Genomic DNA, 56,671 nt, shown 5'->3' on the forward strand with positions numbered 1-56,671 from the left:
GGTAATACCAGCAAGAACCCGCCCATTGCGGCATGGTATTGGTTTCACGGATCGCGGGGACCCAGCCGTCCTGGGCCTCCGTGGAAGTGGCGCCGGTCGCGGGGTCGATGAAGACATGTAGCCAATTTTCGGCCTTAGAGAGCGGGCTTTGTCCGTCCGGAGAGGGGGTGTAGCTCTCGACTTCGGGCAGTTCCAGTGGGAGCTCGGCTTCGGGCAGGATGATGGCGTAGAGCAGCTCGCCGTCGACTTCACAAGTGACGGGGCGCTCCACAGACTTGAGAGAGTCATCGACCAAGTCGTAGTTGCTTTGACTGAGCCATAGCACTGGGAAAGGTTCGCCCCAGTAGCGTTGACGTGAGAAGAGCCAGTCGCGCAGCTTGAAGTTGATGGTCGCCTTACCGCGATTATCGGCGGCGAGTTGTTCGATCACCGCATTTTTGGCCGATTCAGAGTCCTTGTCGCTTTGTTCGCCAGAGTTGATCAGCTTGCCAGGGCCGGTGTAAGCTTCGATGAGTCCTCCGTCCGCGTCCTTCTCAGCTTTGCCGCCGTCGTCGATGACTTGAATGATTTCGAGCCCAAACTCTTTGGCGAATTCAAAGTCGCGCACATCGTGTGCGGGCACGGCCATGATCGCACCCGTGCCATAGGTCATGAGCACATAGTCGGCGACCCAGATAGGGATTTCCTTGCCGTTCACCGGGTTGATCGCTGTGGCACCGGTCCAAACACCGGTTTTGTCCTTGGAGAGTTCGGCGCGTTCGAGGTCGGATTTGCTCTTGGCCTTTTCGACGTAGGCGGCGACCGCTGCTTGATTTTCAGCGGTGGTGATGGAGGCGACCAGCGGGTGCTCCGGAGCGATGACCATGTAGGTGGCTCCATAGAGCGTGTCGGGGCGTGTGGTGAACACCGTCAACTGTGAGTCGTGCCCTGCGACATCGAAAGTGATTTCTGCCCCTTCCGAGCGGCCGATCCAGTTCTCCTGTAGGCGCTTCGTAGAATCGGGCCAGTCGAGGTCTTTGAGCCCGGCGATCAGGCGTTCGGCGTATTCAGTGATGCGCAGCACCCATTGGCGGATCGGGCGACGTTCGACGGGGAAATTGCCACGTTCAGAGCGAGGGCCTTCGGGGGTGTTGAGCACTTCCTCATTGGCGAGCACGGTGCCGAGTTCCGGGCAGAACCAGACCGGTTTTTCATCTACGTAGGCGAGCCCCTTCTTGAAGAGCTGCATGAAGATCCACTGGGTCCATTTAAAGTAGCCAGGGTCGGTGGTATTGACTTCGCGGCTCCAGTCGTAGGCGAAGCCGAGTTGGCTGAGCTGCTTGGTGAAGTTGGCCACATTCTGCTTGGTAGTGATGGCCGGGTGGGTGCCCGTCTTGATAGCATACTGCTCTGTTGGCAGGCCAAAGGCGTCCCAGCCCATGGGATGCAGCACATTGAAGCCCAGTGCCTTTTTGAAGCGCTTGAGGGCATCACTGGCAGTGTAGCCCTCGGGGTGGCCGATGTGTAGCCCTGCGCCCGAAGGGTAGGGAAACATATCCAGCACATAGAATGTGGGTTTGTCTTCGAAGTCTTTAGCTTCGTAGGTGTGGTTTTCTGCCCAGTATGCCTGCCACTTGGGCTCGATGCTGGAAAAGTCGTATTCTTTGGTCGTTGTAGCCATTTTTAGAAAACGGCGAATTAAGAAGGCCGCTTTGGTGTCCGTCAACGAAGGAAAGGATGTTTCAGCACCTGAGAGGCGACTTATCGAGGAATCTTGGATTGCTTAGGCTGAGCTTGCATGTGCTTTGTTGATTGCATCTGATTCGGCTTATTATCAATATTTTGCTGATGAATTAATTCCCCTAATGCTTGTGGCGTGTCTGGTGTTGCGTTACGTTTGCGTGTATTTTTTATGTTTCAGTTGTTTAGGCACAATATGCTTGGCTTGATATGGCTCTTCTTGGTTGGGATCGGAATTGCTTGGCTATGGGTGTACAGTCAAACCCCGGGTGGCTTCGGTGAGGTGCCGGACGTCTGGCCTGAGAGCAGCTCGCTAGAGTTAAACGGGAGTCATTTTCAATTGCTGATGTTCGTGCATCCACAGTGTCCATGTTCGCGTTCCAGTTTAGGAGAATTGGCTGTCTTGATGCGTCATTGTTCCAGCGATTTATCAGCGCGGGTGCTATTTGTTAGCCTCGCGGGACAGTCCAGTGAATGGACCCATAGCGGTTTATGGCATCAGGCAGAAGGCATTCCAAATGTCACAGTTGGTTTGGATCGGGATGGCGTTGAGGCGGCATGTTTTGGTGCCGAAACATCTGGTGCGACTTTGGTTTATGCGGGCTCCGGCCAATTACTTTTTCGTGGTGGCATCACCGCGTCACGTGGGCATTATGGGGACAATGTGGGGCGTCTTGCCATTCAGCAACTAGTGAATGGTCGTGATGCGGAGCGGCAGACCGCTGTGTTTGGTTGTTTGCTGAATGACATGCAGTGCGAGTTGCACAGTGAACATGCCATGTAGGCCATGTAGGTTTTAGGGATTATGGAGAGTCTGGGGCAGTCTGAATTAATTAAGCGCAAGCAAGCTTTGATTGAGGAGCAAGCGCAAAGGATTTATGTACATACAGATCGACTGTTTCTGAAATTGATGTGCTTTCAGTGGCTGGCCGGGGTGGTGGCAGCCTTGGTCATTTCACCCCGGACTTGGGCGGGAAGTCAATCAACCGTGCATATTCACGTATGGGCTGCGGTCTTTTTTGGGGGGCTGATTACCGGGTATCCATGTTGGTGTGCTTGGAAACGACCGGGCGCAATGATGACGCGGCATGTAATTGCGGCAGCTCAAATGTTGATGGGGGCATTATTGATTCATCTCAGTGGAGGTCGGATCGAGACGCATTTTCATATCTTTGGATCTTTGGCTTTTATTGCCTTCTACCGTGATCCGAGGGTATTGTTGACTGGAGCGCTGGTTGTCTGCATGGATCATTTTATTCGTGGCTTATTTTGGCCAGAGTCGATTTTTGGTGTTTTGAGTTCTCCCATCTGGCGCCCCTTGGAGCATGTTAGCTGGGTTGCGTTTGAGTGTTGGTTTTTGTTACGATCGATTCGAGATAGTCGGCTTGAAATGTTTGTTTCAGCGGAGCGGCAAGCTGAGTTAGAGTGTGCCAATCATGAGATTGAGGAACGAGTGGAGGCCAGGACTGTCGAATTAGAGCGTAGTCAAAGCATCGCCAGGCAGTCGGAGCGGCTGTTGAGGACGATTCTTAATATCTTACCGCAGGGAATTGTCTGGACCAACCGCGAAGGTGTGGTTCAGGGATCTAATCAGCATTTTATCGATGACATGCAGTTGGGAGATCAGGTGGTCGTCGGAGCGGTTCTGAATGAACTCCCGCTCGCGGAGGGGCATAGTGAGCATTTTCAACAGTTGCAAGCGGGAGTGTTGCGTGACGGGCGTGAGGTCTCAAATATTATAAAGCAAGTCAGCTCCAGCGGGAGCGAAGAACGTTGGATCACTTTGAACCTCGCCCCTTTGCAGGGCGACGATGAGGTGATTGAAGGTATCTTGTGTAGTTATTTGGATGTTACGAATCTGAAGCAAGCTGAAGCGGTGGCGCTGGAATCCGCTCGTTTGAAGTCGGAATTTTTGGCGAATATGAGTCACGAGATTCGTACGCCCATGAATGGAGTGATTGGTATGGTACATCATCTTCTGGACACAGAACTGAGTGATGAGCAGCGTGAGTATTCTCAAACAGTTCAGCGTAGTGCCGAGTCGTTGTTAGCGATTCTGAATGATGTGTTGGACTTTTCTAAAATTGAAGCAGGGAAGTTAGAAGTCGAATCGGTGTGTCTAGATGTGCGGGAGTTGGTTGAGGAAACGCTCGGGCTGATGGCCGAAGCTGCCCAATCGAAGGGCTTAGAGTTGGTGGGTGTAGTCGAGCCCACGACTCCTCAGTGGAGTCTGGGGGACCCCGGGCGCTTGCGACAGGTGATGATCAATCTATTGGGCAATGCGATTAAGTTTACCAGCGAGGGGGAGGTTGTGATGAAAGTCATGCGCTATAGCTCGGAAGATGGAGAGGCCTTGCGTTTTGAGGTGATTGACACTGGGATTGGGATTACGCCGCAGGTGCAGAGTCGGCTTTTTCAAGCGTTCACCCAAGCGGATGGTTCAACCACCCGTGAGTATGGCGGCACTGGTCTGGGCCTTGCGATCTGCAAACGCTTGGTTCAATTGATGGGTGGGGAAATTGGCCTGGAGAGTAAGCCGGGGCAAGGGACTACCATCTGGTTCGAAATCCCTTGGATTGAGGGGACGGCATCGGCCCCTGCGCAGATCCGCCAGCGCGATGATCTGCGCGGCTTACGTATGTTAGTGGTGGATGATAACCAGACCAATCGTGATGTCTTATGCTTACAATTGAAGAATTGGGGCGTGGATGTGGTGGCTGCTGCCAATGCTTCTGAGGCGCTTAGAATTCTGGAAGATAAGGATTCCTTACCTTTCGAGGTCGGGATTTTGGATATGCATATGCCGGATCTGGATGGTTTGTCACTGGCCCAGTGCATTCGGGCGAATCCCCAGTTCGCAGGGTTGAGCCTGCTCTTGTTGACTTCGCTGGCGTCTTCTGTTCCGCGGAAAGAGCTGCGTGCGCTAGAAATTCGTGATTGTTTGCAAAAGCCTGTTCGCCAAGAACGTTTTTACCAATGTTTACGCGAATTGACGGGGCATCTTGATTCGGTGGAGACGAAGGTGCCTGAGTCGAAACAAGCTTCTGAAAATCCTCAATTCGGTTTTCATGTTTTATTGGCGGAGGACAACCGTGTGAATCAGCGTGTGACAGAGTTGCAACTGAAGAAGGTGGCATGCACGGTTGATATCGTTGAAAATGGAGCAGAAGCCGTTACGGCTGTGTTTTCCCGTCAGTACGATCTTGTATTAATGGATTGTCAGATGCCTGTGATGGAAGGCTATGCGGCGGCACGTGCGATTCGCGAGCGTGAGGCGGAGTTGGGGCGACACCAGGGGATACATATTATTGCTGTCACTGCGCATGCAATGGAGGCGGACCGAGAGCGTTGCCTGGCGTCCGGGATGAATGATTATGTGACTAAGCCGCTGCTGGGGCCTGCATTGATACGGGCTCTGCAACGATATGAGGCTGATCGGTCGCAAGCATGATGCAGTGGACGAGTATCACGACATGCTTTTGACAGCTTAGCGCTTGATTTGGCGGTAGCTGTGCGGTATCTGTGTGTGGATTAATCTCATACCCCATTCTGATGACTCTTCGATTTCAATTATTGGCTTGTAGTGCGCTCGTGTTTTTCGTGTCGCTTGCGGAGGCAAATTCTGGCAGGCTCGGTTCGGTGAGTCGGCGTGCCGATTCGGTGGAGAATAAGCGCGTGGAGAAACAAATGTGGTCTCAGTCGCAAACAAACTCGATGATGAATAAGTCCTTTCCTATTGAGAAGTGGGATAAGCATTATTCTTCGTTGGGGGGCAAACGATCCGCGATTTCAGTTTCTGAGAGTAAAGATAAACAGATGTTTCAGACCAAGACATTTGAGCGTAAAGAGATCAGTTTCGAGATGTCTCGCTGGAATGACCGCATGGCAGACTTGCATAAACAGGCGGGCATCGACATGGATGCACGCGCTCAGTTAGTCGCAGATAAGCAGCTCTATTATATGATGCTGCAAGATTCGGAACGCTTTCGCGAGATGGCTGAGGAGGTTTCGCTGCGTGATTTGAACCGTTATCAGTTCCGTCGTAATCATTCGGATGGTGATCTGCCGGTAGAAAAAGCGGGAAGCAGATAGCTTTTTTTGATTTTATTCAAAAAAATGTCCGCTTAGGCTTGAACCTAAGTGAGTTGTTCAGATGGTAGGCGCAAATTCCTTCTCGAATATGCCTACCATTCTCATTCTGAGCTTAGCCATTATCTTTTTAACGGCCTGCCTCGCACCGACCTTGGTGCGTTATTTAGGTGATCGTGCCGGGTGGTTGCTCGCATTCGCGCCATTTTCTGCCTTTATCATGTTAGTCGCTCAGGCGGGGATGATTGAGGCGGGGGAGGCTTTAGTTTATCAAGTCGATTGGTTTTCGGCCTTGGATACGTCTTTTAGTCTACGGCTGGATGGCTTGTCGTTGTTGATGGCTTTACTGGTTACCGGGATCGGAGGCTTTATCGTTATTTACGCGGGTGGTTACATGCATGGGCACCCGCAGTTAGGGCGTTTTTATCTCTATTTATTGGCCTTTATGGGCGCGATGCTGGGGCTGGTTGTTTCAGATAACCTAATCTTAGTCTTTGTGTTCTGGGAGTTGACCAGTATCAGTTCCTACCTGTTGATTGGTTTCAATCACGAACAGAAAGAAACCCGTTGGAAGGCATTGCAGGCCTTACTGGTGACGGGACTGGGAGCTATGGCGATGTTGGCCGGCTTCATTTTGATTGGCACTGTGACGGGGAGTTATTCGTTAGCAGAGATTACGCGAATGGGCGATCTGCTGCAAGGTTGCCCTTGGTTCACGGCGATCGTTATTTTGATTTTAGGCGGCGCTTTTACGAAGAGTGCGCAGGTGCCTTTTCACTTTTGGTTGCCTAATGCGATGGCAGGGCCGACTCCAGTCAGTGCTTATTTGCACTCGGCGACTATGGTCAAGGCTGGCATTTATTTAATGGCTCGCCTCAATCCATCCTTTGCAGGCAGTGGGCTGTGGGAGTATACCTTGGCCATTTTTGGTAGCTTAACGCTATTGTTAGCGATGTTTCTGGGGCTTTTCCAGAAGGACGTGAAATCTATTTTGGCATACACCACGCTCGGGGTGCTCGGTGTTTTGACCATGCTGCTCGGGATTGGATCGGAATACGCGATTAAAGCGATGGTGGTCTTTTTGATCGGGCACGCATTGTATAAGGCGACACTCTTTATGGTGGTGGGGGCGATCGACCACGAGACGGGCACCCGTGATGTCACACTCTTGCGCGGCTTGAGAAAACTGATGCCAATCTCGGCATTGGCCGGGGGCCTTGCGGCGCTGTCGATGTCGGGGCTGCCGCCTTTTTTCGGTTTCATTGGTAAGGAGTTGATCTATAAGGCCGGGGTCAAACTCAATGGTGCCGAGTTGATCTTCCTCGTGGTGGCATTAGTGGGGAATTTAATTATGATGGGCTTGGCCCTGAAGGCTGGGGTGGGGCCCTTTTTCGGTAAGCCGAATCACGCTGCCTTACCTAAGAAGCCACATGAGGCGCCCTTAGCTATGTGGCTTGGGCCAATTGTGCTTTCAGTCGCTGGTTTGGTGATTGGAATCATTCCGTTCTGGGTGACAGAATTTATGGTGGCTCCCGCACTGGCGGCAATTCGCGGCGCTGAGATCGCGCACCTGGACCTGGCACTGTGGAACCTCGTGCGGCCTAATTTGCCATTACTGTTGAGTGGGGTGACTGTGCTGGGTGGTTTTTTCGTCTTTTTAAACCGCGCACGCTTCTGGGCAGTGGCGGATCGTGTGTTGGCCACGATTCGACCTTACGGAGCCGAGGCCATGTATGGGCGCATCTTTAACGCCACGATTTGGTTCTCAAAGGCGCAGACCCGCTGGTTACAAACGGGACGTTTGCATGACTATGTCTTCCTGATCGTAATGACGACGGTCGGTTTCCTTACGTGGGCCATTGTCAGTTTTGGTGGCCTTAATTTTAGCGTCGATTGGGCGGCCTACGATTTACTGATTATTTGCCTAGTGATCATTATGATTATTGCGGCTTTGGTGGCTGTCACTGGACGCTCTTATATCACGGTGCTGGTTGCACTCGGAGTGGTTGGATTTGGTGTGGCCTTGATTTTTGCCTATTATGGTGCGCCGGATTTGGCGATTACCCAGTTGCTGGTGGAGACGCTGACGGTGGTGCTGTTTATGTTTGTTGTGCTGCGTTTGCCGCCACTGAAGACCATTTCCGGCCGATTCACCCGATTGCGAGATGGCATCATGGCTACGGCTTTTGGTGGTTTGATCACGATACTGCTATTAAAGGCGGTGAATATACAGTTTGATCATGCGATTTCCGATCAGCTCGCCGCAATGAGCTACCCGGAGGCCAAGGGCAAGAATGTCGTGAATGTCATTCTAGTTGATTTTCGAGCTCTGGATACCATGGGCGAGATTGTGGTGGTCACCGTTGCTGCGCTGGGTATCGCCGCACTGGTCAAGTCAGGTCTTAAGGGGAAGGGCAAGCGCTCATGAAATATTTTATTTTAAATCAAGCGAGTCGCTTGTTGTTTCCGGCACTGTTGGTGTTGTCTTTGATGGTGCTCTATCGTGGGCACAATTTGCCCGGTGGAGGCTTCATCGGTGGTCTTTTGGCGGCAACCGCATTTATTTTAGTGGGGCTGGGAGATTCGATGGAGCGCGCCAAAGAATTACTACGAATTGAGCCGGTCAAGTTAATGGCGCTCGGGCTGCTGGTGGCGGTGGTGAGTGGGATGCCTAGTTTACTGCGAGGTGCGCCATTTATGACGAGTGAGTGGTTGCCCGGTTTTTCACTGCCATTGATCGGTAAGGTACACTTGGGGACACCTCTGGTTTTTGATGTCGGCGTCTATATGGTGGTCATTGGTTTTGCACTACATACCACTTTCTGCCTAGCGGAACTTGCTTATACTGAAATGGAGGAGCACGAAGAATAATGGAAAGTTTGATCGCAGTTTTAGTTGGCGTTCTCTTTGCAACTGGCACTTACTGCTTGATGCGTCGCAGCATTGTTAAGCTGGTTATCGGCGTGGTGCTGATCTCGCAGGGGGCCAATTTGCTGGTTTTTACTACCGGTGGCTTGCTGGCGGGACGTCCTGCTCTGGTGCCAGCCGACGGTGTCGCGCCACCGGCACCTTTCGGAGATCCCTTGCCGCAGGCGATGGTCTTGACCGCAATCGTCATCGGTTTCGGTTTGACTGCTTTCTTGCTGGCATTGGTCACGCGCGCTCACGAGGCCGTAGGTGACGACGATATTAACGCCTTTAACAACACGGATACGTGAACGAATACAGCTTACTCCTTACATTGCTTTTGCCGTTAGTCGGGGCTGTCAGCCTCTTGCTGGGACATCGTTCTCTCGCTTTTCAGCGAGCGGGCGGCATTGTGTTCTCCAGTGTGACTTTTGCGCTCTCCCTCTATCTGGTCTACGTGGTGGATCGGGCAGATTTCGTCGTGATTCAAGTGGGCGATTGGCAGGCACCCTTTGGGATCAGCCTAGTTGCGGATCGCTTTAGTGCGGTGATGGTTGCGGTCTCCTCGTTTATGGGAGCTGCCGTGGCGATCTATGCGCTGGCCGAAATCGACGAAGCGCGGCTTAGGAAATTCTTTTTTCCTCTATATCTAATTTTGCTCTTCGGGGTCAACGGCGCCTTTTTGACCGGGGACTTGTTCAATCTCTACGTTTGGTTTGAGATCATGCTGATTGCTTCCTTTGTGTTGATCTCCATGGGAGGCGAGAAAGGAGAGCTGGAAGGTGGCCTCAAGTATGTCTGTTTGAATTTGCTTTCTTCGGTCATGTTCCTTGCGGGGGCCGGTATTATCTATGGCAAGACAGGCACGCTGAATATGGCGGACTTGGCGTATAATTTGAGTGTGGCCGAAGATGTGAATTGGGTGATTAGTAGCTCCATGCTCTTGCTGGTGTCTTTCGGGCTCAAGGCAGGTATCTTTCCTTTCTTCTTTTGGTTGCCCGCTTCGTATCATACGCCGCCTTCAGCGGTTTCCGCGGTCTTTGCCGGTTTGCTGACCAAGGTGGGTGTCTATGCGCTGTTTCGCTCGTATACGCTCATGTTTGCGCCGATCTTTCCCGAGGTGCAGCCGTTAATCCTTGTGCTGGCGGTGCTGACGATGGTGACTGGGGTATTTGGCGCGGCGTCGCACTTTGACATGCGACGGATCTTGTCGTTTCACATTGTCAGTCAGATCGGTTATATGGTGCTGGGGCTAGCTTTTATGACGCCTCTTGCGCTGGCTGCAGCAATCTTTTATCTCGTGCACCATATTATTGTGAAGACGAACCTCTTCCTTGTCAGTGGTGTGGTGATTCGGCTGAAGGGGAGTTGTGATTTGGCAAAAGTCGGTGGTCTGTGTAAGTCGGCTCCGTGGCTGGCGATCCTCTTTTTTATACCTGCATTTTCGCTAGGTGGTATTCCGCCGCTCTCAGGCTTTTGGGCGAAATTTGCTCTGGTAAAATCAGGCATCGAGATCGAAAGCTGGTGGGCCGTGACGGCGGCTTTACTGGTTGGGGTGCTCACTCTGTATTCAATGACAAAAATTTGGGGCGAGGCCTTTTGGAAGCAGCAACCCGAGAATGTCGGAGCGGGCCCCTTGCCGAATCCGGTCGGGCGTATCGCTTATATGTTGGCACCAATTACTGTCTTAGCTGTAACGACCGTTTGGATCGGACTCTTTGGAGAGCCTCTGTTCAGTTTCGCTGAGCGAGCCGCTGCGCAATTACTGAACCCACAAGAATATATATCAGCGGTTTTACCAGCTAACACGGAGGTGCTGCCATGAGACGCATATTACACTTTATAGGCTTTATTGTCTTCTATATTGGGGAAGTTGTGAAATCCAATCTCCGCGTGGCTTACGATGTGCTCACGCCGACGCATCATATGAAGCCCGGCATTATTGCGGTGGATGTTGCAGGTATGAGTGATCGCCAGCTTCTCTTTATGGCGAATTTCATTACCATGACCCCCGGCACGCTAGGTATTTGCTTTTCTGAAAATAAGGATAAGCTATATTTACATGCCATGTACCTTGAAGAGGACTTAGCTGCGCTTAGCAAAGAGCTCTCAGATACCTACGGAAAGCGAGTGCGCAATGTATTTTGAAGAATTAGGAATGCCGCTTGCGCCGGCAAGTTTGATTGCGTCGATTTTATTGGTCGCCGCGCTGGCATTGGCGTTGCTGCGTATCGTGAAGGGGCCGACTCCATTTGATCGTGTGGTGGCGCTGGATTTGATTGGGGGTATTTGCCTCTGTATCATCGTGTTGTTTGCCATACATTTTGACCAGCAGGTGTTGTTGGATGCGGCATTCGTTATTGCGATTGTCAGCTTTATTGGAACGGTTGCCTTTGCGCGCTACTTAGGAAAGGGAGGAGATCAATGAGTTGGATCGTTGCAATACTACTGGTATTAGGGGCATTTTTCGCTTTCGTGGCAGCACTCGGTGTGATTCGTTTTCCAGACTTTTACACTCGTATGCATGCGGCGACCAAGGCGGGTGCATTTGGTGCCTGCTTGCTGCTTTTGGGCGCGGCCCTTCATTTCGGGAGCACACGGGCGATTATTACCGTTGCTTTGATCATTGTGTTTTTCTATCTGACCACACCTGTGGCCGCCCAGACGATTGCCCAAGCGGCATATCGCAGAGGCGTTACTCTCTGGCCTAAGAATGGGCATGACGAATTGGCCGAAGATGAGGCTGAATAAATAGTGCTTGCCTCATATCCTGCGGGACATTGTTTCTGTGGTCGATGAAAGCAATCACTGCCGTCTCTTACATACGAGTATTCATTCTATTATTGCTAGGGGCTTGTGCCACTAGCCAGCTACACGCGAGTGGTGGCGGTGGATCTTCACATGGGGAGGGAATCGTTTTTCCTATCCCGGAATCCGCTTACGCTGAGATGGAAGCGCACCATGCGGAGGAAGTTGGACATGAATTGGGGCTGATGGATCAATTGAAGATCCGTGCAGAAGCAGATCCCTTTAACCTCGTTGCAACTATCATTTTCTTTCTAGCTGTGATTCATACCTTCTTGGCGACCACGTTTAATAAGTTGGCGCATAAGTTTGAGGTGGAGCACCGCGCGAATATGAACTCGCATAATAAGGTGTATGTCGAGGGCAAGGAGCCGGTCAGCTTTAAGGCGACGCTCTTCCACTTCTTAGGCGAAGTGGAGGCCATTTTTGGTATCTGGTTGATCCCGCTCTTTGTGTCGCTTGCGTTGATGGAGCACAATGGTTTGAGTGTAGCGGCGTTTTATGTGGATACGCGAAACTATACCGAGCCAGTCTTTGTGGTGATCATCATGGCAATTGCGTCGAGTCGTCCGGTCATTCAGATTGCTGAGACGGCCATGCGTGGGGTGGCCTCCATCGGTAAACAAAGTCCAGCGGCATGGTGGCTCTCGATCCTAATTGTAGCGCCTTTGTTGGGCTCATTTATTACTGAACCCGCAGCGATGACGATTGCTGCGCTACTGCTGGGGCAACAGTTTTATGCTTTGGAACCCTCGCCGACATTTAAGTACGCCACACTAGGTTTGCTGTTCGTCAACATTTCAGTCGGAGGCACTCTCACTCACTTTGCGGCTCCCCCGGTGCTGATGGTCGCTGATACTTGGCATTGGAATCTGCCCTATATGTTTACGCATTTTGGGTGGCGTGCGGTGCTTGGTGTGGCCATCGCGAGGACGGTTTACTTTTTGATCTTTAGGAAAAATTTTGCAGAAATGAAGGAGCGTGCGAAGGAAATCGCCGCATCACAAGCTTCAGAACCCAAGCCAGAACCTGCGCCTTTGTGGATTGTCCTGGTGCACTTAGGCTTTGTCGCCTGGACTGTGCTGACGCTTCACCACCCGGCTTTCTTTATTGGTGGCTTTTTGTTCTTCCTCGCCTTTACCATGGCGACGCACCATCACCAATATGATATTCAGTTAAAGTCGCCCTTGTTGGTGGGCTTCTTCCTCGCGGGCCTCGTGACGCATGGTGGTTTGCAGGGGTGGTGGATTTCGCCTGTGTTGAGTTCGCTGGCGGAAGTGCCTCTCTTTATTGGTGCGACGATTTTGACTGCTTTTAATGATAATGCAGCGATCACTTTTCTCGCCTCACAGGTGCCGGCCTTTAGCCCCGACATGATGGTGGCGGATCACTGGGTGACTAAAGCAGGTAATGCGCTTTCCAATGCGCAAGGTCTGGAATATGCGGTGGTTGCGGGAGCGGTCACTGGTGGTGGATTGACTGTGATTGCCAATGCTCCGAACCCAGCTGGGCAGAGTATTTTGAATAAGTATTTTAAGGGCGGCGTTTCTCCATTGAAGCTGCTGCTTGCGGCATTTTTTCCCACATTGGTGATGGCAACTATGTTTATGGTCTTGCCTCACTAATTTTTTATGCATGAGAGGGATCACTATGCCGGGTTCTGGTGCCGTTTTTTGGCGCTGATTATCGACTACAACATCGTCATGTTGGCGATGTTTCCCTTCTTTGTGGTTGGAGGCCTGATCTTTCCCAATGCTGTACTGGTGGAGGATCCGTACGGCTTGTTTTCAACGGAGCGTGTGATTGAAGAAAGGGTGGAGACGGTCAATCATCCGGACGGATCCTATTCTCGCGAAGAGCAGCAGATCGTCGAAAAGACGGTATTGGGGCATTGGGTTTACTGGTATCGCGATGTGATCGTGGGCGTGGATGTGGGCGTGCATGACGGTGCTCAAGATTCGCGCACATTGATCGACCCTGAAACACGTGAGCCCTTGGATTGGATTTCTTATGAGGACTTTATCTTATTCGTATTGCTGATCTATTGGACGACGCTGGAGAGCTCGCGCCATCGTGCCAGTTTAGGGAAGCGAGTCTTGGGCATCGAAGTGACCAATGCTGAGGGAGCGCAGCTCTCTTGGCCGCAGGCTCTAGGGCGCAATTTGGGTAAGTTGCTTTCTGTGATGCTGCTATTCGTCGGATTTATGATGGTAGGCTGGACGAACCGAAAGCAGGGCCTGCACGATAAAATGGCCCGCTGTATACTCGTTCGCCGTTAAGCTTTATTCGCTTTTCAGGAGTCGCGGGCGCATCCTGTTAGGAGGCAAATGGCAGCGGCATGTTCATTTCTAGGTCGTCTTCCTCAACCGGGGCGAGGTCGGCTTCGCCTGCAGCGAGCTTTTTCAAAGCTTTGAGCTGTGTTTTCTCATCCAAACGTCGGCAAAATTCCGGATAGCCGATCACCTCGAAGCGTCCGTCCTCGTATTCGACCAGAGCAGTCAAGGATTCCACCCAGTCGCCGGAATTCAGATAGTGGGTGTTGCCGATCATTTTGTTGTCGGGAGTATGAATGTGGCCGCAAATGATGCCTGCGCAATTGCGCTTCTCTGCGAAGCTTTGCAGCTGTTCCTCATATTTGCCCACAAAGCTGACAGCTGATTTGACGCGTGCCTTGATTGCTTTGCTTAAAGAGAAGTATTCTTTGCCGCGCCATGCACGGTCCTTATTGTAAACTCGGTTGAGTTTGAGTAGGCTTTGATAGCCGATGTCGCCTAATACTGCCAGCCATTTGTGATTCATGGTGACCGCGTCGAAGCCATCGCCATGCACGACCAAATAGTTACCCTTGCTGCCCTCGTGGATGTGCTCGTTAACGATGCGCAGCTTGCCGAAAAAGAGGGGGAGGAAGCGCGTGAGAATATCGTCGTGATTGCCGCGCAGGTAAATAACCTCGGTGTTGCGCTTTTCCAGCTTTTTGAGCACTAAGCGGATGAAGCGTGTGTGCTTTTCATTCCAACCGCCATGGCGGGCTAGACTCCAGCCATCGATGATGTCGCCGTTAAGCACCAGCTTCTCACAGTGGGTATGTTTGAGGAAGTGGTTGACCTCGTCGATCTTGCAATCCTCGGTGCCCAAGTGGACATCGGAGAGGATAATCGTTTTATAGGAAAGGGTCGTTTTTTTCATAGCGATTAGGTGAAATCGCTCGACCCAATTGGGCTTGGAAGCCCTTGTAGTCAAAGGTATTAGGCCGCGACGTGGAGAAGTTGCGGCGCTGTAACCTTTGTGACCTTACTGTAACTCGGATTCTAGTTTTCTAAGGTATTCCCAGCTGAATAATCCGCTGCTGTGGCCGTCGCTAAAGATCGGGCGGAAGGCGTAATTTCCCTGAAAATCCCAGCCAGTAATTGTCACGCCGGGGAACTCTGTCGGACCATTGCCTCCGTATTGATTTCCGAGGATGTCGACCTCGCCCTTGTTTTGTGCGCTGGGGGAGTGCTTGCGAAGGAATTCGGTGGGGAAATAGCTTTCACTGCCGTCTTCCCATACGATTGCGAGTTCGCTGCCGATTAATTGGATGTCTTTAGGTTTCATCGCTTATGCTTGGTAAAAGCCCGCAAGTTTTAGTTTCTCCATGAGTTCAACTGCGGGGCCCTTACGATTGAGGATGTAGAGGTGAATGCCGGGGGCACCGCGTTCCAGGAGTTCACGGGCTTGGTTGAATACCCAATTGGTGCCAACAGCTTCGACGGCTGCGCTATCCTCGCCAGCTGCGCTGAGTTGCTGCTCGAGTTCGGCTGGCATGGAGGTGCCGCACATGTCGCAGAAGCGAAGGGCTTGCTCGCGCGAGCTGACGCACATTAGGCCTGGTAGGATCGGGATGTTGATTTGGGCCTCGCGGGCGCGCTCGACGAAATCGAAGTATTTGTTGTTGTCGAAAAAGAGCTGCGTGGTGACAAAATGTGCGCCGCAGTCGACTTTACGCTTTAGGTTGAGTAAGTCGATGTCAGCGGAGGGAGCCTCAGGGTGAACTTCTGGGTAGCCGGCGACACCTACCGTGCATTCCGGGTAGCTTGCATGGATGAGGCTGACCAGCTCGTTGGCGTAGTGCAGGCCGTCCGGGTGTGGCTTGAAGTTACTTTCGCCCTTGGGTGGGTCGCCGCGTAGTGCCATTATTTGCCCAAGGCCAGCATCGCGGAATTCTTCGATTATGCCCCGTAGCTCGTCGCGGGAGTGGCCCACGCAGGTTAGGTGGGGCATTACGGCATAGCCATAATCCTCACGTAGGTGACGTGCATATTTAAGCGTGCGACTACGTGTGCTGCCACCAGCTCCGTAGGTGATCGATGCGAAGTCGGGTGCATAGGCCTTCAGTGCTTCGGCTGTGCGTAATAACTGATCCGCAGACGCATCCGTTTTGGGCGGAAAAAACTCGATCGAAAAGAGTGGGGAGCCTGAGTTCAGGCGTTGCTTAAGAGAAATTTCTGACATAAACGCATCAAGTTATGATGATATGATGATATGTAAAGTGTATTAGTCGATGTGACTTAAAAATGTAACTGTGCAGAGGTGGTGCAGTCCGGGCTTGTTGTTGGTTTTATTTTGTGTGGCTCGGGTTAAGTGGGGCTTCGTCGGGGTGGTTGATGGGGCTTGAAGTGCCGGTTTGTGGGACTGCTTGAAGTTACTTAACTCGCTTATTTGCAGTATTTTTCAAGAGAAAATAGGGAAGAAGTAGCTTGACTGGTGGGGCAAAGTGGGGCGAAATGGAGTGAAATGGTTTAAACTGGAATAAATGAGCGCAAACAACACAGGGAAATTTTTTGGCGAATACCGTCATAGTGTAGATGACAAGGGGCGTCTCACTATCCCGTCGCAGTGGCGTCCGAAGCTCGATTCCGAAGATAACAATTTTCTAGCTTTGCCCAGCTTGACAGAAAAGTCGGTGACGGTGTATCCGCCCCGGATGATTGAGCAGCTGTATGAGCGATTCTCTCAGATCAGTATGGGGAATAAGGACGGTCAGCGTGCGATTCGTCGAGTGATGTCGATGGCGCAGAACTTCTCCTTCGATCGGCAGGGGCGCATTCATTTGAATGAAAAACTCATCAAGCACGCCGGATTGGGGAAGTCGGTGGTATTACTTGGCGAAGCATCCAAGTTTATGATCTACGACGAAGCCCTCTATGATCAATTGATGGCTGAGGATGAGGAAAGTGATGACTTGGCCGAAATCGCGAAAGACTTCGGTTTCTAATGAAAGCATGCGCTCCGAAAATATGAATAAAGCCTTTGATAATTTCGCCCGTGAACAATTCCGCAGCTCGGGCCGCACTCAATACGATTTTTCCACAACACAATATTTGATTAATGTCTTCTTCTTCCGATGATGCCGTAACGCCTGCCACCGCGAGTGGCCATGTTCCCGTTTTATTAAATGAAACGCTGGAACTACTTGCCCCGCGTACAGGCATCAAGCTCTTGGATGGAACTTTTGGAGGAGGCGGTCATACCCGTGCGCTGTTAGAGGCGGCGGATGATGTGACTGTGGTTGCGCTGGATCGTGATCCTGCAGCCTTGGCGCGGGCGGAGGCCTTGAAGGCTGAATTTGGAGATCGGTTCCGCCTTTATCATATGAATTTTGGTGATTTGGGTGATTTGGATGAATCCGGGTTTCATGGCATTCTCTTTGATTTCGGTTTGTCTTCTTTTCAGTTAGACACCGAGGAGCGTGGATTTTCTTTTCGTTACGACGCGCCGGTAGACATGCGTATGAATCCGAACGAGGGGATCAGTGCTGCCGAATTTTTGGAGACGGCTGATGAAGAGTCATTAGTGCGTGCTGTGCGCAATTATGGTGAAGAGCCACGTGTGCGACGGGTGGTTAAAGCGATTATAGATGCGCGTGGCACTGGAGCGTTGCAACGCACGCAGTCCCTGGCTGCGTTGATTAGCGAGGCCGTTGGACCGACGCCCCGTGGACGCAAGGCTGTGCATCCTGCCACACGCACTTTTCAGGGTATTAGGGTTGAGATAAATAATGAGTTGAGCGCGATCGAACGTGGCCTTCCGGCTGCGTTTGATCGCCTCTTACCAGACGGTGTGCTGGCTGCGATTAGCTTTCATTCATTGGAGGACCGTATCGTGAAGCGCTTTTGTCGTAAAATGGCAGGACGGCCAGAGCACTCTCACGATAGTCGCACGCAAGATGAGCGTGTCGTGCGCGCCACTATGATCTCCACACGTCCCATCAGCCCGAGTGAATCTGAAATTGCTATGAATCCTCGCAGCCGTAGTGCGCGCTTACGCGCAGTGCGTAAAATCTCTTAATACTTTTTTGTTATGTTAAAATTATCTTCTAAAACACGTAAACATGTCATCGCATTGATTTTTACGATGGTTGTGGTCACTGTTGGCAGTGCCTTTGCGATTGTGTGGATGCAGCAGCAGATCTCTCGCACTGCACAGGATAGTAAGCACTTGGAATCACAACTTGCGGAAACCTCTCGTAAGTTGCGCTATCTGGATGAACGGATTGCAGGTTATCATCAGCCCGTTGTGCTGCAGAGTAAAGTTGCCGGAGTTTTGCGTCCCTCGGTGGATGATCAAGTTGTTTTTGTGCAGGAAAAGCAGCTTGCCAGTGGGCGTACTTATGCTGTTTCGCAACCCTACGAAGTCTCTATGGACCTCGCGTTGCTCGATTTTGATAGTTCACGTTAATTAAGAACCCTAGGTATTTTGTTTCCATGAGTAAGGCCTTCGTATCCAGTGGGCGATCTCTATTGATCGCTTTAGCAGTGGCTTGTGCCTTCTGCGTATTGCTGGGGCGCTTATTCTATCTGCATGTTTGGGATCAGGCGGAGTTGCTCGAATTTGTAGAGGGAAATCGCAAGATGATCAACGTGGTGGAAGCACGTCGGGGGAACATTGTGGATACTCGGGGCAATCTACTCGCGACCACGCGTACCACGTATAATATCGGGGTTGATCCTCAGGCCATTCGTGAGAGTGACTTAGACAAGCTGCCGCAGCTGGCTCAGATTTTAGCGACTCCATTGGCCGAGATTGAAGAGAAGATCGATCGTAAGACGCGTAAAGTATCTGAAGACAGTAAAGAAGTGCGCCTGATCCGTTGGGCTGTGCTGGCTAAGGAAGTGGATGAAGCGACGCACGATGCTGTGCAGGCCCTTGGGATACGTGCTATTTATGGGAATCAGAGTCATTCACGTGCGTATCCTGCTGGGCAACTCGCAGCACATGTGTTGGGCTACGTAAATAAGGAAGAGACTCCTGTTACCGGTATCGAACGTTATTTTGATTATTATTTACGAGGGCAAGATGGTTGGCGTGAAACTGAGCGCGATGGTAAACGGCATGAACTTGCCCAATATCGTGAACGTGAAGTCGAGCCGACTGAGGGTCTCAACGTAGAGTTAAGCATCGATCAAATGGTGCAACATATTGTTGAGGCTGAAATCAGTCGCATTGCCGATGAGTATGCTCCTCAGGGGATCAGTGTGATCGTGAGTCAGCCCACGACCGGGGCGGTGCTTGCTATGGCCAACTACCCGAGCTACGATCCCAATGAATTTTATAATACCGAGAAATACCCTATCAGTTGGCAGCGCAATCGCGCTTTGACTGACGTCTTTGAGCCTGGGTCTACATTTAAGATCGTGCCAGCTGCAGCTGCTTTGAATGAAGGCCTGGTTCATCCTGAGGATATGTTCCAGACGGGCGTGAAGCGTGTTAGCTATAAGGGACGCACACTTTCATTGCCAGACGATCACCATATATACGAAAGCTTATCGGTGCACGATATCGTGATGAAGTCTAGTAACCGAGGTGCTGCGCATCTAGGTCTACTACTGGGCGAGCAACGTCTGTATAATTATTCGGCCAGTTTTGGCTTTGGTGAAACGACTGGTTGTGACCTGGGTGGCGAAATTTCGGGTACGCTGCATGAGCCGCGTAACTGGGACGGGCTCACGATTACACGTCTTCCTATGGGGCACGCGATTAGTGCGACGCCTATGCAAGTGCATTCTGCAATGTCAGTAATCGCGAATCAGGGGGTGCTCATGGAGCCGATGCTGGCGAAACGTATCTTTGATGAAAACGGGCAGGATGTGATTCGTTTCAAGCCTAAGGCTAGGCGTCGCGTAATTTCCACTGAAGTGGCACATACTGTTGCTTCTATGTTGTCCGATGTGGTGGGGGACGAAGGGACCGCACGTCGTGCAGGTATTGAAAATTACGATGTCGCAGGTAAGACGGGCACCACGCAGAAAATCGTGAATGGGCAATATTCCCGTCAGCATCACGTCGCTTCCTTTAGCGGCTTTTTTCCGGCGGAAAACCCATCACTGGTTATTACAGTGGTGGTAGATGATCCTCAGTCTAGTGGAGTCGGCTACGGAGGTGCAGTTGCCGCACCTGCCTTTCGCAATATTGCAGAAGCCTGTATCGCCTACTTGGGCATTCGCCCCGCTAGGTCGGACGCATCCTTTGTTAATTTACTGCCATCCATATATGATCGGACTAGCCGAGTTTCAAATTAGTACACTTCTCTCCGCTACTAGTTCTCGGCAATCCTACTCTCGCCGATTCGCACCTTACATGGTTAATGATTATCAACGCTCGCCTATGAATCTCAAAGTTAGCCAGCTTCTCGGAGGCTCTGAAATTGTGCGTCACCAGCTGCGCGAAGACAGCCCTGTTTCCTGCCTGATCACTGATAGTCGTCGTGTGGTGCCCGGAGCGCTTTTCTTTGCGATCGGAGGTCTGCGCACCGATGGCAATCTGTTTGTCGAAGAGGCGGTTGATCGTGGCGCTGTGGCTATTATTACTGAAGAAAATCTGGGGCAACATTTCCCCATCGACTACATTCAAGTGACTGATGTTCGCAAAGCATTGGCGCTGGTTTCGCGACAATTTTTCGGCGCTCCGGATGCCAAATTAGGCATCACGGGGATTACCGGCACCAATGGAAAGACCACTGTCTCCATGTTGACGCAGCATTTGATTGGTGGACAGGATCGGGTGGGGTTGCTGGGGACGATCCGCTACGATCTCGGTAAGCGTACTTTGCCTTCGTTTCGCACTACGCCCGAGTCTGTAGATGTGTATGCTTTATTGTCACAGATGGTGGATAACGGTTGCGCCGAAGCTGTGATGGAAGTCAGCTCACATGGCGTCGACCAAAAACGCACCTACGGAGTCGATATTGATGTGGCTGTCTTTCTAAATCTCACACAAGACCACATTGATTATCACAAGTCGATGGAGTCCTACTATGAGGTTAAAAAACGCTTGTTTACCGGGGAGACCGGGAGCTGTCCACGCGCAGTTGTGATTAACGTGGATTGCGCCTACGGGCGTCGTCTATTGGAGGACATTCCGAAAGGTGTGGATGTGATAACCTTTGGTATTGAGGCCAAGACCGCGCTCATACGTGCAGAAAATGTGTCTCTCTATGCGGAGCGTACTGAATTTGATCTCACATGGCCAGGCGGACAAGTGCATGTGAGCTCGCCACTTCTTGGGCGCTATAATGTGAGTAACTTGTTGGCAGCACTGGCGATTGCCCGAGCAAAAGGTCACAGCATTGAGTCTGTTCTGGATCGGGTTGCTTCTTTCCCGGGGGTGCCGGGCCGTATGGAGCGTGTCGATGCCGGGCAAGACTTTAACCTGCTCGTTGATTATGCGCACACAGACGATGCGTTGATACATGCATGCTCGATGCTACGTGAAATTACGCCTGGACGACTGATCATTATCTTTGGTTGTGGAGGCGATCGTGACCGTACAAAGCGTGCTCCGATGCTTCGTGCTGCGCTGGATGGCGCAGATGAAGTGTATGTTACTTCCGACAACCCGCGCACTGAATCAATTGAGCAAATATTTGCTGATATGCGTGCCGCGACAGGCAGTGAAGCCGCGCACTATGTCAGCGACCGCAAGCATGCAATCTCACTGGCATTGGATTGTGCGAAAGCAGGTGATTGTGTGCTGATCGCCGGTAAGGGCCATGAAGCCTATCAAGAATTTGATGGAACTGTGATTCCTTTTGATGATCGTCAAATCGCGCGCGAATTGATTCGAATGAAATCTATTTCCTAAACGATGGACGTGTTTGTGTCACAGAAAATTGCCGAATGGTCGGGGGGGGCTTGGTTGAACCCACCAGACGGATGCATGACTGGTTTTTGTTTTGATGCGCGCCAGATTCAGCCGGGACAATGTTTTGTCGCTCTCAGTGGGGGTGCACGTGATGGTCACGATTTTATTGAGCAGGCGGCGCAGGGAGGTGCGATGGCTGCAATCGTTGAGAGAGCCCAGCCCATTGCACTGCCGCAGTTGCAAGTGAGGGACTCGCTGTGCGCGCTGGCTGCCATCGCGGCTGCCGTGCGTTCACAATTTAGCAAACCGGTGATCGCGATCACTGGAAGTTGCGGCAAGACATCGACCAAGGAAATGCTACGCAGGTTACTTGGCGATGACCGCACACATGCGACTGCAGGTAATTGGAATAATCGTATCGGTGTCCCTATGACACTTTTCGGGCTCGATTCCGCGCAGCATGACTTTGCTGTGATAGAAGCCGGTATCAATCAGCCGCATGAGATGCAGGCTCTAGGCCAGATGATCCAAGCGGACCTTAATGTGTTGACTAATATTGGTCCCGCTCATCTCGAATTGCTGGATAGTTTGGAGAATGTTGCAGTCGAGAAATCATTACTTGCAAAGTCTGCGATGCCGGGTTCTCCGGTTGTTTTACCTGCAGAGGTTTTACAATTTCCTGCTTATGCACAACTGGCTGATCGAGCGATTGCTTTGTTGCAAGAGGGGACGCCTGCACCCGCTGTCATGCCACGTGCGATTGTGCGTTATGCGATCCACACATTAGATGACGCGCAGCAACTTATATTGGATGGTCGTAAATACCGCATCGCCAGCCTGAGTCGAGGCATCGCCCGCAATGCGGCGCTCGCGATTATTGCAGCCAGCGAACTTGGAATCGCTGAAGCAGATATTTGTAAACGTATTGAAGCATGGCGCCCGACCGGGAGCCGTGGCCGTATCGAAACCTTTGGGGAGCAGACTTTTTACATTGATTGCTATAATGCAAATCCATCGTCGATGGCCGATGCACTTGCTGCATTTAGACGTAGTGTGTCGCCAGATGTCGCACACTTGTACATATTGGGTGGAATGAATGAATTAGGTGCCCACGCGGCGGAGCATCACTATCGCATTGGGAACTTACTGCAACTGCGCTCACAGGATCGCGTTGTATTTGTGGGACCAGATACACTTGTGCATGCGTACCTTGCAGGTGCACTGGCTGCAGGCCTGCCTGCTTCACAGCTGAAATGTGTCGACCATATAGAAAAAGTAAAATCCATCGTTGCTCCATTCGTCGGAGCCATCTTTCTCAAAGGCAGTCGCAGCTACCAATTAGAAAAACTGCTACCGCCTCAAGACCTTGTGGCTTAATTCCTACAACCGTCGCCGTTCTTCAGCAAGACCTGGTTCTTAATTCTAAATTCTTAATTCTAAATAATGCTCTCTTATCTTGCAGACTTTGAAAATATCTTTGGTCCACTTCGTCTCTTTCGCTACCTGACATTGCGTGCGGCGTTTGCGGGAATTACGGCGATGGGAATTGGCTTTATATTGGGGCCATGGATTTTCGCCAAGCTGCGTGAGCTACGAGCCAAGCAAGCCTTTCGTGATAAAGATGAGGTCGGAGAGTTGGCTGAGCTGCATGCGAGTAAAGCGCAGACGCCCACCATGGGGGGGCTGATGATCTGTGTGTCCGTGGTCGGCAGTGCTGTACTGTGGGCGCGTCCCAATGTCTATGTATACACGGCTCTGTTTATTTATCTCGGACTGACAGTGATAGGTTTTCTCGATGACTATTTGAAAGTAACCAAGGCCAACAGTAAGGGATTGTCCGGGCGTTGGAAATTATTGGGGCAAGCTGCGCTCACCGCGGTCGCTTTAATCCTCTTGCTTCATGAACCTGAGACAGCCGCGAAAATGCGCGAACTGTGGGTCCCATTTTATAAGGATGTGGTGATTTCTCAGATGTCGCTTTTTATTCTAGCACCCTTTTTATTTCTGATACTCGCCGGATCCAGTAACGCGATTAATCTGACTGATGGTGTTGATGGGCTGGCAATTGGGTGCACCGTGACTGCGGCCTTGGCCTTTGCGATTATGGCCTATGCCGCGGGGAATGTGATTATCTCGGATTATCTATTTATTAGTTTTATTCCTGGTGTCGGTGAATTGGCTGTGGTTTGTGCAGCCTTGTTGGGAGCGAGTCTTGCATTCCTTTGGTATAACTGTCACCCCGCCGAAGTTTTCATGGGCGATACAGGATCCTTGGCACTTGGAGGTTTGATCGGGATCATTGCTTTTATGGTGCACCAGCCGCTTACATTGATCATCGTCGGCGGTATTTTTGTGATGGAAGCAGGCTCGGTGATTTTACAAGTCGGTTCATTTAAAATGCGCGGCAAGCGCATCTTTCGGATGTCTCCGATTCATCACCATTTTGAGCTCAAGGGCTGGCATGAGAATAAGGTCGTGATTCGCTTTTGGATACTGTCGTTGATCTTTGCGATGATTGGTTTGGCGACTCTCAAACTTCGTTAGTCATTTCTTAGTAAGCGAAGGCGAGTATATTATCGAGTAGCTTTTCCGTGTTGCCATATTCGAGTGCATTGCGGTTGACCTTAATCGCGTCTCTTAGCAGTTCGTAGTAAGGTTGGCCTTCGTAGGCTTTGGCTTCTCCTGGGGTGATCTCAGCGATCTGGCCAGTCCAATAGAGGCAGAGTAGGGCCAGTGCGCTGGCATCACGCTGGAGTTTCCAAATTGCCTGAGCGGCTTCCAATTCACGCAGCTTATATTTGTAAATTGCGTAAATCGCCTGCGTGGTCGCACTGGCAGTATTTGGCTGACTGGTTTCTTGATAAGCTTTGATATCTTCGATTGGCAGGCTGCGTTGACGAGTGCCCATGGCCCAATCGTTGAACTGCGCCATCACTATGACCTCTTGCATCTCTGTATTGTTGGGATTGATTTCCAGTGCTTTTTCCGCCCAGGTGCTGGCGCGGTCATTGTTGCCGAGCTGTATATTCGCCTCGGCTAGATATATGTAGTCTCGCTCCCAAGTTTGCGATTGATCTTCGGTGAAATGGCCCGCGTAGGCGAATAGCGCGAGCAGTATAGTTCCGACTTGGATTTTTCGTCGGGTTCGTTGACTGGCACGGCGCCAGATTTTTGGGAGCAGAGAGATACCTGCTGCGAAAAGAGAAAGTAGTGGAATGAGTGTGGCACGGGCTTGGCTACCTCCCTCGTTGAGGGCACTGCTCAACGCAAATAGGGCGAGTATGCTGACGGCCAGCAGAATGTTGTCTCCGCGGTGTCCGTCTTTTAAGCGTGCATACATCCCTAAGCCTGCAAGAATGAGCAGCAGCCCCCAATGAATCGGGTTGAAGAGCAAGATTAGGTGCAGTTCGCGGTAGAGTGCGAAGCTTCGACCATCATAGCCTTCCAAGTTGCCAAGTGCTTTGTAGATGCCGGTGCCGATTTGATCAAAATTCCATAGTAGCGGGCTCTGTAGTTGTAAGCTAGATACCAGAACGAATCCCAACAGTAGGATCGGCGGGGCGAGCGCAAGAATCCCGTGCATGACGCGCTTGCGATGTGGGTAGAGGAAGGCCAGCAGTGGCCACACCAAGGGCAGGGGTAATAGGCAGGTTTCAAAGGCTGCTGCGAGTGTCAGATAAATGGATACGCCTACACTGTCACGGGCTTTTGGGCGACGCAGCCAACGTAGCATTCGCCATAGTGCGACACTCATGCAGGCGGTGGCGAGCAAGCTCGGGCTAATTTGGCCCGCCCAGAAGACTAGCACTGGGTTGAGCCCGACCAGTAGGCCCGCGATCCATACGGTTCGATTGCGCCGCCAGTAGCGTCCTGCAGCTGAGGCACAATATCCGGTTGATAGGATGAGCGCCAGGGCGTTTAGTGTGCGGGCTGCGATGACCAAGCTTTCGCTACTTTCAAAAAAACGCGCCAAGATCGAAAGCGTGTAAGTGTAGAGCGTGTTGCCCGAAGTTTGGGTGGGCAGCCCGATTGCCAGGTTTTGCGCGGCTTGTAGGGTCTCGCGTGCTGCCTCGTCTGGGTATTGTCCTGCTGGAAGCTGGCTGTAATAGGAAAACCACACGACGACATGCACCAATGCGATGGCGAGGATCAGCCGGAGTTGACCGGGTAGAAGGAGAGTGGTGCTGTGACTACTGCTGCGCATTGTGCTTGCTTAGCGGGTTTCGCCGGTGCCGTTTATGATGTATTTATAGGTGCAGAGCTCATTTAATCCCATGGGGCCGCGAGCATGCAAACGGTCGGTTGAAATGCCTATCTCTGCGCCGAGCCCGAATTCGAAGCCATCGGAGAATCGAGTCGATGCGTTGTGAAAGACGGCTGCTGAGTCCACCGCTGTCAGAAAACGCCGTGCGGCTACGGCATCGTCAGTGACAATACTTTCGGTGTGCCCTGAGCTGTTGGCGTTGATTAATTCGATCGCAGCTTTGATGTCGGGGACGACCGCGATTGAGATGATTAGATCGGTGTATTCGGTCGCGAAGTCTTCGGCGCTCGCATCAACCAGTGGCAAGCCGCTGCCGTCAAGCAGGGCTTTTGCATGCGTGTCGACGCGTAATTCGACACCTTGATCATGTAGGGCTTTAGCCAGGTGTGGCAACAGAGCTGCGGCATCTTGGTGAATGATTAAATTTTCGGCAGAGTTACAAACGCTAGGGCGTTGGCATTTCGAATTGATCAAAATCTTCTCGGCCATGTCGGCATTGGCAGCCGCGTCAATGTAGACGCTGCAAACACCCGTGTAGTGTTTGATTACGGGGATGCGGCTGTTTTCCACGGTAAAGCGGATCAGGCTCTCGCCACCACGTGGGATGATGCAGTGGATTGTATCATCTTGTTTGAGTAAGACGTTGAGTGCGGCGCGGTCGGTGGTGGGGATGAACTGAACGGCGTCTTCGTGGATGTCATTCGCACGTAGTGTCTCTTTAATAATTCCAGCCAACTTCATGTTACTATGAAAGGCTTCTTTGCCTCCACGTAAGATGGAAGCGTTGCCGGACTTGAGACAGAGGATGGCGCAGTCGATGGTGACGTTGGGCCGCGATTCGTAGATAATACCAATTACGCCGATGGGCACACGTACCTTGCGCAAGTCAAAGCCCTTAGGGGGAGCGAGTCGTTCGATTTCGACTCCGACAGGATCGGGTAGTTGGGCGACTTGGCGCACGCCTTCGGCCATTGCTTCGATACGCTCGGGGGTGAAGGTGAGGCGCTCCGTCATTGGTTGCGAAAGGCCGAGGTTTTTGGCCGTTTCGAGATCTTGTGCGTTCGCGGCGATGATGGAGTCTGTCTCAGCGACTAAGCGCTCGGCTAGATCATTGAGGAAGCGGTTTTTTGTTTCGGTGTCGAGCGTCGCAAGTTCTAGCGACGCGGCGCGTGCACGCTTGGCGATGTCGACGACGAGTTCAGTGATTTGTTCAGAGGTCATGTTGGAAGTGGGAGCGGTGCGTGGTTCGTTGTCTGGTGGGCTGAATGGCTAGTCGATGCTGGCGAGTATGTCTTGCCACACGTGTTCGGGTAGGCTGCTGCCTTGTTCTTGGACGACCGCGGCACCGAGGATTGAGCCGATTTTTGCGCATTCTGCAAGCGGGCGTTGCTGGGACCAGCCGTAAAGGAAGCCCGCGGCCCAAAGATCGCCAGCTCCGGTGGTGTCGATGACTTGGGCGGCGTGCATGGGGTCAATCTTTTGGACCTGTGCTCCTTGGGCCACGTAGGAGCCGTGAGCGCCCACTTTGACGACGGCGATATCGCAGAGCTCGGCTAATTGGAGTGCCATGGCCGGGTAGTCGTCGCTGATGCCGGTATAGGCGCTGCCTTCTTCTTCGTTGGCGAATACGATGTCGACATACTCACTCAGTAATTCGGGAAGTATGTTCTTGGTGGCATTGACGACTTCGAAGCTGGCGAGATCCAGACTGATGGTGCAGCCCGCCTCTTTGGCGGATTCAAGCACACGGCGCATGAGGGCTTCGTTAAATAGGAGATAGCCTTCGATGTGGGCATGTTCGCAGCCAGCAAAGTCAGCGGGCGAGATTTCTTCAGGGGCAAGCGTCATGGCGGCACCGAGGTCGGTGCGCATGGTGCGTTCGCCATCGGGTGTGACGAGTGAGAGGCAACGCCCATTGGGCACATTACCAATCTTGAAGCGGGAGCTGTCTCCACCAAGTTGAGTGAAACGGTCTCGATAGAAATCGCCTTGAGGACAGTTGCCCGTTTTGCCCAGAAAACTAGTGGAAACACCCATGCGGGCGAGCGCGAAGAGTGTGTTGCCTGCCGAGCCACCTGGGGCTGCGGTGGCGGCTTGGGGTAAGCTTTCGATTAAACCGGAAATGGTGGGAGCATCGACGAGCACCATGCCGCCTTTCGCCCCGTCAATTTGTGCGATAAAAGATTCTTCAACTGGTGCGATGGCGTCCACGATAGGGCTGCCGATTCCGATGATAGTAGCTGTTGCATTCATATTTATGACCCCAAAGGAGTGTGTTATAAAAAAAGAAAAACCGCCGCTCCGGGAGGAGGGGCGGTTTGCCAGTCGCGTGAAAAGGCGCGATTACAGTGCGTCGCGGATGCGCGCGTAGATGTTTTGAGACTCCGCAAGGTCGCCGAGCTTGCCTACGCGGATGCGGATTTGAGATTGGCCCTCGGCTGTTTGCTTGATGCGAAGGGTGATTTTTTCGTCGCCAACTTTGCGTGCGTAGATGGTGATCGCTGTTTCTTTGTGCAGTTCACCTGTGCGGAAATAGCCCATCGCATCGATCTCGCGGATGGCTGTTTTGAAAATTGTGCGAATCGGCGCATCCAGTGGTGCATAGAGGTAACCCGCGCGGTATTCAGCGAGTTGTTCTTGCCCCGTTTGAGGGTCGATTGCTACTGGGGTCGTGCAACCAGTGACGATCATAGCGCAAATTGCGAGGAGTGTAATGAGTGTTGCTTTCATAATTTAGTAAGGGTTGTAAGTGATTTTACTGAGAGTGCAATCAGAAGCTTTTAAGATATACGATTCCGTTTTGATCGCGAAAAGCCAGGCGCCCTTCACGAAGCCCTTCGAATTTTAGACCCGTTTCGGTTTGTACGACGTCGCCGACGTTATACCGTTCGCCATCAACTATAATCATTGGCCGATAGCCCTGTCGAACACCGCCAATGTGAATATTGGAGAGATAGTCAGATGCGGCTTGCTTGTCTCGTTCGCTTGCTTGCTTGTCAGCTGCGTAGGTGTTCGGGGGCTGGGCGCTTGTTATCGATTCGGAATTGTTTGAGGCGATTTCGGAGTCGCTGTCAATGGTTGCCTCTGTCGAGGCCCCGGTCAGCGTGTCGATATCGGCTATAGGAAGTGTGGCGATTGTGGCCTTTGCCTTTTCGATGGGATTATTGGACTGGGGCGAGTTTGTTGGGGTGGGGGCGCTTGGGAGGGAGACAGCTGCTGGCTCCTCGGTATCGCTTGAAGTCTGAAGGATTTTCCACAAGCCGTATCCTGCGGCACTCAATACGAGTAGCAATATTAGGATGACGATGATACTTGGAAGTATGCTGTGCTTTGAGTTATTTTGTTCTTCGGCAGTATTTAAAGAGTGGATGGCTTCTTCCACCATGGCACCGGATTTCGGGTCCAGTATCGGCTTTTCGCTCTTGTTGCTCTGGATACTTTGCGGTCGTGGCTGGCTGGGGGGCTGAATCGTCGCTTTTTTGGCCGGCGTTTTGATTTCGGTATCTTGGATTTTATTACCAAAAGGATTACTGGGGTCAAACGCGGGTCTTGCCGTTTCTGGCCTTGCGGCTGTCTGTGGAGCTTCCGGAGCCTTTTGAGGCGTCTGGGGAATGGAAGCTTCGGCGGAGGCTGTACTAGTTTCAGCGGCAGTTTCCTGCATTTCTGACAAGCGCCTTAATTTCATCACGGGAGGCGCTTTGGCTGGCTCGGCCTTGGTGGTACTGCTGGCCTTGGGGTCAGTCTTCGCTTTCAGGTTACGCGAGAGTGTCAGCTTGACGGGAGGGCTCTCTTTGGAATCTTCGCTCATAGTTAAGGGAGCTTTTACTTTGCAGCTTTTGATTCGCAGGCAAAGCCTATTTTGGTCTTTGGTTGAGCTTTTACAAAAGGCGGAAAAGTATAAGGCCCGCCCCCGATTGCTCAGAAGCGGACCTTTCACTAACCTAATAACCCCTAACTAACTCAATGAAAAAGATTGTATGCCTATTAAGAACATGCGGCGTGGGGGAATGTTCCTTCTTTTTGTGAAAATTTCCAACTAGCAAGATTGTGGACTCGGTGAGGGAGCTGTTCAGGAGGGAGTTGATCCCATTGGGCGAAGCCTGTTTGCTGCTGTGCGACTGCGGAGAGTGCGTCACTGATTGAGCAGTATTTATTAAGTTCGATTTGTTGTTGGTTGGTGGAGAAAAAACTGAGGGTAAAGATGTTTTCGATTTCTGTGTCCGGTTCGACGCGAAATCCTCCGATGTCTGACTCGAAGTGTAGGCTTAAACTACTGTTGGATGCGGGCATTTAAGCATAATACATGTTCAGGCCAAATTTTACTATCAAGTGATTCTCGTATATTACAGGTGTGGATTGCTTAATTAAACGTCTGTTTTGAGCCAAATTTCGCCATCATGGAAACGAGCGTTTAGTTTAGCTTCCTTTTTAGCGAGAGCAGCTCGGTCGATGATTTTTCCTTCGCTGTTTTGGATGACGGCGTAGCCCCGTTGTAATGTGGCCTGTAAGCTTCCGTTGTTGAGGCGATGTTGCAGGGTGTGGATCTTTTCCTGTTTGTGGGCTGCGGCGAGTGAAGTTGCGCGCTGCAAGCGTCGGGCGCAATTGGCTAGGTTTTGCTCGGCGATGCCGAGTCTTGTTTTCGGGTGTTGTTCTGCGATCCGTTGAGCGTATTTTGCGAGTGCTTGCTGTTCGGTGCTTATACGCCGCGATAAATTGCGACTGAGGCGGTTTTCCAAGTCATCGAGCTGCATACCAAAGTGCTGTACTTTACGCTCGGGGGCGATGATACGCATGCGTGCATCGAAATCTCGTAGACGGGTGCGGTATTCTGACAGATAATTGTCTATCCACGCGTTTAAATCGCTGTGTGCATCTTCTAGGCGAGCGACGGCTTCGATGTAAAGTGAAGAGATGAGCTCGGCTGCGCCAGAGGGTGTTTCGGCCCGTTGGTCGGCGGCATAATCGCTTAATACGGTGTCGATTTCGTGGCCAATTGCTGAAATGACTGGCAATGGACATGCGGCCACTGCCCGCGCGAGCAGTTCTTCATTAAAGGCCCACAAGTCTTCGATACTACCACCGCCCCGTGTGAGAACTATCAGGTCAAAACCTGGGCTGGCAGCTGCATGTTGCAACATTGCAGCCACTTCCTCGGCGGCCCCTTTGCCCTGGACTTTTGCGGGAAAAATGACGACTTCACCAGAAAATTCGCGTCGCCGGAGTATGCGTAGGAAATCTCGTACTGCAGCGCCAGTGGGGGAGGTAATCACCGCAATCTTGCGTGGTAATGCGGGGAGCCTTTTTTTACGCTCGGAGGCAAAGAGTCCTTCGGCGGCGAGCTTGCGCTTTAGTCGTTCAAATTCCATTTGTAGGCGGCCTTCACCGCTTTGAATGGCGACTTTTGCAATCAATTGATAGCGGCCGTGTGGTTCGAAGACTGAAATGTCGCCTAATAGCTGCACTTCCATGCCGTCCTTTAGTTCGAAGCTTTGGCGGGCTGCATCGCGGGCGAAGAGCGCGCAGGGGAGTTGGCTGCCTGCATCTTTGAGTGAGAAATAAATATGTCCGGAGCTTTGCTTGCGCAGGTTGGAGACTTCGCCCTGAACCCAAACTCGCGAAAAGTTATCTTCTAGCTGAGCTTTAATCAGACGTGTGAGAGCCGTGACCTTGATTACTTGACCGGCCGGAGGTGTGAGTAAGTTATCCAACATTCTCAGTATTCTTTCGACTCCACATACGTGTGGCAAGAATGAGCACAATTAAAACGACAATGCCAGTGATTGCCCAGCCGATTTGCCCTTTGAATATAGCTCCGCCGGTGACCACGAAGCCAGCGGTCCACAGGCTGGTTGTGGGGATGGAGACCAGTAAGTAGGGGCGAAGGCGCATGCCTAGTATGCCTAATACGATATTTTGTAAGGCATAGGGGATGCCTGGGGTGAGCCGCATAATCAAACCCAGGCGCAGTGCGTTGCCATCGCTCATTTCTGGTAGCTCACGATGGCGTAATACGTAGCGCGTGAGTAGGTCGCGTAAAGGGCCCGCGGCCAATGCGTAGGTCCAAATGCTGCACAGGCTTTGTGCGCTGATTGCCAGTGCCAAGGTCGCTGGTATTCCATAGCGCGGTGTCAGCACTACGCCGAAAAGGATCAATACCGGGCTGCTTGGAAAGCCGATTCCCGGCAAGGTGGCGAGTACCTGCGATCAGTGCCCATGGGTTCGCTTCAAGCAAGGTGTGTCCTTGGTCCAACAGGTCCAACCAATAGGAGAGCTCTGGGTGAGTGTGCCAGAGTAGATAGACCGCCAAAGCTGAAAAGACCGCAGGGATCAACAGCAGCGCCATATTGCGCCGAAGTCTACGTGTGTGCTTGGGGGTGGATTTTTCCATCGTGCGTACGTTGGAGAGTTTCGTTGGAACTGGCTAGATTTTTGTATGGAAGTGATACGAATCGCGTCTTTGTAGTGAATCTGCCCGATAACGCTGGCTTGCCACTCGCTCGAAAGCACTTAGCGTGCGTGTTTTATGGAAGAAGATAACGAACCTACGGGTGCCTCAATGGTGCCACTTGCACTTGCTTTGCTCGCCATTGTCCTCGGTGGTGCGGGCCTGTATTTTGGGCTGAATGCCAATCAGCGGATTACGCCTCTGACCGAGTCGGTCGATGAGGGCAGCAGTGCGGCCGCTCGTATTGATAAACAACTTGCAAGTCTGGATACGCGAATCGATGAATTGACGGCTCAAAATCTGAAGCTTAAGGAGACCATCCAGCGCCTGGGGCGCGAGAGCTCTCAAACGCTTCGCTTGGCGAATCAAGCTGGCTCTGGTGTGGAGTCCAATCGAGATGAACTCATTAAGCTTGCACAAAAAATGAGCGAATTAGCCAGTACCGGGGTGCGTCCCGCTGCTTCAGCTCGTCCTAGCTCTGCAGCGACGACTTCCGCGGCTCCTGCGGTTACCGATTCCGTGAGTGCGGAGGGGGAGCAGGCACAGCCTGCTGAGAATCATGGAGCGGGGGCGATCTATAAAATTCAGTCCGGTGACACATTTGCCAAAATCGCAAGCCTCAAGGGAGTGAGCCTCGATGCCTTGCTGACTGCGAATCCTGATGCCGACCCTCGGCGTCTGCGTATTGGGCAGGAAATTACCATCCCGGCGAACTAATGACTGCTAGCCTTTCTGGTCAGGAGCCGCCGCGATGGGAGATCGTGAATGATCGCTTGCTCAATGCATGTCAGGTTTGGGACTTGCGTGAGCGCCGCTATCGTCATCCTAAAACAGGTAAGGAGGGCGACTTTTACTATCTCGATTCACGGGATTGGGTGATCGTTGTTGCCCGAACGGTGGCGGGCGAGCTGGTGCTGATCCGGCAATTTCGTTGGGGCTCGGATGAACTCTCGTGGGAATTGCCCGGTGGCATCATTGATGCCGGTGAAGATGTGGTCACTGCTGGCCTGCGTGAATTGCAAGAAGAGACGGGCTACGCCGCTAAGAGTGGACGCTTGATCGGCCGTGCGCGTCCCAATCCGGCTATTTTAAATAATTTCTGCCATGTGGTTTTGGCGGAGGACGTAGAACTTAGTGCGAGCGGTACCGATTGGGATGAGCACGAGGAGATCGAGGTGCGCGCTTTACCTGAAGCCACCGTGATGCAGTGGGTGCGTGAGTTTAAGATCGGCCATGCGCTGGCTCTCAACGGCTTATTGTTTTACCAGTTGGATAAAGCTTAATACTTCACTGAGGAACCTTGCGCCTGAGTGAATGACAGATATAGTATCAGCAGCTAACTGTTTATACTATGAAAACCCTGATTCGTATTTTTCTCGCCCTGTTCGTGTTTCTCGTGATCGCCGTGGGGCTTGGCTACTTCGTCGTAACGCGACCAGCTGTTCAAAAGAAACTGGTAGAGAGCCAACTTCCAGCCGGAAGCTCAATTAAGTTTGTACAGGTGACGCCTGGCAGTCTGGAATTGACCGACTTAAATTTACGGCTGGAGGATGGCACCACCGCTAAGCTAGACCGGCTTTATTCTCAGTTCTCTCTCGTTGCGGCGCTTTTCAACGATACGATTGAACTGCGCGGGCTTCAGATTGATGGTCTAGTGGTTAAATTACCAGAAGCTGTTGCGGCAACCGCGCCCAGCGAATCACCGACTGCGGGCAGCGCTCCTAGTGCACCCGCGGCTTCGAGTGAAACTCCGGAGTCGGCTACAGCATCGGCGCAATCGCCCCTCGATGCGCTGTACGATCTCGGGGACCTCAGTTTATTGTTCGATATTGATTCTGTGCAGCTCAATGGGGCATTGATCGATGCGTCCAGAAATCGCTATGTTTTTGATCTGAAATCAGACTCGCTTGCACCGGGACGGCAGACGACGGTCGAGAGCACACTCAAGTTGGAGTCGCAGCAAGTGCTACAAGGCGGGCTTAAGGATTTCGCTTCGCATGCGCGCCTGATCTTTACTCAAAAGCAATCCGGCGGTTTTGAGCAAGTGCGTGTCGAGTCGCAAACCTCTGGCAGTGATGTCAACGGGGGAGATTTGCTGTCAGTCTCGCAAACATTGGAGCTGTCGATCAACGGATTTGAGAAATCTGCGAGCATTGCTCTCAACTTTAGCGCGGACTTGCCACAGCCCGAAGTGTTTGCGCCTGAATTGATCGGACTGCAAGGACTGTCCTTACGTGGTGAGCTCCAGGCGACTGCAGCAGGTAATGCCTTATCATTGCAGACTGCCGACTTGAATGCCGCCTCCAAGGGCAGCACAGTTGCTTTAGTTAAACTCAAGCAAAGCTTAAACTTAGGTGGAGAGCAGCAGTTTACAGGTGAGTTGATGCAGGTGGACTTGATTCATTTACCCTTAACTTGGCTGAACCCTTGGTTGAGCAATGGATTGCAAGTTTCAGGTGAGCCCTTTTCGGCTCAAATTGTCTTATCTGGCCAGAGCCATGGCGCGCTCGAAGTGAAAACACTTTCTCCGCTGCAAATCGGTCCTTTCTCGCTCTATCAGAATCAGGGAGCATTGTTAGACGAAGTTAGCTTGCGAATGAATCCCATCGTTCGGGTCGACGCAGACCAGACCCTACACTTTGATTTAGATGAGTTTCAATTACTCGACCGCTATGGTGCGGTCATTAGCGGAACTGCCAGTGGCTACAAAAGCCCGAGTGCGAATGCGTCCCCGCTCGCTGGTTTACAAACTAAAGCTCAGTTCGATATCGGTTTATCTGAGCTTCTGCAGCAACCTGCACTCGTCGGCATGGCCAGTGTGCTTGCGGGGCAAGCCCGAGTGAATATCGAGGTCGATGGCGAGGCCGAGTATCCCGCACAATTACAGGCTCAGATTATCGGTTTACGTGCTCGCGACCTACCCGGCTCTAGGCAGGACTATCGCTTGGCGGCACAACTCAAGCAAAATGGAAGTGGCAGCTATGTGATCGGCTCAAATTTTCAGGCTGGCTCGGAACGTGAGCCGAGCACCAGCTTACAATTGGCTGGTCAAGCACAGCTCGAAAAGCAGCCCATGACCTTCAAACTCGATCTGACTGGCGCGCGTATTTTACAGGCCGATATCGACCTGCTATTGGCGGCATTACAGTCCCGAGGCACTGCGACAAACAGTTCAAATATGAGTGAGTCGCCAGCTTTGCCTCCTTCCACTTCCCCCGTCGCAACTACGCCCACTCGCACTGGATCCAATCGCGAGTCTACAATGTCGCAAAGTCCAGCCTGGGCGGATCTCGATGGTGAAGTAGGCATCAAACTGGATGCGATCACGCTGCAATCTGGTCACACCATTACCGGCGTGAATGCCTCAGCAAAAATATCCGAAGCCTTACTGGCAGTCCGCGACCTAGAGGCCAATCTGCAAGGAGGCAGCTTGGATGGAAGTGCACAGGTCGCTTTCGACCCGAATGCGGAGCATGCATATCGAGTGAGCAGCGCATTGAGCTTTCAAAATTTCGACCCAGCCATTTTTTCCAAGAAAAGCTCCGGCAGTTTCCCCGTTCAGGGGCTCTTTGATGGTCATTTCAACCTAACTGGTGCAGGGGAGAGTTTGGAACAGGCATTTGAGGACTCGGAAGCAGATCTCTTGGTGTCGGGGCGTGAAGGGGTGTTGACCGCCTTCGAGCTGGATGAACGTAGTCAGTTAGGCTTAATTGGAGCCAGTATCCTGGGCCAGAGCCTCAATCGCCCCGGCATCACCGCAATGGCCGAAGCAGTTCCATATTTTAAGAATATGAAATTTTCAAACTTCACGCTCAAGCTTAGCCGGGAACAGGACAAGAAAGTTCGCATTCCAGAGCTCCGCTTTGTCGGTGATAATCTTCTGATTGATGGAGCAGGCGTTATTGCCGCCAGTAGCCTGAGCGAAGTCCTCAGCCAACCGCTCGACCTCACGCTAGGCTTAGGCGCCAAAGGACGTTTAGTCGACTACCTCGAAACATTACAGCTACTCGGGCCGAATACAAACGCCGATGGCTTCCGCACTTGGAACCAAGATATTAAAATAGGGGGCAGCTTAGGCGATCCCAATACAAGTGCACTCAAAGACCTTTTAAACAACGCTGCACGCAGCGCGCTCAGTAAATCAGAGAAGACCCCAACGACGACTCCAAGCAACACGCTAATTCCCGGTCAAAATACCGAAGGCCAGGAGCTCGATGCCGTGCCTCAAGAAAAGAAAAAGACCAAGGATGAAAAACGTCGCGACGACATCGAGATGGGCCTCGATCTGCTCAATTCTGTATTCGGCTGAGCGGCGGCTGGATCCTGTCAACAACTAAAAAACTCATGCTTGTAGCTATCAAGCCTTCAAGCCTTCAGCGATTGCCGCTTCTTGCAGCAGATTGATTTCTGCGATGCCCTTAGCGCCCAGGTCGAGCAAAGTATTCATTTCATCGCGATCAAAAGTAGCCTCTTCGCCCGAGCTCTGGACTTCCACGTATTTACCAGAGCCAGTCATGACAAGGTTCGCATCCACTGTGGCGTCCTTATCCTCTACGTAGTTCAGGTCCAGTATCGGCGTATTTTGGAAAACACCCACAGAGACCGCCGCCACGGAATCAACAAACGGATTCTCATTCAGTTTGCCGTCCGCGATCAACTTTTGCACTGCGATCTGTGCCGCCACGTAGGCGCCCGTAATTGAGGCCGTGCGCGTGCCACCGTCGGCCTGCAGCACATCGCAGTCGATCCAAATCGTCTTGCCTGTCAATTTCTTGAGATCGAAGACCGCACGTAGCGAACGTCCGATCAGACGTTGAATTTCGATGGTGCGACCGTCTGCCTTTCCGCGGCTAATATCACGCTGCTTACGGTCCAGTGTGCTATAGGGCAGCATCGAGGTACTCCGCAGTCATCCAGCCACCTTCAACTTTTTGCGCTCGCATCCAACCGGGCACACGCTCGTCCACCGAAGCCGCGCAAATCACACGTGTCTTTTCAAAGCTCACCAAAACTGAGCCCAGCGCGTGTGGAGCAATACCAGTTTCAAAAGAAATCGGACGAAGTTGGTCAACAGCGCGACCATCAGGCCGCGCAAAAGGTGCTAGAGTATCTGTCATGAGAAGCATCTAGTTCGCGATGCCCTGGCTTTTCAATCAATAAGCACAGTTCCTTCCATATTAATAACCAGGCTATAAGAATTAGGTTGACTTAGTTGAGAGAATGCCGATGGTAGTGGGGAGTATGAAGGTTCGTCGCAAAAAGGTCCATGGGCAGGATGCGGTTTATCATTGCATGACGCGGGTTGTGAATGGGGAGCGCTTGTTCCAGGATCGTGAGAAGGAGATGCTGCGTAAAATGATCTGGCAGGTGGCGGATTTTTGCGGGGTGCAGGTGCTGACTTATTGTGTGATGTCGAATCACTTTCACGTGCTCTTGCGTGTGCCGGATCGTCAGCAGGTGGATGATTCTGAGTTGATGCGCCGCTATCAGGTGCTGTACCCGAAGCCTACCAAGTATCAGGCGGATTCGGTCAAGGTGCTGCGCTCTCACTTGCAAGCGGACTCTGAGGAGGCGCAGCAGTTGCGTGCGAAATTATTGGCGCGCATGGGCGATGTCTCTGAATATATGAAGGCGGTGAAGCAGCGCTTTTCAGTCTGGTTTAATCGTAATCATAAGCGCTATGGCACTCTGTGGGCGGACCGTTTTAAATCGGTGCTGGTTGAGGGGCAGGGGAACGCGCTGCAAACGATGGCCGCGTATATTGACTTGAATCCGGTTCGGGCCGGTTTGGCAGAAGATCCGAAGGATTATCGCTTCTGTGGCTATGCGGAGGCGGTGGCCTCGCTTGGCTCTGTGAGCTCAGGGGGCACAGAAGACTCCAAGTCGAAGGTGGAAGCTCGGGTGGGATGTCGAGCTGGTTTGTTGCATGTTTGGAGTGACCACTTGTCGTCGGGAGCTGGTTTGGCAGAGGCCTTGATGCAGCATCGTCAGTTGATCTTTGGTAAGCGAGCGGCGGATGCTGGCCTGTCTGAGGTGGAGCGTGCGGCTGCTTTGAAGGTGCTGAATGAAGAGGGCGGGCAATTACCGAAATCGGTGATGCTGCGCTGCCGGGTGCGTTATTTTACCGACGGTGCGATTCTGGGCTCGGCTGAGTTTGTGCGTGGCTTTGCGGGTGCGTGGCAAATGGAGCGTGGGCGTAAGCATCCTCCGAAGGTGAATGCGATGCGTGGTGATTGGGGTGGCTTGGCTGTGATTCAGGGGCTGCGAAGGCAGGTGTTTGGATGAGGCAACCGGCTTTAAGACTCTAATTCTTCTTCTTTAGCGGTCAGGGCGGGTAAATATTTTTCCCGTGCGAGGCGCCAGAAGACCAGGAAGAAGGCGGTGAGGGGGATTGCGAGGATCATGCCTAGGAGTCCGCCTAGGGCAGCGCCCCAGAAGAAGACGGAGAATATTATGAGCATGGGGCCCATTCCTGTTTTATCCCCCATGATGCGGGGCGTGAATACGTAGTCGGTCAATAGCTGACCTATTATAAACACTACGGCACAGGCGATGATGAGGCCGACGCCGCCATCGTCCTGTAGATAGGCGATGGGCAATACGGTGACGACTCCGAGCATGGTACCGAGATAGGGTATGATATTGAGTAAACCGAGCACTATGCCGAGTATGAGGCCAAATTTAAGGCCCACGATTCCGAAGCCAATGGCTAAAACGATGCCAAGTAAGAGACCGATAATGATTTGTCCGCGGAAAAATGAAACAAGTATTTGGCTGAATTGCTTGGCTAGAAATACGAGGTCTTTTTTGCGCTCTTCGGGAAGGAAGCTAAGTTGTTTGTCGATGTCTTTCCAGATGTTGCGATCGCCATTTAGGATGAAAAAGAGGTAAACGGGGATGATTGAATAGGCGGCGATTTTGCCAAAGATACTGCCTAGAAATGCGAGCATTGAGCCTGCGGATGATTGAGCGTGCGCTAGCGCTTGCTTTAATAGATCCGTGTTGCCTTCTAAGAAATTCATCAAATAGACGTCCGGCGATTCGCCTAGTTGCTCAGTCAGCCACTCCCAGATGGAGGGGGCAAAGCCTTGGGCGGATTCTAACAGGCGAGTGAGCATACCAGGGGCTGCTTTGAGAAAGTCGCCTGCGTTGTCGAGGGCTGGTGGGACGACAAAGACGGCGATCGCCACGAGTGTCATTAAAACGAGCGCGAAGAGTAGAATAATACCGCCGACGCGATTGAGGCGTGTCTTGGTTTCGCAGAGAGTGATGATGGGGCGCAGTAGAGTGGCGAGGATGGCTGCGATGGCGAGTGGTAAGAGGACGTCTTTGAATTGCGTGACTAACTCGCGCAGTAGCGCGAATAGAAAGTAGGCCGTGCATGCGAGGAAAACAGTCGCCAATGCTGTCCCACCTGCTGCGACGATACGTTTTTGAGAGGGCGAGAGGAAGGGTGTATCGTTTTCGGACATAGTTACTAGCCAAGTTGTCGGCGGTTGAAGCGCAATCTCGTATTTCGTCGGGCCTGATCGGTCTCAAATATACTTCGAGTTTAAATTTGGATTCAGAGTGAGCGTGAAATATTCACTTTTAAACTGAGCTTTAAAGCATTACTCACAGACGAGCGGTGGCATGGGTAAGCCGAGGCTAGTTGATATGACATGCACTAGACTGAGCTCCTCTTGGGCCACTTTCCCGTCGGCCAATACGACTGCGAGTGCGCCCTCGAAGATCACCTTTTTCTGAGGTAGGGGCAAGTTGACCAGTAAGTCTAATGCTGCCTCTAAGGCATCGAAGCTGATGTCCTCTTCCGGTAATAGAATGGATTGCTTCAATAGGTAGCGATCGCATTTGCGTGCGCCGGCTCGGAAGGCTAGCTCGCGCGCCTCTGGTTCAACTGCGGCCGTATAGCTAATGGCTGAGAGTAATACGCAAAGTGGCATTTCCAGCTGTGCCGGCGGAAGCGGTTTTACCTGCCGCGAAGGGCTGCGGCGTGTGCGCACATAAGTTGCGACGGCGCGCAGTAAGGCGAGTTCTTCGAGTTCGATTGCGCCGTCACTATGCGCCAGTTCACGTATTAAATCAGCTTGGGCTGCCAATCCATCGATACCTTTTGCCGCTGCCATCGGAAGCGCGAGTTCGAACAGAGCAAAGCGTTGGTTCAAGTTCAATGCACGCAGGCGTGGCAACCAAGCTTCTGTTTCACGGTACGCCGCGCCATCGACTCGCGATTTGATGACTTGTAATTGGGGGACATCGTCTGCACTGGCGCTGGCTGTGATTTGCAAGCCCAGCAAAACTGCGGCGGCGGCCTCTGGGCTTTGGTGTAGGCGATCCAAATCTTGAGCAATTTGAGCATGTATTTGCTCTGCACTGAGAATGGCAGCTGCGCTGACTTGCCCAATACTATTGATGAAGTCATGCGCTTGGGTGGGGGACGTCTGTGGCTTCGGTTGTTTGTGCGCGTTGCTGGAACGTTTGCTGCGTGTGACAGTTTTGACAAAGCGTCCATCCCAATTGGGCTCAATAGCGCTGATCCGTTGTTCGAGTGGGGGGTGGGTGGCAAATAGCGGCACGCTTCTTGATTTGAGTGCATTGGCAAAGAAAAAGTGCGCAGTTTCTTGCGAATGAGCATTGGCGATGCTGCCGTGGAGGGGCGCGCCGCCGATTTTTTTTAATGCCCCTGCGATGCCTGAGGGGTTTCGAGTAAATTGTACGGCCGCAGCGTCTGCCAGAAACTCTCGTTGGCGCGAAATCGCACTTTGAATTAATCGACCGAAAAATACACCGATGTATCCGATTGCCATTACGGCTAAGCCAATCAGCATAATTGCGACCACGGCTCCACCGCCGTCTTTGTCGCGGCGACGGCCACCACCGCTGAATAGGCTGGCGCGTGCGGTGCTTCTGAAAAAGAATTGCCCGAGCACGGCGATGGCCAAAATGCCAAACAGCACTCCCATCAAGCGAATGTTTAGGCGCATATCGCCATTCAAAATGTGGCTAAATTCGTGCGCGACTACGCCTTGTAGCTCATCTCGATTCAAGCTGCGCATGCAACCGCGTGTGACTGCCACAACTGCGTCGGCAGGACTGAAGCCAGCCGCAAAGGCATTGATCCCATCTTCTGGCAGTAGATAGACTTCGGGCATCGGCACTCCCGAGGCAATGGACATCTCTTCGACGATATTCATCAGTTTGCGCTCGTCGGGGTCCTGTGTGCTTTGCTGAATTTGGCTGCCGCCCATCGAACGCGCCACGTAGCCACCGCCCGAGCGTAGTTGTGCGATCTTGTAGAGCGAGCAAGTGCCCACTAAGGCGCAGACCGCCGCAAATGTGCCGAAGAACAGTTCCGGTTGCCACCAGATCATGGGCGTGCCGACTTGAGCCTTTGAATCAGAGAGTCCGCTCTCCATGACAAAGACCACCACCGCATATAACGCGATAGCGATACTCAGAACAGCCATCGCGAACAGTAGCACCATTAGGCGCGTGCGTTTACGCGCCAGTTCTTGGGCGTCGAAAAAATCCATTGTGAGAGCTTTGCAGTTCGCTTAGAAGCTGACTTTTACGGCTTCACGCTCCTGTGCTTCTGTGATCTCGAATAGCTGTGCTTCGCGGAATCCGAGTGTGCTAGAGAAGAGGACTGCCGGGAAGACTTCGCGCTTTGTATTATAGGTCATGACCGCGTCGTTGTAGGCTTGGCGGGCAAATGCGATCTTGTTTTCCGTGGAGGTCAGTTCTTCGGTGAGCTGCATCATATTTTGATTGGCCTTCAAGTCGGGATAAGATTCCGACAATGCAAAGAATTTTGACATCGCGCCTGTCAGCGCAGTCTCTGCGCCCATGAGATTCTTTATGGCGTCTGGGTTGCCTGGATCGCTCGCAGCAGCCTGTCCAGCAGAAGCGGCTCCGTTACGTGCAGCAATGACTGCTTCCAGCGTTTCGCGTTCGTGCGATAGATAGCCCTTTGCCGTTTCAACCAAGTTAGGTATTAAGTCGTAACGACGTTTCAATTGCACATCGATTTGGGCAAAGGCGTTTTTAAAACGATTGCGCAAAGTGACGAGGCCATTGTAAACGCCCATTACCCAGAGCGCGATCACTACACAGAAGGCCACAAATATAGCTAATAGTATCCATCCAATCATCATAATATTCCTTTTTGTTGAGTCATGTGAGCTGCAGTCTTGGTGCACGCTTGCTCTTTATTTAGAATTTTAATCATTAATAAGAATTGCTGCGAATACAATTACTGAAAAAAGAAAATCAAATCCTGGTTATGTGACCTGAGTGTCTTCATTGGGAGTTGCAGCTTAAGCTATACAAAAAAGGACCCCACTCGTTGGAGTGGGGTCCTTGTAAAATATTGATCTCTATCGGCTGATAGAGCAACAGTGCTCGAAAGCTTTATTTCTTTTTCGCTGCTTCGCGCTCTTGAGCTTCCTTGATCACTTGATCGGCCACGTTACGTGGTGTGGATGCGTAGTGCGAGAATTCCATCGAGAACTGACCACGGCCGGAAGTCATGGTGCGAAGTGCGCCGATGTAACCGAACATTTCAGATAGTGGAGCGTCTGCCTTGATGCGGATACCGCCATTGCTGGTGGGCTCCTGAGTCTTGATCATACCACGGCGGCGGTTTAAGTCGCCGATCACGTCACCCATCTTGTCGTCTGTGCAGAAAACGTCGAGTTTCATGATAGGCTCGAGGATCTCGGCGCCAGCCTTTGGCATGGTTTGACGGTATGCCGCCTTAGCAGCGATTTCGAAAGCAACTGCCGAGGAGTCGACTGCGTGGAAACCACCGTCGTCAAGTGTGACCTTGAAGTCCAAGCAAGGGTAGCCAGCAAGCACACCCTTTTCGGTGGATGCTTTGAAGCCCTTTTCAACTGCTGGCCAAAATTCACGAGGCACGTTACCACCGACAACCTTGGATTCGAATTCGAAGCCAGAACCTGGCTCGAGCGGCTCGAGAGTGTAGTCGATCTTCGCGTACTGACCTGAACCACCGGATTGCTTCTTGTGGGTGTAGGAATCGGAAACGGTCTTAGTGATACCTTCACGGTAAGCAACTTGTGGCTTACCGATGATGGCTTCGACACCGTAAGTGCGCTTGAGGATGTCGACCTTAATGTCGAGGTGAAGCTCACCCATACCCTTGAGGATGGTTTCGCCAGAATCTTCGTCGGTTTCAACGATGAATGTGGGGTCTTCCGCAACCATCTTACCGATCGCTGTGCCCATCTTTTCCGCGTTACCTTGGTCCTTCGGCTTAATTGCGATGGAGATAACGGGCTCAGGGAACACCATAGGCTCAAGTGTGGCCGGGTGTGCTGGGTCGCACAGTGTGTGACCTGTTTGCACCGACTTCATGCCGAGTAGGGCGACGATGTCACCCGCTTGTGCAGATTCCACTTCGTTACGCTCGTCGGCGTGCATCTCAATGATACGGCCGATACGCTCTGTTTTACCAGTGAAGGTGTTGAGCACGCTAGTGCCCTTTGTGATCTTACCGGAGTAGATGCGTGTGAAAGTCAGGGCGCCGTATTTGTCGTCCATGATCTTGAACGCAAGTGCGCGGAGTGGCTTGTCGACATCAACGATGGCAAATTCGCCTGTTTCTTCACCTTCAGCATTCACTTCAGGCTGTGGCTTAACTTCAGTTGGAGAAGGCAGGTAGTCGACAACACCGTCGAGCACGTTTTGCACACCCTTGTTCTTGAAGGAAGAACCACAGTAAGTGGGGAAGAAGTCGAGGTTGATGGTGCCCTTGCGGATGCACTTTTTGATAGTCGCCAAGTCAGGCTCGTTACCTTCGAGATAGGCTTCCATGGCCTCGTCGTCTTGCTCGACGGCTGTTTCGATCAGCATCGCACGGTATTCTTCGACCTTGTCGACCATGTCCGCAGGCACTTCCTTTTTCTCGTAAGCCATTGGATCACCGCTGTCATCCCATACCCATGCAGTGCGTGTGAGAAGGTCAACGACACCCTTGAGGTTGCTCTCGGTGCCGATTGGCAGTACCATGACGAGCGGGTTGGCGCCGAGGATGTTTTTGACTTGTTCGACGACCTTGTAAAAATCAGCTCCGATACGGTCGAGTTTGTTGACGTAGATCAGACGAGCGACTTCGGAATCATTGGCGTAGCGCCAGTTGGTTTCGGACTGAGGTTCCACACCGCCGGAACCACAGAACACACCGATACCACCGTCGAGCACTTTGAGCGAGCGGTAAACTTCGACCGTGAAGTCCACGTGACCAGGTGTATCAATAATATTGAAGCGGTGGGCATCCCATTGCTGCTCGGAACCGGGCCAGAAGCAAGTGGTGGCGGCCGACTGAATCGTGATACCACGCTCTTGCTCTTGCTCCATGAAGTCGGTTGTCGCGGCACCATCGTGCACCTCACCCAACTTGTGGATTTTACCAGTGAGCTTCAAAATACGCTCGGTTGTCGTTGTTTTACCAGCATCCACGTGGGCGAAGATACCAATATTTCTGTATTTTGATAGGTCGGTCATGATCGTATCGTATGTGTGTTAAGAGTTTGTTTGTGTGTGGTTTAGAAGGGCATCGGCAGACTCAGTGCACGCCGTGAAATTCCAAAAAAGAGGCGGAGATTAGGCCTCCTTCGCCAGACTGCAAGGCAAGAAAACAGCTGTTTTTTGCAGCGAGCTTGCTTAGGCGGGCCTCTAAGCGATGTAGCGCGCGATCTTTTCGCGGAATAATTGGAGGTTGATCGGCTTTGTGATAAAATCAGACATGCCGTAGTCTAAGCAGCGTTGTTCGGTGGAACTTTCCACATTTGCGGTGAGCGCAATGACGGGTGTTTGACGGTTGGTCGGGGTTGATTTTATTTCTTTGGTCGCGTCGAAACCGTCAAGTAAGGGCATGCTCAGGTCCATGAGTATGAGATCATACTTATTTTCCTGTGCGAGTTGGACCGCAATTTGCCCATTGGCTGCGATCGTTGACTGGCAGCCGAATAAAGAGAGTGTGCGTTCCATCAGTTGGGCATTTGTAAACTCATCTTCGACGACCAGAATGTTTAGACCGCGATCTAGCTCTTGGAATCTGTTTTCGACTTTTGCTTCTGCGATGGGTTGTAAGGGGAGGGTGACGGTAAAGCAGCTGCCTTCGCCTTCGCGGCTGGTGGCATCGATCCGGCCACCCATGATATTGACAAGCTTATGGCAGGTTGCCAGCCCAAGGCCGATCCCTGGGTAGTTGCGTTTATAGGATGCGTCGACTTGGGAGAATGGTTTGAAGAGTTTCTGGAGCAGGGCTTCATCGATCCCGATTCCCGTGTCTTGGATGATGAATTGATATTCGTCGTTTGCCTGTGTTTTTTGGCCAATCGTGAGCTGGACTGTGCCTTCTTGCGTATATTTACAGGCGTTTTCCAATAGTATGTTGATCAAGCTCTTGAGCATATGAGCGTCGGTCTGCACGCGTAGGTCTTCGTTTATGGGCTGTAAATGTGCGTCACCATTCTGGAAGTGTAATTGGAGGTGCGGAGCGTTGAGTTGAGCTTGATTTAGTCGATCCTGGCAGGTTTCGAGTAATCGGGTCGGTGACTTTTTCGGTTTAATATGACCACGGTTGAGACGTGAATACTCTAATACTTGGTTGACGAGGGTTAACATTCTCTCGCTCTCGCTGAGTATGGTTTGGAGCATTTCAGCGTTTTCACCTTGGGAGTCTTCCAGGAGCATCGCGGTATATCCCATTATCGGGTTCAATGGGGTGCGCATTTCGTGGCTCATGACTGCCAAAAATTCGCTTTTTGCCTTATTGGCGCTCTCTGCGAGTACTTTGGCCCGTTCCATTTCAAGGTAGGCGTTTTTTTGCTGATCTTGTAGTTCGATACGATGTATGGCTTGGCTCAGATCGTTGCAGATTTCTTCGACAAATGAGATTTCTTCCGTTTCGGACAGTGCGCTTGTGGGGGTGGCGATGGCGAATATGCCATAATCCTTATTGTGATTGGATAATTTGACCGTGATGCGTAGTAAGTTGTCGCAGTCGTTGGGGAATAAGCAGCATGCGGGGGCGGGTTCGCCAGGCGAGTATTTGACTAGGTCTTGAGTGCTTTGTGCGATCATTTGGTAGCATGCGGGCATCTCATGCTGGGAGACTCGCTCGCTCACATGAAGGGGGAGTCCATTGGCGGCTGCCTCATAAAAGAAAGCAACTTCTTCGGATGCACCTTTGAGGGCACACCATGCCCGCTTGCATTGATAGTTTTGAATCAGTAGGTCGCAACATTGGGTGATGAGTGAGTTCAGATCATTTTCACGGGCGATCAGCTTATTGATGGTGCAAATTTCTTTGAGCAGGTGGCTGAGTCGTTCGGTGCGTTGTTGGGTCAGGGCCTGATCGGCTGTCTCCGTCCATTGGCAAACGACACATTGCAGTGTGCCCGCTAGGTCCAGGATGGGGAACATGACGACGTCGATGTAAATGGTTAATATTTCCGGTTGATCGGTGCCTACCGGAGTTCTGCTTGGACTCCATGGGGTGCCAAAGCGAATCGACGTGTGTTGCTCGAAAACGGACTTAACTTTGGGTAGAAAACCAGCTCGCTCGAGGTCTTCATCTTCCAACACATTGTAATGCTCGATATTTTCGCCATCGGCTAAGTTTAAAGCCTTTCGCATCGGCTTATTTATGCGGGTGACCTGACCATTAGGAGCGGCGACCCACATCGGAAAGGGCGTGCTTTTTAGTAAAGTCTCCAGCTCGATGCTGATTGAGTGCTCGCCAGTGCTCTCAGTCATATTGGACCGCTGCGGGGATTGAATCCTGTCCGCTGGGGTCTTGTTTGTGTTTTTTTCCTGAAGCATTCAAAGTTAGTTGGGTGAATCTGACTATTGTGTGGGGGTAAATGCTCATTTAGTCGTTATTTTCACTTATGTCCAGAATTAGCTTCATTATTTCTTGGTATGAGGAGGTCCTTGCCAGAGCAGAGCAGGGCATATCGCCTATACTAAGGAGATGAGCCAACGGCTTACGCGCCAATCGGTGATCCATTCCAATGCTAGGAATTGGTAAAATCCGACGATGCACCAGAAGGCGATACGGAAGCTGCGTTTGCTGGTCTTATGGCGAAAGAGTTGCTGCGCGAGATAGGCCGCTGGCCAGCCACCGAGCAGCTCGAAGCTATGTAGACTTTTTTCTGGGATGCGCCAGAGGCCTTTCTGTGCTCTGCGTTTGTCTTGCCAGTAGCTGACAAAGGTGGTCACTGAGATGAACAGCCAGTAGCCGAGGATGAATTGCCAGTCGATATTGGCGGATAGTTTATAAAGTCCCACTAAAGGGAGGATGCCGCAAACGAGTATAGGAATGTGGCGCTTCATACATTTAGAGGTCGGCCAGAATGCTGCGTAGTTCCGCAGCGGGCTCGTCGTGGTGTTGTGCAACGGCGAGCTGCAGTGCAGTTTCCAAGATCGATTTGGCTTCAAGCGGCTGATTATTTTGCAGCATTGCTTTGCCTAATAATATGCGAGGGAGCATCCAGTCATCGCGTGAATCGGCGCATTTTTTTAGGTGCGGAATGGCGTCCAGAGTGTCGCCCTCCTCGTAGAGTGCTTGCCCCAAGCTGAAGCGGAAGAGCATGTTTTCGGGCTTGGCCAGAACTTTTGGTAGGAAAATTTCTGATTTTTTCATCAATCTAAGTTTATGAAATGTGGACAACAATGACAGTAATGTTGTCGGGGCCTTCATTGTCATTGGCCATTTGGGCGAGTTGTTGACAGGCTTGCTTGGGGCTTTGTTTGCGGGCGAGCTCTTCTTTGATCGCTTCAGCGGAGAGTACTTTATTCAGCCCGTCGGTGCAGAGTAGCAGTCGGTCGCCGGGTTCGACGGTGATTCGTCTTTGATCGACTTTCAAGGCTTCGCCTTGTCCCACGCAGCGGGTGAGAGTGTGGCAATATTCGGGCGGCATGATGGCGCGAGCGGATTCGCCCTGGCGGTCGATCAATTCCTGCTCCATGGTGTGGTCGGTGGTGAGTTTTTCCAGATCTTCGCCACGGAGTAGATACGCGGCCGAGTCGCCTACATGCCCGATGAGTAGTTGATCTCCAACGATTTGGCCGATTGTCAAGGTGCTGCCGCTGCCTGTAAATGGGTGTGCCTCGAAGCCTTCTTGGGCTACGATTTGATTGATGCCTATAATCAGATCCGTCAGATCGACGCGCTCCTCTTCGGAGTCGACTCGTTTCATTGTTTGTGCGAGTAGCTGAACTATGCGCTGGCTAGTTTCAGCACCTCCTGGCAGGCCGCCCAAGCCATCGGCGACCGCATAAAACTGATGTGCGTCGTCAAGGAAGAGAGAATCTTCGTTTGCGTGGCGGACTTTGCCTTGGTCGGATATACCGTGGGAGATTACTTGCATTGAAGGTGATATGGCGAATTGAAGAATATTATGCGAATACAGAATCTCGATTTTCGCGATTGAAGCGTTGGTAGTTCTGCACGGGCAGTGCTTCTAAGAAACGCGCTCCGTATGGTTTTGTCAAAATTCGTGAGTCGAGAATCACAATATTACCTCGATCCTCGCGCCGTCGAATGAGTCGGCCGATACCTTGGCGGAATTTAACCAATGCATCGGGCACAGTCATTTCGGCGAATGGATTGCCCCCGCGCTCGCGGATGTATTCGCTGCGGGCTTCACTGACAGGGTGGCTGGGGTTTTCGAAGGGGAGTCGGGCAATGATGACTTGAGAGAGCGCGGGGCCTGGGATGTCGACCCCAGTCCAGAAGCTGTCGGTGCCAAAGAGCACGCCATTACCCACTGTTGCGAATTTCTTGGTGATCTCTGAGCGTGCCATTTGATGGCCCTGGGTGAATAGGGGGCGTTGAATTTTCTTAAAAAAGGCTTCCGTGCGCTCCCGCACTTGGCGTAAGTCGAAGTGACTGGTAAAGAGCACCAGGGTGCCGCCTTCGACGCGGCGGGCGCACCAGCAAATCATATTGGCTAAATAATCGAGGTCGAGGCGACCTTGGCCGGGCTCGGGTTGTGGGGCGTCGTTGGCGATGTAGATGTGGCAATTATCTAATATAATTGAATGGGGAATACACGATTTCGGTTTCGGCGACTTGTCCGCCGACAGTTTCTTGAAATGCATGCATGTGGTTGCCATCGGAGAGCGTGGCACTCGTCAGTACCGCTGCGGTGCCTCGTTGGAAGACATGTTTTCGCAGGTAGGGAGCCACGTCGAGGGGGGCACTGCGCAGGGTGATGATTTGACCTTTTTTACCACCGCGTTCGAGCCACTGGACATGATCCTCTTCGGCGAAGGTAATGAAGCCATTGATGGCATCGCGATAGCTGAGTATACGACGACGGTGGTCGCGCAGTTCATCCTGGGCGCGTTCATCGTCGCTCTTCTGAATGAGAGCACCGAGACGTTCGGCGACTTCTTTAAGCGGGCCGGTGAGTATATTATCGCAGAAGTCGGGTTTGTGGATGCGTTGAATTGGCTTTTTTAGTAGAAAGGTATCGCCTAGATAGCTGAAAAATTCGTGGGCGGCATCGATGGCATTGGTGACCGCGTCTTGATCCCACGCCTGGCCATGACGGCGTAGGCTGCCGCGATTGGTGCGTTGGTTATAAATGCGTTTGAGTGCGCGATCTACCGCAAAGGAGCTTACGTGGGTGCCGAAGTGGTCGGTTGCGATGGCAGGGATGCGGTGCGCTTCGTCCAGCACCACAAAGTCATCGGCCAGCAGAATGCCGCGCACATCACCCTCGGGTTGCATGCCTGCATTGATCAATGAGAAGAGTAGGCTGTGGTTGACGATGACACAGTTGGCGGAGAGGAGCTGCTTGCGGGCGCGTTGATAGAAGCAGGTGGCAGGATCGCAATTTTTGCGTGAGCAGGTAGAGCTGTCGGCGTTGACCGCATCCCAAACGTCGGGCAAGGGCGCGGGAGAGAGTTCTTGGATCACTCCATTCTTGGTGGTCGCCGACCAAGTGGCAATGCGCACGAGATCCGCCTTTTCGTCGTTCTTAAATAGTTCCGCTTGTTTGCTGGACTGAGCATCTTTGAGTGCATTTCCGAGTCGGGTGCTGCAGCAGTAGTTGCCCTTGCCTACCATCAGAGCAGTCTTAAAGGCACCATAGCGACGTAATTCGGGCACCTTGGTAAAAAGCTTGCGGCAGATCTTGAGGTCTTTTTCGCGGATTTGCTCCTGTAGGCTGATTGTGTGGCTGGAGATGATAAAGGGGCGCTCACTGTTAATGGAGTGGATGATGCCGGGCACCAGATATGCGAGACTTTTGCCAACTCCGGTGCCTGCCTCGAAGAGTAGTGGCTGGTCGGATTCGAGTGAGCTGGCGACCGAAAGAGCCATCGCGGCTTGCTCGGGACGGTGGTCCAGTTGCATCTCTGTTTGTAGATAACCACCTTGTTTAAAGATGCTTTCGATCAGGTCAACGAGGTAGCCTTTGGGTCTGTCTACATTCGGCGTATCGTTGCCACCGCCTGAATTTTCGATGAATCCGATCATGTTCCGAAGTCGTTTTGAAAAGTTGGAGTCCCGCCTTTATGCGGTTGCGTCGTGAAAGTCGTGCGCGCGCTGCCGCCTAAAGGCAGCACTCCAGCCTCTACTGCTTTTTGCGGAACGATGACAATTTGTAGTTTCATTTAGTTATCATCGAGCCGCTGCCTCTGCACAGCGAATGCCGTCGAGTGCGGCGCTCACGATGCCGCCTGCAAATCCAGCGCCTTCGCCGCAAGGGAATAGTCCGGCGATCTCCGGGTGTTGCAGGCTCTTTTCGTCACGTGGGATACGCACGGGAGAACTGGTGCGAGTCTCGAAGCCGATTAAATTGCACTCGTCTGTGATGTAGCCACGCATCTGTTTCCCGAAAATGTCCAGCCCACGGCGCATGCGGCGGGTGATCCATTCGGGGAGGATTTCGTCAATTCGGGCAGGGGTGATGCCCGGAAAATAACTGGTATCTGGCAACTGGCCGGAGTCTGTGCCTTGTAAGAAGTCGGTTACGCGTTGCCCCGGAGCGATTTGACCGCCGCCACCAAATTTTTTGGCTGCTTGTTCGAGGGCTTTTTGGAAGGCAATGCCTGCCAGGATGCCGTGTTCGGCCTGAAACGGGGCCGTGTCTTCCGGTTCGACAGTGACCACCATGCCGCTGTTGGCAAAAGGAGAGTCGCGACGTGCGAGGCTCATGCCGTTGACGACGACTTCGTCGTTTTCCGTGGCTGCCGGCACGATAAATCCGCCGGGACACATGCAGAAAGAGTGCACGCCCCGGTTGTCGATTTTAGTCGCGAGCCGATAACTGGCCGCGGGTAGTTGTTTGGAGCGTGCTTGGCCGCGGGGAGTATGATATTGTAAGCTATCGATTAGTGCTTGCGGGTGCTCTATTCGTACGCCGACTGCGAAGGGCTTTTGCTCCAGGCGAATTTTTTGTGTGTGAAGCTGGTGGTAGATGTCGCGTGCTGAGTGGCCCGTCGCGAGGATGACTTGCTCGCTTAGGAATTCGCGCCCATCGGTGGTACACACCCCTGCGATGCGTTGCGCATGAATTAGAAAAGAGTCCACCTTGGCGCCGAAATGAACTTCGCCCCCCGCGTTGCGGATCGACTCACGCATGGCCATGACGACCTTGGGTAGTAGATTCGAGCCGATGTGTGGATGGGCGTCGATTAAGATACGTTCCGGTGCGCCGTGAGCGACCAGTGTTTCGTAAATGGTGCGGACAGGGCCGCGCTTGGTCGCACGGGTGTAGAGCTTGCCATCGGAAAAGGTGCCTGCTCCACCTTCACCAAAACAGTAATTCGAGTCCTCGATGACGCGCCCCTCTTTCAGGATGGGACCTAGATCAAAACGGCGGGCTGAGGCGTCTTTGCCGCGTTCGAGAATAATGGGTTTACGGCCCAGTTCCAGGCAACGAAGTGCCGCAAATAATCCCGCTGGTCCGCAGCCGACGATGATCACATTTTTAGCATGAGGTGGTAGGCTTGGGTAGTCTGGGCGTAACTCCGGTTCCGCGGGGAGGGTGTGACCGAGGCCGACTTCCAGTCGTAGCTGTGCTTTAATCGTGCGCTGGCGGGCATCGATCGAATGTTTGCGCAGTCGTAATTCGACCACTTGGTCCAAGGATACGCCCAGTTTTGTCGCAACGGCTGCTTTTTGCGCGGCGATATCCTCGGATTGTTCAATCGGTAAAATGATATCGACGAGAGTCGGTGCTGAGGGATCTGTGGAGGCGTCTGTCATGTGTAAACCATTGTTTTTGTGTTTAAAAACCACTGAGACAAGGCTCTAATGCACTTGCAACCAGTGAGATTCTGTTAAGTTTGAGTCATTATGGATAATCATGTTTTTCAAATGAATTGCTGGTTTGAAGGCCATGTGCAGGGTGTGGGTTTTCGTTATCAGACAGTCAACGTGGCTAAAGGTTTTGAAGTGACCGGTTATGTGCGCAACCTGGTCGACGGGCGCGTGCACCTATACGCTGAAGGGGCTGAGTCGGAGGTGCGTGCCTTCCAGACTGAGGTTGAGTCGGAGTTGCAGGATTACATTCGTGCGACTGAAATTAAGACCGACAGCGGTCCTCGTGCTTGCCAAAGTTTTCGCATCGAACAATAACAGATATAATGAATACCCCCGCCATTCGCATTCAGAATTTAACCAAAGACTTCTCGGTCGGCATCCGCGGTGTGAAGCTGCGCGCTGTGGACGACCTTTGCCTCGAAGTCGGAGATAATGAAATCTTTGGGCTGCTCGGGCCCAACGGTTCGGGCAAGAGCACCACAATCAAAATTATCCTCGGCTTATTGGAGGCGTCGGCGGGAAGTTGTGAGATTTATGGAAAGCCGAGCAAACAAGTCGATGCGCGACGTAGTGTCGGTTTTTTACCTGAAGCGCCTTATTTCTATCGTTACCTGACGGGACGTGAGCTGGTGTGCTATTATGCCCGCATCTGTATGGTGCCACGAGCAAAGATTGATGATGCGGTGGATTCAGTGATAGAATTGGTCGGAATGAGTGAGGCCGCGAATCGTCGGGTCGGCACTTACTCCAAGGGCATGTTGCAGCGTATCGGTTTGGCGCAGTCACTGGTGCATGATCCCCAGCTAGTCATGTTGGATGAGCCGACGGCAGGGGTGGACCCGCTGGGGTCGGCCGCCATTGCTGAGATCGTGCGCGAGCTCAAGCGTCGCGGCAAAACAGTCTTACTTTCTTCCCACCTGCTGGCTCAAATTGAGGGTCTGTGCGACCGCGTGGCGATTCTGCACCGTGGCAAGCTGGTGCGTGAAGGGCGCGTGGATGATTTGGTCGAGGAGAAGAATGCAGAATCGCTGGTGGTGGAAGGGCTCAGTGCTGAGGGACGCGCTGCAGTCGAAGCGACGATTCAAGCCCAAGGTGGGCGCCTTGCGCGAATCGAGAAACCGCGCTTGAGTTTGGATGCCTATTTCCTGAAGGAAGTGCATCAACGCGAGAGTGAGCATGTGGCCAAACAAGAGGAAACCGGGAGTCAGAAATCATGAGTCTTTTAAATTCATTCACACGTATACGTCTGATTGCGGGCACCACTTTTCTCGAAGCGGTTCGCCAGAAGTTTTTCAATTCACTGTTGATCATTTCGATCGCACTGGTGGCTAGTTCGACCTTCTTTCAACAGTTTGATTTTGGCACGGGAGAGTTGAAGTTCATTACCGACTTCGGCTTTGGGGCGCTATTCTTTTTTGGATCGATCTTGTCGATTACTGCGACCACCCAGCTCTTTTTTAATGAAATGGAGAATCGCACTGCGCTCACAATGTTGGCGAAGCCGGTCTATAAACTGGAGTTTTTGGCTGGTAAGTTTCTAGGTGCCCACATGCTGATGCTGAGCTTTACTCTAGTGATTACACTGGTGTTGAGCGGTATCTTGTATTGGCGTGAAATGGCACTGCTCGAACGTCTGGGGGAGGATGTCATGTTGAACGGGCCACTCGTTCGCTATGGCGACGTGTTTGTATTCGGTTTCCTTCAGTGGGTGAAATTTGGAATACTCGCGGCTATTACGCTTTTTGTGGCGAGCTTTTCAAATACGAACCTCTACACCATCATAGTGTCGTTTTTTGTGTTGATCATTTGCCAACTGCAATACATCGCTCGCGATGCTTATTCCGGGATGGAAGCTGGCCTGGAGCGCTTTCTGGTGATGGGCCTGGGGCTGATTTTTCCTAACTTCCAGTTGTTTAATATCGGAGATCAATTGGTCTTCGATGTGGAGCAGGCATTGCCTCTGGCTACGGTGTTGCGGCTCGCTGTGTATGGTTTGATATATACCTTTGCTTTTATTTTGCTGGCGCAAGTTAACTTTCGTCGACGGGAGATCTAGAGATGTCTGTGTTGCAACATCCACTCATATTACGGTTTAGTCGGATCTTAACGATTCTGCTGATATTGTTGCTGCTCGGTGTATTGACGCGGCCGATCGAAGCGCCGGCGTGGAAGGTGGTGAAAGCAGGTCAGCCAGAAATGAATCTCGAAGCGATTGAAGGTGCGCTCGGGCAGGGGCTGGTCGTTGGCGTGCTGGGTGGTTTTCGTGCGATTTTGGCCGATTTCCTATGGATTCGGACTAATACCATTTGGGAGCGTCGTGACCGGGTGAAGCTCGATGCGATGGTGCGTCTGGTCACTACACTGGACCCCCGCCCAGAGTTTTTCTGGATCAATGGCAGCCGTATGATCGCTTATGATGTACCCAACTGGCGAATACGGGAAGAAGGCGGCTATGATGCGGTGCCCGAAGTTCGGCAGCAGACGATTGATTATGAGCAAGCACAACAAGCCTTTGAATTGCTGGATGAGGCGCTCGAGTTTCATCCGGATCGTGCCAAGCTCTACTTGGAAAAGGGGCAAATATATTTAAATCGTTTAAAAGATGATGCCAATGCGGCTGAGTGGTTTCTAACTGCCTCCAAGCAGGCGGATGCGCCTTACTATGCGGCACGGATCTATGCTGAATTGTTGCGTAAGCAAGGTAAGAATACGGAAGCGTATGCCTATCTCAAAGAGTTGCACCGCGAGCTTCCGAATGTGCCTTATGCGCAAAAAGGAATTATTCTAGAGCGTATTCGTGAACTTGAGGATGCGTTGAAAGTTCCCTTTTGGGAGCGTTTTCAACCCGCAGTAGAGCCCATGTTGGAGGCTCCTAGAAGTGCTCCCGCATTTGATGTTCCGGAGCCGCATGATCATGCGGGGCATACGCATTGATGAATCGGCAAGCTAAAGCTCAACTTGATAGTCAGTTACGCCATCGTATCAATGCGGCGCGTGTCGCTGTGCGTGATCAAATTGCTTTTTTTGGACGGCAGTTCGGCGATGTCGCCTCAGAGTGGAAAGAAGACGATACGCGTGTAACTTTTGCAGATTTTGCGATTTCAGAAAAACTCTTTGCGGAACTGCGGCGCGATTTTCCAGAAGATGATTATTGCAGCGAGGAAGCCAGTCCACTGGACGAGGTGCTGGAGCTCGAAGCCCGCTTTGCTTGGGTGGTGGATCCGATTGACGGAACTAATAATTATGCCCTAGGCTGCACCTTTTGTGCGATATCGCTTGCACTGCTGTTGGATGGAGAGCCGATCTATGGCTTTATTTACGATCACAGCACCAAGGATCTGCTGGAGGGTGGGCCAGGGCGTGGCTTCATGCGGAACCAAAAGAAAGTAGATCGTAATAAGGCAGTCGCTGATGCGCAGACGATGATCGGATTGCACTTTCCGATGCCGGTTGAGGAGCTCGAAGTGTTGGCCCCCTTATTGGCAAAGTATCGTGTGCGTTGTATCGGCAGTGGGGCATTAACCGCGGCTTATGTGGCGACCGGATACTTGACGGGTGTGATTGATTCCCGTGTTAAAGTGTGGGACATCGCGGCCGCATATGCGCTCTGCCGGGCTGCAGGTCTTCAGTGGATCTTTACGGAGAGCTCGCCATTTCCTCTTCGGCGCTTTCATCCGAAGATGGACTTTTCGCCGTATTACGCCGGGGCGGATTCGTTTGTGGAGGAGCTTGCCGCGTTGTCGTAGACGAGGCGAGGGGGCGGCAATTGTGCTACGCTTAGACCACGCCCATTGTTTTGAGTAGTGATGAAATGTAGGGGATTAATTGCTTCTTGCGGCTGACGATTCCGGAGAGTTCGTAGATGTTGCTTTGGCCGCGCTGTGGATAGTTGATGGAGGCTTTTAGCTCATCATTACCGGCGACGACCAGTAGTGAGTCCTGAGAGTTGATGTCGGTGACTAGCAGGAAGCTGAAGTAGAGCTCTTCTTTTGCTCGGTAGGCCTCAAGTGCTTCG

The 56,671-nt window shown here is 52.1% G+C and carries 54 protein-coding genes and 1 pseudogene (2 of these 55 only partly in view); 28 read left to right on the forward strand and 27 right to left on the reverse strand.

The genetic code is table 11. The features are described 5' to 3' along the window. Nucleotides 1–1,660, reverse strand: partial view of a leucine--tRNA ligase gene (gene leuS / locus SH580_RS17735; RefSeq protein ID WP_319832159.1) — the 5' portion only. The gene continues 920 nt to the left of window position 1, outside the view; only the first 1,660 of its 2,580 coding nucleotides appear in the window; the start codon lies at nucleotides 1,658–1,660; its stop codon lies off the left edge, out of view. 255 nt (nucleotides 1,661–1,915) lie between these two features. Between leuS and SH580_RS17740 the strand changes: the two genes are divergently transcribed. The 12 genes from SH580_RS17740 to SH580_RS17795 all read left to right on the forward strand — a co-directional run bounded on the left by SH580_RS17740 (nucleotide 1,916) and on the right by SH580_RS17795 (nucleotide 13,799). Next, nucleotides 1,916–2,503: a hypothetical protein gene (locus SH580_RS17740; protein ID WP_319832160.1), complete on the forward strand. Its 588-nt coding sequence runs from the start codon at nucleotides 1,916–1,918 to the stop codon at nucleotides 2,501–2,503. 21 nt (nucleotides 2,504–2,524) lie between these two features. Continuing rightward, the gene (locus SH580_RS17745; RefSeq protein WP_319832161.1) at nucleotides 2,525–5,170 is read left to right on the forward strand and encodes a hybrid sensor histidine kinase/response regulator; all 2,646 of its coding nucleotides are present in this window, start codon (nucleotides 2,525–2,527) and stop codon (nucleotides 5,168–5,170) included. A 101-nt stretch (nucleotides 5,171–5,271) separates the two neighbouring features. Next, nucleotides 5,272–5,811 (forward strand): hypothetical protein, encoded by a 540-nt coding sequence (locus tag SH580_RS17750; protein WP_319832162.1) that lies wholly within the window; start codon nucleotides 5,272–5,274, stop codon nucleotides 5,809–5,811. A gap of 88 nt (nucleotides 5,812–5,899) precedes the next feature. Next, nucleotides 5,900–8,236 (forward strand): putative monovalent cation/H+ antiporter subunit A, encoded by a 2,337-nt coding sequence (locus SH580_RS17755; protein ID WP_319832163.1) that lies wholly within the window; start codon nucleotides 5,900–5,902, stop codon nucleotides 8,234–8,236. Further along, complete coding sequence (locus tag SH580_RS17760; protein ID WP_319832164.1) at nucleotides 8,233–8,679, forward strand: MnhB domain-containing protein; 447 nt, start codon at nucleotides 8,233–8,235, stop codon at nucleotides 8,677–8,679. The genes SH580_RS17755 and SH580_RS17760 overlap by 4 nt, the downstream gene beginning before the upstream one ends. Next, on the forward strand, nucleotides 8,679–9,026 hold the full coding sequence (locus tag SH580_RS17765) for an NADH-quinone oxidoreductase subunit K (protein WP_308985054.1): 348 nt from the start codon (nucleotides 8,679–8,681) through the stop codon (nucleotides 9,024–9,026). The genes SH580_RS17760 and SH580_RS17765 overlap by 1 nt, the downstream gene beginning before the upstream one ends. Next, entirely contained in the window at nucleotides 9,023–10,540 is a 1,518-nt protein-coding gene (locus tag SH580_RS17770) for a Na+/H+ antiporter subunit D (RefSeq protein ID WP_319832165.1), read from the forward strand. Before SH580_RS17765 ends, SH580_RS17770 begins: the two co-directional genes overlap by 4 nt. Continuing rightward, on the forward strand, nucleotides 10,537–10,863 hold the full coding sequence (locus tag SH580_RS17775; protein WP_319832166.1) for a Na+/H+ antiporter subunit E: 327 nt from the start codon (nucleotides 10,537–10,539) through the stop codon (nucleotides 10,861–10,863). Before SH580_RS17770 ends, SH580_RS17775 begins: the two co-directional genes overlap by 4 nt. Then, nucleotides 10,853–11,143 (forward strand): MrpF/PhaF family protein, encoded by a 291-nt coding sequence (locus tag SH580_RS17780; protein WP_319832167.1) that lies wholly within the window; start codon nucleotides 10,853–10,855, stop codon nucleotides 11,141–11,143. The genes SH580_RS17775 and SH580_RS17780 overlap by 11 nt, the downstream gene beginning before the upstream one ends. Next, complete coding sequence (gene mnhG, locus SH580_RS17785) at nucleotides 11,140–11,466, forward strand: monovalent cation/H(+) antiporter subunit G (RefSeq protein ID WP_319832168.1); 327 nt, start codon at nucleotides 11,140–11,142, stop codon at nucleotides 11,464–11,466. The genes SH580_RS17780 and mnhG overlap by 4 nt, the downstream gene beginning before the upstream one ends. 44 nt (nucleotides 11,467–11,510) lie before the next feature. Then, nucleotides 11,511–13,145 carry a putative Na+/H+ antiporter gene (locus SH580_RS17790; protein ID WP_319832169.1) on the forward strand — a complete coding sequence of 545 codons (1,635 nt, stop codon included), beginning with the start codon at nucleotides 11,511–11,513 and terminating at the stop codon, nucleotides 13,143–13,145. Between the two features lie 6 nt (nucleotides 13,146–13,151). Continuing rightward, a complete protein-coding gene (locus SH580_RS17795; RefSeq protein ID WP_319832170.1) occupies nucleotides 13,152–13,799 on the forward strand; it encodes an RDD family protein in 648 nt (215 codons plus the stop codon). Nucleotides 13,800–13,836: 37 nt separating this feature from the next. Here the strand turns inward: SH580_RS17795 and SH580_RS17800 are convergent, their stop codons facing one another. The 3 genes from SH580_RS17800 to metF form a co-directional block, all read right to left on the reverse strand. Then, a complete protein-coding gene (locus tag SH580_RS17800) occupies nucleotides 13,837–14,706 on the reverse strand; it encodes a UDP-2,3-diacylglucosamine diphosphatase (RefSeq protein WP_319832171.1) in 870 nt (289 codons plus the stop codon). 105 nt (nucleotides 14,707–14,811) lie between these two features. Then, nucleotides 14,812–15,114 carry a gamma-butyrobetaine hydroxylase-like domain-containing protein gene (locus tag SH580_RS17805; protein WP_319832172.1) on the reverse strand — a complete coding sequence of 101 codons (303 nt, stop codon included), beginning with the start codon at nucleotides 15,112–15,114 and terminating at the stop codon, nucleotides 14,812–14,814. A 3-nt stretch (nucleotides 15,115–15,117) separates the two neighbouring features. Then, nucleotides 15,118–16,011 (reverse strand): methylenetetrahydrofolate reductase [NAD(P)H], encoded by an 894-nt coding sequence (metF, locus tag SH580_RS17810; RefSeq protein ID WP_319832173.1) that lies wholly within the window; start codon nucleotides 16,009–16,011, stop codon nucleotides 15,118–15,120. Between the two features lie 301 nt (nucleotides 16,012–16,312). On the opposite strand from metF, the gene SH580_RS17815 reads away from it, so the two are divergent. The 7 genes from SH580_RS17815 to mraY all read left to right on the forward strand — a co-directional run bounded on the left by SH580_RS17815 (nucleotide 16,313) and on the right by mraY (nucleotide 24,183). Beyond that, nucleotides 16,313–16,774 carry a division/cell wall cluster transcriptional repressor MraZ gene (locus tag SH580_RS17815; RefSeq protein WP_319832174.1) on the forward strand — a complete coding sequence of 154 codons (462 nt, stop codon included), beginning with the start codon at nucleotides 16,313–16,315 and terminating at the stop codon, nucleotides 16,772–16,774. A 113-nt stretch (nucleotides 16,775–16,887) separates the two neighbouring features. Beyond that, nucleotides 16,888–17,847, forward strand: coding sequence for a 16S rRNA (cytosine(1402)-N(4))-methyltransferase RsmH (gene rsmH / locus SH580_RS17820; RefSeq protein WP_319832175.1), 960 nt, complete (start codon nucleotides 16,888–16,890; stop codon nucleotides 17,845–17,847). Between the two features lie 12 nt (nucleotides 17,848–17,859). Further along, nucleotides 17,860–18,237 carry a hypothetical protein gene (locus SH580_RS17825; RefSeq protein ID WP_319832176.1) on the forward strand — a complete coding sequence of 126 codons (378 nt, stop codon included), beginning with the start codon at nucleotides 17,860–17,862 and terminating at the stop codon, nucleotides 18,235–18,237. Between the two features lie 26 nt (nucleotides 18,238–18,263). After that, nucleotides 18,264–20,078: a peptidoglycan D,D-transpeptidase FtsI family protein gene (locus SH580_RS17830; RefSeq protein WP_319832177.1), complete on the forward strand. Its 1,815-nt coding sequence runs from the start codon at nucleotides 18,264–18,266 to the stop codon at nucleotides 20,076–20,078. Nucleotides 20,079–20,163: 85 nt separating this feature from the next. Then, a complete protein-coding gene (locus SH580_RS17835) occupies nucleotides 20,164–21,639 on the forward strand; it encodes a UDP-N-acetylmuramoyl-L-alanyl-D-glutamate--2,6-diaminopimelate ligase (RefSeq protein ID WP_319832178.1) in 1,476 nt (491 codons plus the stop codon). A gap of 15 nt (nucleotides 21,640–21,654) precedes the next feature. After that, nucleotides 21,655–23,016 (forward strand): UDP-N-acetylmuramoyl-tripeptide--D-alanyl-D-alanine ligase, encoded by a 1,362-nt coding sequence (locus SH580_RS17840; RefSeq protein ID WP_319832179.1) that lies wholly within the window; start codon nucleotides 21,655–21,657, stop codon nucleotides 23,014–23,016. A gap of 66 nt (nucleotides 23,017–23,082) precedes the next feature. Further along, nucleotides 23,083–24,183, forward strand: coding sequence for a phospho-N-acetylmuramoyl-pentapeptide-transferase (gene mraY, locus SH580_RS17845; protein ID WP_319832180.1), 1,101 nt, complete (start codon nucleotides 23,083–23,085; stop codon nucleotides 24,181–24,183). 7 nt (nucleotides 24,184–24,190) lie between these two features. Here mraY and SH580_RS17850 read toward each other — a convergent pair whose 3' ends face one another. The 9 genes from SH580_RS17850 to SH580_RS17890 form a co-directional block, all read right to left on the reverse strand. Beyond that, nucleotides 24,191–25,843 carry an ArnT family glycosyltransferase gene (locus SH580_RS17850; protein WP_319832181.1) on the reverse strand — a complete coding sequence of 551 codons (1,653 nt, stop codon included), beginning with the start codon at nucleotides 25,841–25,843 and terminating at the stop codon, nucleotides 24,191–24,193. Nucleotides 25,844–25,852: 9 nt separating this feature from the next. After that, a complete protein-coding gene (locus SH580_RS17855) occupies nucleotides 25,853–27,124 on the reverse strand; it encodes a glutamate-5-semialdehyde dehydrogenase (protein WP_319832182.1) in 1,272 nt (423 codons plus the stop codon). 48 nt (nucleotides 27,125–27,172) lie between these two features. Next, complete coding sequence (locus tag SH580_RS17860) at nucleotides 27,173–28,156, reverse strand: adenosine kinase (protein WP_319832183.1); 984 nt, start codon at nucleotides 28,154–28,156, stop codon at nucleotides 27,173–27,175. Between the two features lie 90 nt (nucleotides 28,157–28,246). Further along, nucleotides 28,247–28,633, reverse strand: a complete 387-nt coding sequence (locus SH580_RS17865) for a DUF3568 family protein (protein ID WP_319832184.1) — start codon at nucleotides 28,631–28,633, stop codon at nucleotides 28,247–28,249. Between the two features lie 40 nt (nucleotides 28,634–28,673). Beyond that, entirely contained in the window at nucleotides 28,674–29,711 is a 1,038-nt protein-coding gene (locus SH580_RS17870; protein ID WP_319832185.1) for a hypothetical protein, read from the reverse strand. A gap of 176 nt (nucleotides 29,712–29,887) precedes the next feature. After that, nucleotides 29,888–30,193 carry a hypothetical protein gene (locus SH580_RS17875; RefSeq protein ID WP_319832186.1) on the reverse strand — a complete coding sequence of 102 codons (306 nt, stop codon included), beginning with the start codon at nucleotides 30,191–30,193 and terminating at the stop codon, nucleotides 29,888–29,890. Nucleotides 30,194–30,267: 74 nt separating this feature from the next. After that, nucleotides 30,268–31,614 (reverse strand): exodeoxyribonuclease VII large subunit, encoded by a 1,347-nt coding sequence (xseA, locus tag SH580_RS17880; protein WP_319832187.1) that lies wholly within the window; start codon nucleotides 31,612–31,614, stop codon nucleotides 30,268–30,270. Continuing rightward, nucleotides 31,604–32,017 (reverse strand): VTT domain-containing protein, encoded by a 414-nt coding sequence (locus SH580_RS17885; RefSeq protein ID WP_319835020.1) that lies wholly within the window; start codon nucleotides 32,015–32,017, stop codon nucleotides 31,604–31,606. Before SH580_RS17885 ends, xseA begins: the two co-directional genes overlap by 11 nt. Continuing rightward, nucleotides 31,899–32,291, reverse strand: a complete 393-nt coding sequence (locus tag SH580_RS17890) for a hypothetical protein (RefSeq protein WP_319835040.1) — start codon at nucleotides 32,289–32,291, stop codon at nucleotides 31,899–31,901. The genes SH580_RS17885 and SH580_RS17890 overlap by 119 nt, the downstream gene beginning before the upstream one ends. Nucleotides 32,292–32,426: 135 nt before the next feature. On the opposite strand from SH580_RS17890, the gene SH580_RS17895 reads away from it, so the two are divergent. From SH580_RS17895 to SH580_RS17905, 3 genes are all read left to right on the forward strand, one after another. Continuing rightward, complete coding sequence (locus tag SH580_RS17895; RefSeq protein WP_319832188.1) at nucleotides 32,427–33,065, forward strand: LysM peptidoglycan-binding domain-containing protein; 639 nt, start codon at nucleotides 32,427–32,429, stop codon at nucleotides 33,063–33,065. Next, nucleotides 33,065–33,631, forward strand: a complete 567-nt coding sequence (locus SH580_RS17900) for an NUDIX hydrolase (RefSeq protein WP_319832189.1) — start codon at nucleotides 33,065–33,067, stop codon at nucleotides 33,629–33,631. The genes SH580_RS17895 and SH580_RS17900 overlap by 1 nt, the downstream gene beginning before the upstream one ends. Nucleotides 33,632–33,699: 68 nt before the next feature. Next, a complete protein-coding gene (locus SH580_RS17905; protein WP_319832190.1) occupies nucleotides 33,700–36,657 on the forward strand; it encodes an AsmA family protein in 2,958 nt (985 codons plus the stop codon). A gap of 48 nt (nucleotides 36,658–36,705) precedes the next feature. Here the strand turns inward: SH580_RS17905 and rph are convergent. Beyond that, nucleotides 36,706–37,465 (reverse strand): annotated as a pseudogene (rph, locus tag SH580_RS17910) (ribonuclease PH). Nucleotides 37,466–37,589: 124 nt separating this feature from the next. Here rph and SH580_RS17920 point away from each other — a divergent pair. Next, nucleotides 37,590–38,633: a transposase gene (locus SH580_RS17920; protein WP_319832193.1), complete on the forward strand. Its 1,044-nt coding sequence runs from the start codon at nucleotides 37,590–37,592 to the stop codon at nucleotides 38,631–38,633. A gap of 11 nt (nucleotides 38,634–38,644) precedes the next feature. Here the strand turns inward: SH580_RS17920 and SH580_RS17925 are convergent, their stop codons facing one another. The 12 genes from SH580_RS17925 to SH580_RS17980 form a co-directional block, all read right to left on the reverse strand. Continuing rightward, nucleotides 38,645–39,820 carry an AI-2E family transporter gene (locus SH580_RS17925; RefSeq protein WP_319832194.1) on the reverse strand — a complete coding sequence of 392 codons (1,176 nt, stop codon included), beginning with the start codon at nucleotides 39,818–39,820 and terminating at the stop codon, nucleotides 38,645–38,647. Between the two features lie 138 nt (nucleotides 39,821–39,958). Next, complete coding sequence (locus SH580_RS17930) at nucleotides 39,959–41,881, reverse strand: M48 family metallopeptidase (protein WP_319832195.1); 1,923 nt, start codon at nucleotides 41,879–41,881, stop codon at nucleotides 39,959–39,961. Between the two features lie 21 nt (nucleotides 41,882–41,902). Further along, on the reverse strand, nucleotides 41,903–42,499 hold the full coding sequence (locus SH580_RS17935; RefSeq protein ID WP_345785453.1) for a LemA family protein: 597 nt from the start codon (nucleotides 42,497–42,499) through the stop codon (nucleotides 41,903–41,905). Between the two features lie 259 nt (nucleotides 42,500–42,758). After that, a complete protein-coding gene (gene fusA / locus SH580_RS17940; RefSeq protein ID WP_319832196.1) occupies nucleotides 42,759–44,873 on the reverse strand; it encodes an elongation factor G in 2,115 nt (704 codons plus the stop codon). Nucleotides 44,874–45,044: 171 nt separating this feature from the next. Further along, on the reverse strand, nucleotides 45,045–47,132 hold the full coding sequence (locus SH580_RS17945) for a hybrid sensor histidine kinase/response regulator (protein ID WP_319832197.1): 2,088 nt from the start codon (nucleotides 47,130–47,132) through the stop codon (nucleotides 45,045–45,047). A 204-nt stretch (nucleotides 47,133–47,336) separates the two neighbouring features. Then, nucleotides 47,337–47,711: a DUF1294 domain-containing protein gene (locus SH580_RS17950; RefSeq protein ID WP_319832198.1), complete on the reverse strand. Its 375-nt coding sequence runs from the start codon at nucleotides 47,709–47,711 to the stop codon at nucleotides 47,337–47,339. 4 nt (nucleotides 47,712–47,715) lie between these two features. Further along, nucleotides 47,716–48,021: a tetratricopeptide repeat protein gene (locus SH580_RS17955; protein ID WP_319832199.1), complete on the reverse strand. Its 306-nt coding sequence runs from the start codon at nucleotides 48,019–48,021 to the stop codon at nucleotides 47,716–47,718. 10 nt (nucleotides 48,022–48,031) lie between these two features. Further along, a complete protein-coding gene (locus tag SH580_RS17960) occupies nucleotides 48,032–48,748 on the reverse strand; it encodes a PP2C family protein-serine/threonine phosphatase (RefSeq protein WP_319832200.1) in 717 nt (238 codons plus the stop codon). A gap of 28 nt (nucleotides 48,749–48,776) precedes the next feature. Further along, entirely contained in the window at nucleotides 48,777–49,481 is a 705-nt protein-coding gene (locus tag SH580_RS17965) for an ATP-dependent DNA helicase (RefSeq protein WP_319832201.1), read from the reverse strand. Further along, on the reverse strand, nucleotides 49,405–50,865 hold the full coding sequence (locus SH580_RS17970; RefSeq protein WP_319832202.1) for an ATP-dependent DNA helicase: 1,461 nt from the start codon (nucleotides 50,863–50,865) through the stop codon (nucleotides 49,405–49,407). The genes SH580_RS17965 and SH580_RS17970 overlap by 77 nt, the downstream gene beginning before the upstream one ends. Beyond that, on the reverse strand, nucleotides 50,862–51,002 hold the full coding sequence (locus SH580_RS17975) for a hypothetical protein (RefSeq protein WP_319832203.1): 141 nt from the start codon (nucleotides 51,000–51,002) through the stop codon (nucleotides 50,862–50,864). The genes SH580_RS17970 and SH580_RS17975 overlap by 4 nt, the downstream gene beginning before the upstream one ends. Nucleotides 51,003–51,009: 7 nt before the next feature. Next, nucleotides 51,010–52,599, reverse strand: coding sequence for an NAD(P)/FAD-dependent oxidoreductase (locus tag SH580_RS17980; RefSeq protein ID WP_319832204.1), 1,590 nt, complete (start codon nucleotides 52,597–52,599; stop codon nucleotides 51,010–51,012). A 90-nt stretch (nucleotides 52,600–52,689) separates the two neighbouring features. Here SH580_RS17980 and SH580_RS17985 point away from each other — a divergent pair, with 90 nt between their 5' ends. Genes SH580_RS17985 through SH580_RS18005 form a run of 5 tightly spaced genes read left to right on the forward strand, consistent with a single transcriptional unit; the run spans nucleotide 52,690 to nucleotide 56,402 of the window. Further along, the gene (locus SH580_RS17985) at nucleotides 52,690–52,971 is read left to right on the forward strand and encodes an acylphosphatase (RefSeq protein WP_319832205.1); all 282 of its coding nucleotides are present in this window, start codon (nucleotides 52,690–52,692) and stop codon (nucleotides 52,969–52,971) included. Nucleotides 52,972–52,979: 8 nt separating this feature from the next. Beyond that, complete coding sequence (locus SH580_RS17990) at nucleotides 52,980–53,873, forward strand: ABC transporter ATP-binding protein (RefSeq protein WP_319832206.1); 894 nt, start codon at nucleotides 52,980–52,982, stop codon at nucleotides 53,871–53,873. Further along, nucleotides 53,870–54,712, forward strand: coding sequence for an ABC transporter permease (locus SH580_RS17995; RefSeq protein ID WP_319832207.1), 843 nt, complete (start codon nucleotides 53,870–53,872; stop codon nucleotides 54,710–54,712). The genes SH580_RS17990 and SH580_RS17995 overlap by 4 nt, the downstream gene beginning before the upstream one ends. A gap of 2 nt (nucleotides 54,713–54,714) precedes the next feature. After that, on the forward strand, nucleotides 54,715–55,590 hold the full coding sequence (locus SH580_RS18000; RefSeq protein WP_319832208.1) for a tetratricopeptide repeat protein: 876 nt from the start codon (nucleotides 54,715–54,717) through the stop codon (nucleotides 55,588–55,590). Then, nucleotides 55,590–56,402: an inositol monophosphatase family protein gene (locus SH580_RS18005; RefSeq protein ID WP_319832209.1), complete on the forward strand. Its 813-nt coding sequence runs from the start codon at nucleotides 55,590–55,592 to the stop codon at nucleotides 56,400–56,402. The genes SH580_RS18000 and SH580_RS18005 overlap by 1 nt, the downstream gene beginning before the upstream one ends. Before the next feature lie 31 nt (nucleotides 56,403–56,433). Here SH580_RS18005 and SH580_RS18010 read toward each other — a convergent pair whose 3' ends face one another. Then, nucleotides 56,434–56,671, reverse strand: partial view of a putative manganese-dependent inorganic diphosphatase gene (locus tag SH580_RS18010; protein WP_319832210.1) — the 3' portion only. The gene runs 1,430 nt beyond the window's last position; 238 of the gene's 1,668 nt are visible here — the last part of the coding sequence; its start codon lies off the right edge, out of view — the gene reads right to left on this strand; it ends in the stop codon at nucleotides 56,434–56,436.

It is taken from the genome of Coraliomargarita algicola (genome assembly GCF_033878955.1).
In the GTDB taxonomy this organism is placed as follows: Bacteria; Verrucomicrobiota; Verrucomicrobiia; order Opitutales; family Coraliomargaritaceae; genus Thalassobacterium; species Thalassobacterium algicola.

Bases quoted from the DNA above. Each gene is read 5' to 3' on its own strand.
- SH580_RS17740 (WP_319832160.1), top strand. From the start codon at position 1,916: ATGCTTGGCTTGATATGGCTCTTCTTGGTTGGGATCGGAATTGCTTGG.
- SH580_RS17745 (WP_319832161.1), top strand. From the start codon at position 2,525: ATGGAGAGTCTGGGGCAGTCTGAATTAATTAAGCGCAAGCAAGCTTTG.
- SH580_RS17750 (WP_319832162.1), top strand. From the start codon at position 5,272: ATGACTCTTCGATTTCAATTATTGGCTTGTAGTGCGCTCGTGTTTTTC.
- SH580_RS17755 (WP_319832163.1), top strand. From the start codon at position 5,900: ATGCCTACCATTCTCATTCTGAGCTTAGCCATTATCTTTTTAACGGCC.
- SH580_RS17760 (WP_319832164.1), top strand. From the start codon at position 8,233: ATGAAATATTTTATTTTAAATCAAGCGAGTCGCTTGTTGTTTCCGGCA.
- SH580_RS17765 (WP_308985054.1), top strand. From the start codon at position 8,679: ATGGAAAGTTTGATCGCAGTTTTAGTTGGCGTTCTCTTTGCAACTGGC.
- SH580_RS17775 (WP_319832166.1), top strand. From the start codon at position 10,537: ATGAGACGCATATTACACTTTATAGGCTTTATTGTCTTCTATATTGGG.
- SH580_RS17780 (WP_319832167.1), top strand. From the start codon at position 10,853: ATGTATTTTGAAGAATTAGGAATGCCGCTTGCGCCGGCAAGTTTGATT.
- mnhG (WP_319832168.1), top strand. From the start codon at position 11,140: ATGAGTTGGATCGTTGCAATACTACTGGTATTAGGGGCATTTTTCGCT.
- SH580_RS17790 (WP_319832169.1), top strand. From the start codon at position 11,511: ATGAAAGCAATCACTGCCGTCTCTTACATACGAGTATTCATTCTATTA.
- SH580_RS17795 (WP_319832170.1), top strand. From the start codon at position 13,152: ATGCATGAGAGGGATCACTATGCCGGGTTCTGGTGCCGTTTTTTGGCG.
- SH580_RS17800 (WP_319832171.1), bottom strand. From the start codon at position 14,706: ATGAAAAAAACGACCCTTTCCTATAAAACGATTATCCTCTCCGATGTC.
- SH580_RS17805 (WP_319832172.1), bottom strand. From the start codon at position 15,114: ATGAAACCTAAAGACATCCAATTAATCGGCAGCGAACTCGCAATCGTA.
- metF (WP_319832173.1), bottom strand. From the start codon at position 16,011: ATGTCAGAAATTTCTCTTAAGCAACGCCTGAACTCAGGCTCCCCACTC.
- SH580_RS17815 (WP_319832174.1), top strand. From the start codon at position 16,313: ATGAGCGCAAACAACACAGGGAAATTTTTTGGCGAATACCGTCATAGT.
- rsmH (WP_319832175.1), top strand. From the start codon at position 16,888: ATGTCTTCTTCTTCCGATGATGCCGTAACGCCTGCCACCGCGAGTGGC.
- SH580_RS17825 (WP_319832176.1), top strand. From the start codon at position 17,860: ATGTTAAAATTATCTTCTAAAACACGTAAACATGTCATCGCATTGATT.
- SH580_RS17830 (WP_319832177.1), top strand. From the start codon at position 18,264: ATGAGTAAGGCCTTCGTATCCAGTGGGCGATCTCTATTGATCGCTTTA.
- SH580_RS17835 (WP_319832178.1), top strand. From the start codon at position 20,164: ATGAATCTCAAAGTTAGCCAGCTTCTCGGAGGCTCTGAAATTGTGCGT.
- mraY (WP_319832180.1), top strand. From the start codon at position 23,083: ATGCTCTCTTATCTTGCAGACTTTGAAAATATCTTTGGTCCACTTCGT.
- SH580_RS17850 (WP_319832181.1), bottom strand. From the start codon at position 25,843: ATGCGCAGCAGTAGTCACAGCACCACTCTCCTTCTACCCGGTCAACTC.
- SH580_RS17855 (WP_319832182.1), bottom strand. From the start codon at position 27,124: ATGACCTCTGAACAAATCACTGAACTCGTCGTCGACATCGCCAAGCGT.
- SH580_RS17860 (WP_319832183.1), bottom strand. From the start codon at position 28,156: ATGAATGCAACAGCTACTATCATCGGAATCGGCAGCCCTATCGTGGAC.
- SH580_RS17865 (WP_319832184.1), bottom strand. From the start codon at position 28,633: ATGAAAGCAACACTCATTACACTCCTCGCAATTTGCGCTATGATCGTC.
- SH580_RS17870 (WP_319832185.1), bottom strand. From the start codon at position 29,711: ATGAGCGAAGATTCCAAAGAGAGCCCTCCCGTCAAGCTGACACTCTCG.
- SH580_RS17875 (WP_319832186.1), bottom strand. From the start codon at position 30,193: ATGCCCGCATCCAACAGTAGTTTAAGCCTACACTTCGAGTCAGACATC.
- xseA (WP_319832187.1), bottom strand. From the start codon at position 31,614: ATGTTGGATAACTTACTCACACCTCCGGCCGGTCAAGTAATCAAGGTC.
- SH580_RS17890 (WP_319835040.1), bottom strand. From the start codon at position 32,291: ATGGAAAAATCCACCCCCAAGCACACACGTAGACTTCGGCGCAATATG.
- SH580_RS17895 (WP_319832188.1), top strand. From the start codon at position 32,427: ATGGAAGAAGATAACGAACCTACGGGTGCCTCAATGGTGCCACTTGCA.
- SH580_RS17900 (WP_319832189.1), top strand. From the start codon at position 33,065: ATGACTGCTAGCCTTTCTGGTCAGGAGCCGCCGCGATGGGAGATCGTG.
- SH580_RS17905 (WP_319832190.1), top strand. From the start codon at position 33,700: ATGAAAACCCTGATTCGTATTTTTCTCGCCCTGTTCGTGTTTCTCGTG.
- SH580_RS17920 (WP_319832193.1), top strand. From the start codon at position 37,590: ATGAAGGTTCGTCGCAAAAAGGTCCATGGGCAGGATGCGGTTTATCAT.
- SH580_RS17925 (WP_319832194.1), bottom strand. From the start codon at position 39,820: ATGTCCGAAAACGATACACCCTTCCTCTCGCCCTCTCAAAAACGTATC.
- SH580_RS17930 (WP_319832195.1), bottom strand. From the start codon at position 41,881: ATGGATTTTTTCGACGCCCAAGAACTGGCGCGTAAACGCACGCGCCTA.
- SH580_RS17935 (WP_345785453.1), bottom strand. From the start codon at position 42,499: ATGATTGGATGGATACTATTAGCTATATTTGTGGCCTTCTGTGTAGTG.
- fusA (WP_319832196.1), bottom strand. From the start codon at position 44,873: ATGACCGACCTATCAAAATACAGAAATATTGGTATCTTCGCCCACGTG.
- SH580_RS17945 (WP_319832197.1), bottom strand. From the start codon at position 47,132: ATGACTGAGAGCACTGGCGAGCACTCAATCAGCATCGAGCTGGAGACT.
- SH580_RS17950 (WP_319832198.1), bottom strand. From the start codon at position 47,711: ATGAAGCGCCACATTCCTATACTCGTTTGCGGCATCCTCCCTTTAGTG.
- SH580_RS17955 (WP_319832199.1), bottom strand. From the start codon at position 48,021: ATGAAAAAATCAGAAATTTTCCTACCAAAAGTTCTGGCCAAGCCCGAA.
- SH580_RS17960 (WP_319832200.1), bottom strand. From the start codon at position 48,748: ATGCAAGTAATCTCCCACGGTATATCCGACCAAGGCAAAGTCCGCCAC.
- SH580_RS17965 (WP_319832201.1), bottom strand. From the start codon at position 49,481: ATGCATTTCAAGAAACTGTCGGCGGACAAGTCGCCGAAACCGAAATCG.
- SH580_RS17970 (WP_319832202.1), bottom strand. From the start codon at position 50,865: ATGATCGGATTCATCGAAAATTCAGGCGGTGGCAACGATACGCCGAAT.
- SH580_RS17975 (WP_319832203.1), bottom strand. From the start codon at position 51,002: ATGAAACTACAAATTGTCATCGTTCCGCAAAAAGCAGTAGAGGCTGGA.
- SH580_RS17980 (WP_319832204.1), bottom strand. From the start codon at position 52,599: ATGACAGACGCCTCCACAGATCCCTCAGCACCGACTCTCGTCGATATC.
- SH580_RS17985 (WP_319832205.1), top strand. From the start codon at position 52,690: ATGGATAATCATGTTTTTCAAATGAATTGCTGGTTTGAAGGCCATGTG.
- SH580_RS17990 (WP_319832206.1), top strand. From the start codon at position 52,980: ATGAATACCCCCGCCATTCGCATTCAGAATTTAACCAAAGACTTCTCG.
- SH580_RS17995 (WP_319832207.1), top strand. From the start codon at position 53,870: ATGAGTCTTTTAAATTCATTCACACGTATACGTCTGATTGCGGGCACC.
- SH580_RS18000 (WP_319832208.1), top strand. From the start codon at position 54,715: ATGTCTGTGTTGCAACATCCACTCATATTACGGTTTAGTCGGATCTTA.
- SH580_RS18005 (WP_319832209.1), top strand. From the start codon at position 55,590: ATGAATCGGCAAGCTAAAGCTCAACTTGATAGTCAGTTACGCCATCGT.